The organism is Oceanobacter sp. 1_MG-2023, from assembly GCF_030689025.1.
GTDB lineage: Bacteria > Pseudomonadota > Gammaproteobacteria > Pseudomonadales > Oceanobacteraceae > Oceanobacter.
This window is the reverse complement of sequence record NZ_JAUYWA010000004.1, coordinates 115,344-173,014: the sequence shown is the minus strand read 5'-3', so window position 1 is coordinate 173,014 and position 57,671 is coordinate 115,344. Positions and strand designations below refer to the sequence as shown.

At 53.6% G+C, this 57,671-nt stretch carries 53 protein-coding genes (2 of these 53 cut by a window edge); 36 read left to right on the top strand and 17 right to left on the bottom strand.

Annotated elements, in window-relative coordinates; translation table 11 throughout:
- The 9 genes from nifB to Q8W22_RS04710 all read left to right on the top strand — a co-directional run.
- Positions 1-908 carry the 3' portion of a nitrogenase cofactor biosynthesis protein NifB gene (nifB, locus tag Q8W22_RS04750; RefSeq protein WP_305414464.1) on the top strand. Its footprint begins 622 nt before the window's first position, so only the last 908 of its 1,530 coding nucleotides appear in the window; its start codon lies off the left edge, out of view; it ends in the stop codon at positions 906-908.
- Between the two features lie 54 nt (positions 909-962).
- Positions 963-1,241, top strand: a complete 279-nt coding sequence (locus Q8W22_RS04745) for a 4Fe-4S dicluster domain-containing protein (RefSeq protein ID WP_303432289.1) — start codon at positions 963-965, stop codon at positions 1,239-1,241.
- A 32-nt stretch (positions 1,242-1,273) separates the two neighbouring features.
- Positions 1,274-1,750, top strand: coding sequence for an ArsC/Spx/MgsR family protein (locus Q8W22_RS04740; RefSeq protein WP_305451727.1), 477 nt, complete (start codon positions 1,274-1,276; stop codon positions 1,748-1,750).
- Positions 1,747-2,388: a nitrogen fixation protein NifQ gene (locus tag Q8W22_RS04735; RefSeq protein WP_303432287.1), complete on the top strand. Its 642-nt coding sequence runs from the start codon at positions 1,747-1,749 to the stop codon at positions 2,386-2,388. The genes Q8W22_RS04740 and Q8W22_RS04735 overlap by 4 nt, the downstream gene beginning before the upstream one ends.
- A 66-nt stretch (positions 2,389-2,454) precedes the next feature.
- Complete coding sequence (locus Q8W22_RS04730; protein ID WP_303432286.1) at positions 2,455-3,246, top strand: ankyrin repeat domain-containing protein; 792 nt, start codon at positions 2,455-2,457, stop codon at positions 3,244-3,246.
- A 10-nt stretch (positions 3,247-3,256) separates the two neighbouring features.
- A complete protein-coding gene (grxD, locus tag Q8W22_RS04725; protein ID WP_303432284.1) occupies positions 3,257-3,589 on the top strand; it encodes a Grx4 family monothiol glutaredoxin in 333 nt (110 codons plus the stop codon).
- Positions 3,590-3,601: 12 nt separating this feature from the next.
- Positions 3,602-3,871 (top strand): BolA family protein, encoded by a 270-nt coding sequence (locus Q8W22_RS04720; protein WP_303432282.1) that lies wholly within the window; start codon positions 3,602-3,604, stop codon positions 3,869-3,871.
- A gap of 101 nt (positions 3,872-3,972) precedes the next feature.
- Complete coding sequence (locus tag Q8W22_RS04715; RefSeq protein ID WP_303432281.1) at positions 3,973-4,686, top strand: dinitrogenase iron-molybdenum cofactor biosynthesis protein; 714 nt, start codon at positions 3,973-3,975, stop codon at positions 4,684-4,686.
- Between the two features lie 291 nt (positions 4,687-4,977).
- The gene (locus Q8W22_RS04710; RefSeq protein ID WP_303432280.1) at positions 4,978-5,541 is read left to right on the top strand and encodes a hypothetical protein; all 564 of its coding nucleotides are present in this window, start codon (positions 4,978-4,980) and stop codon (positions 5,539-5,541) included.
- A gap of 84 nt (positions 5,542-5,625) precedes the next feature.
- Here Q8W22_RS04710 and Q8W22_RS04705 read toward each other — a convergent pair whose 3' ends face one another.
- The 7 genes from Q8W22_RS04705 to Q8W22_RS04675 all read right to left on the bottom strand — a co-directional run bounded on the left by Q8W22_RS04705 (position 5,626) and on the right by Q8W22_RS04675 (position 17,817).
- Complete coding sequence (locus Q8W22_RS04705; protein WP_305451726.1) at positions 5,626-8,211, bottom strand: glycogen/starch/alpha-glucan phosphorylase; 2,586 nt, start codon at positions 8,209-8,211, stop codon at positions 5,626-5,628.
- A 20-nt stretch (positions 8,212-8,231) separates the two neighbouring features.
- A complete protein-coding gene (gene glgA, locus Q8W22_RS04700; RefSeq protein WP_303432277.1) occupies positions 8,232-9,698 on the bottom strand; it encodes a glycogen synthase GlgA in 1,467 nt (488 codons plus the stop codon).
- Entirely contained in the window at positions 9,695-11,893 is a 2,199-nt protein-coding gene (gene glgB / locus Q8W22_RS04695) for a 1,4-alpha-glucan branching protein GlgB (protein WP_305451725.1), read from the bottom strand. The genes glgA and glgB overlap by 4 nt, the downstream gene beginning before the upstream one ends.
- Positions 11,886-13,304, bottom strand: coding sequence for a 4-alpha-glucanotransferase (gene malQ, locus Q8W22_RS04690; RefSeq protein WP_303432274.1), 1,419 nt, complete (start codon positions 13,302-13,304; stop codon positions 11,886-11,888). Before malQ ends, glgB begins: the two co-directional genes overlap by 8 nt.
- Positions 13,305-13,316: 12 nt before the next feature.
- A complete protein-coding gene (locus Q8W22_RS04685; protein WP_305451724.1) occupies positions 13,317-15,044 on the bottom strand; it encodes a glycoside hydrolase family 57 protein in 1,728 nt (575 codons plus the stop codon).
- A gap of 86 nt (positions 15,045-15,130) precedes the next feature.
- The gene (gene glgC, locus Q8W22_RS04680) at positions 15,131-16,402 is read right to left on the bottom strand and encodes a glucose-1-phosphate adenylyltransferase (protein ID WP_303432271.1); all 1,272 of its coding nucleotides are present in this window, start codon (positions 16,400-16,402) and stop codon (positions 15,131-15,133) included.
- 563 nt (positions 16,403-16,965) lie between these two features.
- Positions 16,966-17,817, bottom strand: a complete 852-nt coding sequence (locus Q8W22_RS04675; protein ID WP_303432269.1) for an SIR2 family protein — start codon at positions 17,815-17,817, stop codon at positions 16,966-16,968.
- Positions 17,818-18,405: 588 nt separating this feature from the next.
- Here Q8W22_RS04675 and nifH point away from each other — a divergent pair.
- The 12 genes from nifH (at position 18,406) to Q8W22_RS04615 (ending at position 26,935) form a co-directional block, all read left to right on the top strand.
- The gene (gene nifH / locus Q8W22_RS04670; RefSeq protein ID WP_303432267.1) at positions 18,406-19,290 is read left to right on the top strand and encodes a nitrogenase iron protein; all 885 of its coding nucleotides are present in this window, start codon (positions 18,406-18,408) and stop codon (positions 19,288-19,290) included.
- A gap of 146 nt (positions 19,291-19,436) precedes the next feature.
- Positions 19,437-20,915, top strand: a complete 1,479-nt coding sequence (gene nifD, locus Q8W22_RS04665) for a nitrogenase molybdenum-iron protein alpha chain (protein ID WP_303432265.1) — start codon at positions 19,437-19,439, stop codon at positions 20,913-20,915.
- Positions 20,916-21,016: 101 nt separating this feature from the next.
- On the top strand, positions 21,017-22,588 hold the full coding sequence (nifK, locus tag Q8W22_RS04660) for a nitrogenase molybdenum-iron protein subunit beta (protein ID WP_303432264.1): 1,572 nt from the start codon (positions 21,017-21,019) through the stop codon (positions 22,586-22,588).
- Positions 22,589-22,876: 288 nt separating this feature from the next.
- A complete protein-coding gene (nifT, locus tag Q8W22_RS04655) occupies positions 22,877-23,098 on the top strand; it encodes a putative nitrogen fixation protein NifT (RefSeq protein WP_303432262.1) in 222 nt (73 codons plus the stop codon).
- Position 23,099: 1 nt separating this feature from the next.
- Positions 23,100-23,822 carry a dinitrogenase iron-molybdenum cofactor N-terminal domain-containing protein gene (locus tag Q8W22_RS04650; protein ID WP_303432260.1) on the top strand — a complete coding sequence of 241 codons (723 nt, stop codon included), beginning with the start codon at positions 23,100-23,102 and terminating at the stop codon, positions 23,820-23,822.
- Positions 23,819-24,085, top strand: coding sequence for a hypothetical protein (locus Q8W22_RS04645; RefSeq protein ID WP_303432259.1), 267 nt, complete (start codon positions 23,819-23,821; stop codon positions 24,083-24,085). Before Q8W22_RS04650 ends, Q8W22_RS04645 begins: the two co-directional genes overlap by 4 nt.
- Before the next feature lie 10 nt (positions 24,086-24,095).
- Entirely contained in the window at positions 24,096-24,836 is a 741-nt protein-coding gene (locus Q8W22_RS04640) for a 4Fe4S-binding leucine-rich repeat protein (RefSeq protein WP_303432258.1), read from the top strand.
- Complete coding sequence (locus Q8W22_RS04635) at positions 24,829-25,242, top strand: NifB/NifX family molybdenum-iron cluster-binding protein (protein ID WP_303432256.1); 414 nt, start codon at positions 24,829-24,831, stop codon at positions 25,240-25,242. The genes Q8W22_RS04640 and Q8W22_RS04635 overlap by 8 nt, the downstream gene beginning before the upstream one ends.
- Before the next feature lie 2 nt (positions 25,243-25,244).
- Positions 25,245-25,721 (top strand): hypothetical protein, encoded by a 477-nt coding sequence (locus Q8W22_RS04630; protein ID WP_305451723.1) that lies wholly within the window; start codon positions 25,245-25,247, stop codon positions 25,719-25,721.
- Between the two features lie 19 nt (positions 25,722-25,740).
- Positions 25,741-26,259 (top strand): hypothetical protein, encoded by a 519-nt coding sequence (locus Q8W22_RS04625; RefSeq protein WP_303432253.1) that lies wholly within the window; start codon positions 25,741-25,743, stop codon positions 26,257-26,259.
- Positions 26,259-26,651: a bacteriohemerythrin gene (locus tag Q8W22_RS04620; RefSeq protein ID WP_303432252.1), complete on the top strand. Its 393-nt coding sequence runs from the start codon at positions 26,259-26,261 to the stop codon at positions 26,649-26,651. The genes Q8W22_RS04625 and Q8W22_RS04620 overlap by 1 nt, the downstream gene beginning before the upstream one ends.
- Complete coding sequence (locus Q8W22_RS04615) at positions 26,648-26,935, top strand: hypothetical protein (protein WP_305451722.1); 288 nt, start codon at positions 26,648-26,650, stop codon at positions 26,933-26,935. The genes Q8W22_RS04620 and Q8W22_RS04615 overlap by 4 nt, the downstream gene beginning before the upstream one ends.
- Positions 26,936-26,995: 60 nt before the next feature.
- Here Q8W22_RS04615 and modC read toward each other — a convergent pair whose 3' ends face one another.
- The 3 genes from modC to Q8W22_RS04600 are packed head-to-tail and all read right to left on the bottom strand — an operon-like array spanning position 26,996 to position 29,426.
- Positions 26,996-28,192: a molybdenum ABC transporter ATP-binding protein gene (modC, locus tag Q8W22_RS04610; protein ID WP_305451721.1), complete on the bottom strand. Its 1,197-nt coding sequence runs from the start codon at positions 28,190-28,192 to the stop codon at positions 26,996-26,998.
- Positions 28,189-28,875, bottom strand: a complete 687-nt coding sequence (gene modB / locus Q8W22_RS04605; protein ID WP_305414471.1) for a molybdate ABC transporter permease subunit — start codon at positions 28,873-28,875, stop codon at positions 28,189-28,191. The genes modC and modB overlap by 4 nt, the downstream gene beginning before the upstream one ends.
- Before the next feature lie 59 nt (positions 28,876-28,934).
- Positions 28,935-29,426 carry an ankyrin repeat domain-containing protein gene (locus Q8W22_RS04600; protein WP_303432245.1) on the bottom strand — a complete coding sequence of 164 codons (492 nt, stop codon included), beginning with the start codon at positions 29,424-29,426 and terminating at the stop codon, positions 28,935-28,937.
- Positions 29,427-29,651: 225 nt separating this feature from the next.
- Between Q8W22_RS04600 and Q8W22_RS04595 the strand changes: the two genes are divergently transcribed.
- A complete protein-coding gene (locus tag Q8W22_RS04595; protein WP_303432244.1) occupies positions 29,652-29,909 on the top strand; it encodes a nitrogen fixation protein NifZ in 258 nt (85 codons plus the stop codon).
- Between the two features lie 35 nt (positions 29,910-29,944).
- Positions 29,945-31,642, top strand: a complete 1,698-nt coding sequence (locus Q8W22_RS04590) for a SagB/ThcOx family dehydrogenase (RefSeq protein WP_305451720.1) — start codon at positions 29,945-29,947, stop codon at positions 31,640-31,642.
- Positions 31,643-31,668: 26 nt separating this feature from the next.
- Here Q8W22_RS04590 and Q8W22_RS04585 read toward each other — a convergent pair whose 3' ends face one another.
- Together Q8W22_RS04585 and Q8W22_RS04580 are read right to left on the bottom strand one after the other, a co-directional pair.
- Positions 31,669-32,667: a hypothetical protein gene (locus Q8W22_RS04585; protein ID WP_303432241.1), complete on the bottom strand. Its 999-nt coding sequence runs from the start codon at positions 32,665-32,667 to the stop codon at positions 31,669-31,671.
- A gap of 365 nt (positions 32,668-33,032) precedes the next feature.
- The gene (locus Q8W22_RS04580) at positions 33,033-34,151 is read right to left on the bottom strand and encodes a DcaP family trimeric outer membrane transporter (protein WP_303432239.1); all 1,119 of its coding nucleotides are present in this window, start codon (positions 34,149-34,151) and stop codon (positions 33,033-33,035) included.
- 567 nt (positions 34,152-34,718) lie between these two features.
- Between Q8W22_RS04580 and acs the strand changes: the two genes are divergently transcribed.
- Positions 34,719-36,668 carry an acetate--CoA ligase gene (gene acs / locus Q8W22_RS04575; protein WP_303432238.1) on the top strand — a complete coding sequence of 650 codons (1,950 nt, stop codon included), beginning with the start codon at positions 34,719-34,721 and terminating at the stop codon, positions 36,666-36,668.
- 194 nt (positions 36,669-36,862) lie between these two features.
- Positions 36,863-37,546 (top strand): response regulator transcription factor, encoded by a 684-nt coding sequence (locus tag Q8W22_RS04570; protein ID WP_303432236.1) that lies wholly within the window; start codon positions 36,863-36,865, stop codon positions 37,544-37,546.
- Positions 37,547-37,609: 63 nt separating this feature from the next.
- Here the strand turns inward: Q8W22_RS04570 and Q8W22_RS04565 are convergent, their stop codons facing one another.
- Positions 37,610-41,053 (bottom strand): NahK/ErcS family hybrid sensor histidine kinase/response regulator, encoded by a 3,444-nt coding sequence (locus tag Q8W22_RS04565; RefSeq protein WP_305451719.1) that lies wholly within the window; start codon positions 41,051-41,053, stop codon positions 37,610-37,612.
- Positions 41,054-41,355: 302 nt separating this feature from the next.
- Here Q8W22_RS04565 and Q8W22_RS04560 point away from each other — a divergent pair, with 302 nt between their 5' ends.
- Together Q8W22_RS04560 and Q8W22_RS04555 are read left to right on the top strand one after the other, a co-directional pair.
- Positions 41,356-43,155 (top strand): putative nucleotidyltransferase substrate binding domain-containing protein, encoded by a 1,800-nt coding sequence (locus tag Q8W22_RS04560; RefSeq protein ID WP_305451718.1) that lies wholly within the window; start codon positions 41,356-41,358, stop codon positions 43,153-43,155.
- Positions 43,155-43,775 (top strand): 3'-5' exonuclease, encoded by a 621-nt coding sequence (locus Q8W22_RS04555; protein WP_303432230.1) that lies wholly within the window; start codon positions 43,155-43,157, stop codon positions 43,773-43,775. Before Q8W22_RS04560 ends, Q8W22_RS04555 begins: the two co-directional genes overlap by 1 nt.
- Here Q8W22_RS04555 and Q8W22_RS04550 read toward each other — a convergent pair.
- Positions 43,744-44,682, bottom strand: a complete 939-nt coding sequence (locus Q8W22_RS04550) for a D-2-hydroxyacid dehydrogenase (RefSeq protein WP_305451717.1) — start codon at positions 44,680-44,682, stop codon at positions 43,744-43,746. The two genes, Q8W22_RS04555 and Q8W22_RS04550, sit on opposite strands and share 32 nt — an antisense overlap.
- 91 nt (positions 44,683-44,773) lie before the next feature.
- Complete coding sequence (locus Q8W22_RS04545) at positions 44,774-45,505, bottom strand: RNA methyltransferase (protein ID WP_303432224.1); 732 nt, start codon at positions 45,503-45,505, stop codon at positions 44,774-44,776.
- A gap of 205 nt (positions 45,506-45,710) precedes the next feature.
- Between Q8W22_RS04545 and gtfA the strand changes: the two genes are divergently transcribed.
- Positions 45,711-47,153 (top strand): sucrose phosphorylase, encoded by a 1,443-nt coding sequence (gene gtfA / locus Q8W22_RS04540; protein WP_303432223.1) that lies wholly within the window; start codon positions 45,711-45,713, stop codon positions 47,151-47,153.
- Positions 47,154-47,260: 107 nt separating this feature from the next.
- On the opposite strand, the gene Q8W22_RS16665 is transcribed toward gtfA, so the two are convergent.
- Entirely contained in the window at positions 47,261-47,389 is a 129-nt protein-coding gene (locus tag Q8W22_RS16665) for a DUF559 domain-containing protein (RefSeq protein WP_370694163.1), read from the bottom strand.
- A gap of 404 nt (positions 47,390-47,793) precedes the next feature.
- Between Q8W22_RS16665 and Q8W22_RS04535 the strand changes: the two genes are divergently transcribed.
- From Q8W22_RS04535 to Q8W22_RS04515, 5 genes are all read left to right on the top strand, one after another.
- Positions 47,794-48,219: a secondary thiamine-phosphate synthase enzyme YjbQ gene (locus Q8W22_RS04535; RefSeq protein WP_305451716.1), complete on the top strand. Its 426-nt coding sequence runs from the start codon at positions 47,794-47,796 to the stop codon at positions 48,217-48,219.
- A 47-nt stretch (positions 48,220-48,266) separates the two neighbouring features.
- Entirely contained in the window at positions 48,267-49,199 is a 933-nt protein-coding gene (locus tag Q8W22_RS04530) for a bestrophin family protein (protein ID WP_305451715.1), read from the top strand.
- Between the two features lie 130 nt (positions 49,200-49,329).
- Entirely contained in the window at positions 49,330-50,622 is a 1,293-nt protein-coding gene (locus Q8W22_RS04525) for a nitrate regulatory protein (RefSeq protein ID WP_305414476.1), read from the top strand.
- A 620-nt stretch (positions 50,623-51,242) separates the two neighbouring features.
- On the top strand, positions 51,243-52,058 hold the full coding sequence (locus tag Q8W22_RS04520) for a formate/nitrite transporter family protein (RefSeq protein ID WP_303432217.1): 816 nt from the start codon (positions 51,243-51,245) through the stop codon (positions 52,056-52,058).
- 113 nt (positions 52,059-52,171) lie between these two features.
- The gene (locus tag Q8W22_RS04515) at positions 52,172-53,905 is read left to right on the top strand and encodes a bifunctional protein-serine/threonine kinase/phosphatase (RefSeq protein WP_305451714.1); all 1,734 of its coding nucleotides are present in this window, start codon (positions 52,172-52,174) and stop codon (positions 53,903-53,905) included.
- A gap of 12 nt (positions 53,906-53,917) precedes the next feature.
- Here Q8W22_RS04515 and Q8W22_RS04510 read toward each other — a convergent pair whose 3' ends face one another.
- Positions 53,918-54,535, bottom strand: coding sequence for a LysE/ArgO family amino acid transporter (locus Q8W22_RS04510; RefSeq protein WP_305451713.1), 618 nt, complete (start codon positions 54,533-54,535; stop codon positions 53,918-53,920).
- A gap of 157 nt (positions 54,536-54,692) precedes the next feature.
- On the opposite strand from Q8W22_RS04510, the gene Q8W22_RS04505 reads away from it, so the two are divergent.
- The 3 genes from Q8W22_RS04505 to eno all read left to right on the top strand — a co-directional run.
- Positions 54,693-55,616 (top strand): LysR family transcriptional regulator ArgP, encoded by a 924-nt coding sequence (locus Q8W22_RS04505; protein WP_305414480.1) that lies wholly within the window; start codon positions 54,693-54,695, stop codon positions 55,614-55,616.
- Positions 55,617-55,838: 222 nt separating this feature from the next.
- Positions 55,839-57,467, top strand: a complete 1,629-nt coding sequence (locus Q8W22_RS04500; RefSeq protein WP_303432211.1) for a CTP synthase — start codon at positions 55,839-55,841, stop codon at positions 57,465-57,467.
- 75 nt (positions 57,468-57,542) lie between these two features.
- Positions 57,543-57,671, top strand: partial view of a phosphopyruvate hydratase gene (gene eno / locus Q8W22_RS04495; RefSeq protein ID WP_303432209.1) — the 5' portion only. The gene runs 1,164 nt beyond the window's last position; only the first 129 of its 1,293 coding nucleotides appear in the window; the start codon lies at positions 57,543-57,545; its stop codon lies beyond the right edge, outside the window.

Below are 57,671 nucleotides of genomic sequence, written 5' to 3'. Positions count from 1 at the left end.
TTGCCCAACAGCAAAAAGGCCTCGAGATGCTGGTTGAACGCGGCATTCTGGTGAAAGTCAATTCGGTGATGATTCCTGGGGTGAATGATGAGCACCTGAAAGAAGTCTCGCGCACCGTCAAATCCAAAGGCGCTTTCCTGCACAACGTGATGCCGCTGATCTCTGAAGCAGAACACGGCACCTTCTTCGGCATTATGGGGCAGCGCGGGCCTGAGCCGGAAGAGCTGCAAGATCTGCAGGATGCCTGCTCCGGTGATATGAACATGATGCGTCACTGCCGTCAGTGCCGTGCCGATGCCGTTGGCCTGTTGGGTGAAGATCGGGGCGAAGAATTCACCCTCGATAAAATTGCTGCCATGGATATCGATTACAACGCCGCCATGAAGACCCGTGCTGTGGTACACGCCGGTATTCTCGAAGAACTGGACGAAAAAGAAGCCAAGCGCAGCCGTCTGGCCGCGGTTTCTGTACCGACTGTGGAAAATACCATCGCCAGCGATCTGCGCCCGGCACTGATGGCAGTTGCCACCAGTGGCGGCGGTCTGATCAACCAGCACTTTGGTCATGCGACCGAATTCCTGATCTACGAAGCCTCTCCAAAAGGCGTGCGTTTTATCAGCCATCGCAAGGTCGACCAGTTCTGTGTGGGTGACGACAGCTGTGGCGAAAAGGAAAGTGCCCTGGCCGGATCGATTCGTGCCCTGAGTGGTTGCGAAGCCGTGCTGTGCTCAAAGATTGGCTACGAGCCATGGTCGTTGTTGGAAGAGGCCGGCATTGTGCCTAACGGCGAACACGCGATGGAACCCATCGAAGAAGCCGTGATGGAGGTTTATCAGGAAATGGCTGCCAGCGGCGTGCTTGACGAAGCGGCCGCAGAGACATCTTCCGCACAACGGGCTTCTGTCTGAGTCATCACCAGGCCGGGCATAACCCGGCCATTCACTGCACCTTCGGAGGTTAGCATGGCGTTATCTATTGTTGATTCTTGCGTGAACTGCTGGGCCTGTTACGACGTATGCCCGAGCGAAGCTATTTATGACAGCAAACCGCATTTCAAAATCAATGCGCGCAAATGTACAGAGTGTGAAGGGGATTATGCCCAGCCTCAATGCGCCAGTATTTGTCCGATTGAAGAGGCAATTCTGGATGCGTCTGGTGTGGCAATCAATCCACCGGGTTCCCTGACCGGTATTCCACCAGAAAAAATGGCTGAAGCCTTACAAGAAATCCAGGCTCGCTAACGCTGGTTAGTCATCGTCGCAAGAACCGTTTTATGGTCGAAACAGGAGGTTTTATCGTGCTGCATTTTTATGAAAAACCCGGTTGTATCAACAACACCCGACAGAAAAAAATTCTACGTGAAGCGGGTGTTGATGTGATCGAACATAACCTGCTCGATACGCCATGGCAGGCACAGCAGTTACGACGGTTTTTTGGCTCCTTGCCGGTCAACAAATGGTTCAACCGTTCGGCTCCGGCAGTCAAGGCTGGCCATATTGATCCTGACAACTGCACTCCGGAACAAGCGATGGTTGCCATGATTGCTGAACCCTTGCTGATTCGCCGGCCGCTCATTCAGCTTGAGGGCTGGTATCACTGCGGCTTCGATTGGCCGCGTCTGCAGCAGCAACTGGGCCTGAGCACCCGTAGCCGGGAAGAACTGGATGTACCGGACGATATAGAAGGCTGTGCCAGCAAGCATATCCAGGGCAATGGTTGCCCAACACCGCTGGCAGGAGAAACGGTATGACTTTGGCTGTAACGGTAAAACCTACACTCTGGCGCCAGATTATGACCCAGCTATTACCCGCATCGACCAGCGAACGCGAATCCCTGCGTACCAACACCAGCCGTTGGTTGGGGCAGATACTGCGCAGCCAGCGGCAGGGACGGACGTGCCTGCCGTATTACCTGGGGCTGAAACCGGTTGATTATCGCTGGTTCTTGCACCGCTATCTGTATGGCCAGAATCGTTATCAGAGTTTGCCCTTTCCGCAGCAGCAAGACCGTGACAATCAACGTCATGGTGCCGACCTGCGTCAGCAACTGCTGGAAATGCGTGAAGATGAGTGGCTGGAAATCCGGCAGTTATTACTACAACACCGGGCTGGCAAGGATGATAGCGAGTTGTTGATGGCCGATATCGTTGCGGCCGGTTGCCTGGGCAAAGAGCATCTCTGGCGTGACCTCGGTTTGCTTAACCGCGGTGAACTCAGTGCCTTGCTGTCGCAGAATTTTCCTGCGCTGGTGGCCGCCAACGATCGCGACATGAAATGGAAACGCTTTTTTTACAAACAGCTGTGTGAAGCCGGTGGCGGTTATGTCTGTCGTGCTCCCAGCTGTGATGACTGTACGGCTTATGCTGAGTGCTTTGGCCCTGAAGACTGATTGCAAGTGCTGCAAGTACTGCAAATGACCCGTTAACAACCCACTTTTCTGGAAGAGGATCTCACCATGACCCAATGGCAAACCCTGTCTGTAACTGAAGCAGAAGCCATGCTGTATGACAGCCCTATGTTGCTGCTTGATATGCGTGATTTCCGTTCTTATCTGTCCGGGCATCATCCCGCGGCATTGCATCTGAACGACACCAATCTGCGCGCCTTGCTGCGACATACCGCGCGTTCGGTCCCGGTGTTGATCTACTGCTATCACGGCCATGCCAGTCAGGATATGGCCCAGTTGTTCAGTGATTTTGGCTTTACCAGCTGTTATAGCCTGGATGGCGGTTACGAAGCCTGGTACCCGAGTATCAGCCGTCCGCTGGATGCCTTGAGTCATCCGCTGCGTGGCTGGCTGGTTGAGCACGGCTTTGATCCTTACAACCTGGATCAGCGGGGTGACAATCAGGACACCGCCCTGATGCAGGCCTGCCGTGATGGCAATCTGGATATTGCCCGTGAGTTGGTGATGGCAGGGGCAGGGATTGATCTGGTCAACAAGGATGGCAATAACGCCCTCTGGATGGCCTGTCTCAGTGAAAACAGCCGTATCGTGCAATTACTGCTCGATAACGATATCGATATGGATCAGCAAAATGATCATGGTGCGACGGCACTGATCTATGCCGCATCCATTGGTCATGACGCGCTGGTGGCACAACTGCTGGAAGCCGGTGCCGACGCCTCCCCAACCACGAAAGATGATTTCTCGGTGCTTGACGTCGCTGCCAGAGCCAGCACCTTACGCTTGTTGCAACATCACATTCTGCCGGATACCCATCCGGTTCATCGCTTTGTCGCCTGAGGAAAACACCATGAGCACGACCGATATTATCCAGACCATCAATAAGCAAATCAGCAGCAATCCGGTTCTGATTTATATGAAAGGCACCCCGGAAGCACCGGAGTGCGGTTTTTCTGCCGCAGCAATCAAGTCACTGCAGGTAACCGGTGTTGATTTTTCCTACGTCAATATTCTGCAAGCTCCATCAATCCGGGAACGTTTGCCAATGGTTTCCAATTGGCCAACCTTTCCGCAGTTGTTCGTGAACGGAGAACTGGTCGGTGGCAGTGATATTGTCTGCAGCATGGCGGCGGATGGCTCGCTGAAAACACTGCTGCAAGAAGCCACTGCCAGCGCTGAATAACAGGACGACGTTATGGAAACCAGCGAAGTGCATCAGCGTATCCAGCAAGCACTGGACGACTCGGCAGCCAAGATCGAGATCCATGGTGCCGACTGCAATTTTACCGCCCGGGTTATCAGTAATGTCTTTGAGGGATTGCGACCGGTGCAGCGGCAGCAACGTATCCTGGCCGCTTTCAGTGAGCCATTGGCCAGTGGTGAATTACACGCCCTGACCGTGGAAGCCTTTACGGCAGCGGAATGGCAAGCCAAAGCCCAGGGTGGCCTGACTCAATTGATGTAATCGGAACCGGGTCTGACAACCGCAGACCTGGCAAGACACCTGCTCAGACTGCCCTGGTGGCCAGCGAGGAAAGGTGCCCAATAATGAGATGGAGATTAGCGATGAGTGAACTACCGCCTATCAGCCGTGAAGCGGCGCTTCGAATAGCCATGGCTGCCCGTATTTTGCCGGATACCAGTGTGGGTCAATTACTGGATATTCTGACTCGCCGGATCGAGGGTGAGTTATCGGAAGAATCCCTGGCGACCATTACGGTTACGGATTTGAAAACCGGCTTCGGCAGTGCCGACGGTGAAGAAGATGGTGAAGACATCAGCCTTGGCTTACCCGCCATCAAGGAAGCTGTGCGGATTCTCTGGGGTGAAAGCGAAGCAGAAGATCTGCCACAAGCAGTCGCCGATGCGGAGGCTCTGCCCAATTCCATTCGTGTGGCGGTGGCTTCCAACAGTGGGGAGTTACTGAATGGCCATTTTGGTTCTTGTTTGCGATTTCTGGTGTATGAACTGAGTGCCGAGAAGTACCAACTGGTTGATGTTCGCTCGGCACTGGAAGCTGATCTGTCAGATGATCGTAATGCGTTCCGTGCCCGCCTGATTAATGATTGTCAGGTCGCCTATGTACAATCCATTGGCGGTCCGGCGGCGGCCAAGGTGGTTCGTGCCGGTGTGTACCCGATCAAGCAAAAAGACGTCTGTGAAGCCAGCGAAGTCCTGTCGCGCTTACAAGGCGTGATGGAAAACTCACCACCACCCTGGTTGGCCAAGATTCTGGGTGTGGCTGCCGAAGACCGGGTGCGGTTTGCCAAAGAAGCCTGAGTTGTACACCTGCTCTGGACATCAGCGACTTCCGGTCGCTGGTGTTTTTTTGTTTGCGGATACTGTTGCTTGTGCCCGATGGGGCAAGCCCAGCACAGATCTCGTGTCTGCTTTGTCGGATAGCGTCGGTAATGTTGTGTTGTAAATCCGACATTATCGCTCTGGTGTGTTTTTAGTCCCTTGTAACATTTTGATATTAAAAGATTTTTTGTTAATGGCTGGAGAATTTTGACGGCAAGATTCTTGAAAGCAAAGAGCAGGCATTCATCACTATTAACAGGAAATTACCATATGCTGCTTACTACCTATAAAGAAACCGGGCGTCTGTTCTATTCCAACTTTCTGGAATCCACCCAAGAATCCGGTATGCAGGCCTATCGTGGCGATCTGGTGATTGTGGCCGGAGAAGTGGGCGACGATAAAGGCCATACCTTGCCACCTAAAGAACTGATGCGGGAAGCCGTTATTCTGGCGGATGACAAGATCCATATGTTGGTGGGAGCACTCGATAAAATGTCATCGATCACTGGCCTGGTCGATTATTACAAAGATGATTTTGCGGATGATATGAAAGCGGTCTTGTTTGTTGTGAACCTGACCAGTCCGGCCCAGGTCGATATCAATGGTATCAACTTCGTCCTGATTCCTATGGTGCAGGGGGTACCATGGAACGAATTGATGGAAGAACTGGCGCTGGAAAAAAGCGATTTCAAAGGCCAGAAACCTGCCGCCAAGCTGGAAACCATGTACTCCGAGCTGAAAGGCTACAAACCCAAACGCTACCCGCTGGTGTCGTTGGACGATGTAATGGCAATGACCAATACAGCAGTTCGTGAGATACACGGCGCGCTGTAATGTCTGTTTGATCGACCGGCGCATGATGGTTTCATGCGCCGGTCGAGCGTCTGGCTGCCTGATTGCCCAGGCAGCTTTCCTGCCTTAACGCCGCTTCTCTTCTTTTTTCTTTTTCTTCTTGCTGCTTGTTGATGTAGCCGTGGTTGCTGTTGGTTGTTCTCCAATCGGTGTCAGTTTCCAGATTTCCTCGTTGTACTGACTGATGGTGCGATCAGTGGAAAACATGCCACTGCGAGCCGCGTTGATAATGCTCATGTCGGTCCAGTGCTCGACGTTACGGAAGGCATTGGCGGCATGTTGCTGGGCATCGACAAAGCTGCGGAAGTCGGCCAGTGTCACCCAAGGGTCATTGGCGGATTTCATGCCATTGATCAGGTCGTCGAACAGCCCTGGCTCAAAGTGATTGAAGTGACCGGATTCCAGCAACTCGAAGACAGTTTGCAGATCAGGGTCCTGATCGATATAGGTCTGTGGATGATAGTGGTGGCGCAGTTCGGCAACCTCGCTGGTCTTCAAGCCAAAGAGGAAGAAGTTGTCTTCACCGGCGGCCTCCAGAATCTCAACATTGGCTCCATCCAGAGTACCAATGGTGACAGCACCGTTCATCATGAACTTCATATTGCCGGTGCCCGATGCTTCCTTGCCTGCGGTGGAAATCTGTTCCGACAGGTCGGTGCCCGGTGCGATGATTTCCATCACCGATACCCGGTAGTTGGGGATAAAGGCCAGTTTCAGCTTGTCGCCGATTTCCGGGTCGTTGTTGATAATTTCGGCAACGTTGTTGATCAGCTTGATAATGGTCTTGGCCATAAAGTAGCCCGGTGCCGCTTTACCTCCGATCAGTACACAACGATTGGTCCAGTTGTGGGTATCGCCGCGCTTGATACGGGCATACAGATGGATCACATGTAATACGTTGAGCAGTTGGCGCTTGTACTCGTGAATCCGCTTGACCTGCACATCGAACATGGCATCCGGGTTGAACACCACGCCGGTATCCTGTTGTACCAGCTGTGCCAGACGCTTTTTGTTATCACGTTTGACGTCCCGCCAGGACTGACGGAAAGCCCGATCGTCAATATATTGCTCAATGGCGGCCAGTTCGTCGAGATGGGTGATCCAGTTGTCGCCAATGGTTTCTCCCAGCAGTTGGCGCAAGCCGGGGTTGGAGCTGGCAATCCAGCGCCGTTGGGTCACGCCATTGGTTTTGTTGTTGAATTTCTCTGGCCAGAGCTGGTAGAAATCGTTGAACAGTCCATCTTTTAATAACTGGGAATGCAGGGCGGCTACGCCATTGACGGAAAAACTGCCAACAATGGCAAGGTAGGCCATCCGCACGTTGTCGTGTTCATCAATCAGGGACATCTGCCGTAAACGGTTGTTGTCACCAGGCCATTTCATCGCTACCTGCTTCAGGAAGCGGGTGTTGATTTCATAAATAATATCGAGCAGGCGCGGCAGCAGTTTCTGGAACAGTGATACCTGCCAGCGTTCCAGGGCTTCTGGCAGCAAGGTGTGGTTGGTATAGGCCATACAGCGGCTGGTGATGGCCCAGGCCTTGTCCCAGTCGAATTCCATATCATCGAGCAGAATACGCATCAGCTCTGCGACCGCCAGGCTGGGGTGGGTATCGTTCAGCTGGAAAACATTATGGTCGTCGAAATCGTCCATATTGTGGCCGTGTTGTTCGATCCACTGGCTGACCACATCCTGCAGTGATGCCGAGACAAGGAAGTACTGCTGCTTCAGGCGCAGCTCCTTGCCGTTTTCGCTGGTGTCATTGGGGTACAACACCATGGTGATGTTTTCTGCTTCGGCCTTGGAGGATACGGCTTCGAAATAAGACCCCCGGTTGAATTCAGAAAAATCAAAGATTTCGGTGGCCTGGGCAGACCACAGGCGCAAGGTGTTGACGATGCCATTCTTGTAGCCCGGAATTGGGACGTCATACGGCACGGCCAGTACTTCTTCGGTATCTTCCCAGCGCACTTCCAGGCGATTGGTCTGGTGGTCGCGGTAAGGGCGCGAGACGCCACCAAAGCGGACCACGCGGGTATATTCCCGCCGCGGGAACTCCCAGGGGTAGTTGTCGTAACCGAGCCAATGGTCAGGGGCTTCGATCTGATGGCCATTCTGGATCAGCTGTTTGAACATGCCGTATTCATAACGCAGGCCGTAGCCCATCACCGGCAGGCTCAAGGTAGCACAGGAGTCCATGAAGCAGGCGGCCAGACGGCCCAGGCCCCCGTTACCAAGACCGGCATCGGCTTCGGCATCTTCAACGTGTTCCAACAACAGGCCCAGTTTGTACAGGGCCTGATCAACCTTGTTCTCAATGCCGAGGTTGAGCATGTTGTTGCTTAACGAGCGGCCGATCAAAAACTCCATCGACAGGTAATAGGCTTTTTTGCTTTTTTCCTGATGGTAGCCAGCCCAGGTCTGCTTCCACAGTTTCATCAGGCGATCGCGCACGGCGTAGGCCAGCGCCTTGTAGTGGTAATCCGGCTCCGAGGCCAGGTTGCGCCCCAGTGTGTTGTAGAGGTAGTCAACAAAGTCTTCTTCGATGTCGGTCACGTTCATGCCGACCTTCTTGAGCAAGTCTTCTATTAACTGGCGCTGTTCTTGCGGAGACAGGGCATTCGGGGTTGTCGCGGGAATGTGTGCCGACATAATAAAGCTCTCCTGCTGAATTACTGAATCAGGTTCAGATAGTGTTGGGCGCTGTTCTGCCAGCCAAAATGCTGTTGCATGCCTTGTTTTTGCAGCTTTTGCCAAGTCCGTTTTTTGCCAAACAGGTGCAGGGCATGCTGTAGGGTTGATTTCAGGGCATGCAGGCTGGGGTCGTAAAAAACAAAACCGGTGGCAGTGCCGTCATCGAGGTGTTCCTTGGTGGCATTCACCACGGTATCGGCGAGGCCGCCGGTGCTGTGCACGATAGGTGGAGTACCGTACATCAGGCTGTAAATCTGGTTGAGGCCACACGGCTCAAAACGGGAGGGCATCAGGAACATATCGGACCCGGCTTCGACCAGGTGAGCCAGTGCTTCTGAATAACCCAGATAAACCAGCACCCGGCGCGGATAATTGATGGCCAGTCGCTGCAGGGCTTCGTGGTGCTGGCGATCACCGCTGCCCAGTACCAGAAAGATGGCATTGTGCTGCTCAAGCATTTGTGGAATCAGATCCAGTACCAGATCCACGCCTTTCTGCCAGACCAGACGGCCGACCATTCCAATCACCGGGACCTTGAGATCGATTTCGGATTCATGCCAGCCAAAATGGTTAAGCAAGGCCTTCTTGTTATCGGCCTTGGCCGCTACCCGGCCTTTTTTGGCGCTGTAGGTACGGCTGATCAGACGGTCGGTCTCAGGGTTCCAGACATCCTCGTCAATGCCGTTAATAATGCCAACCAAACGGCCTTCGCGCTGTTTGCGGGCCATCACACCTTCCAGCCCGTAAGCAAATTCCGGCAGAGTGATTTCCTGGGCGTAGGTGGGGCTGACGGTAGTGACCCAGTCAGCCATCTCGATACCGGCTTTGAGCATCGACATCTGGCCATGGAATTCGATACCACCTTCGGCGTTCCACCAGTGCCAGGGCAGGTTGAGATAATTAAACAGGCTGTTGGGGAAATTGCCCTGATAAGCCATGTTGTGGATGGTAAAAATAGTGGCCGGAGGCTGGCTTTCTTCGGCGAGGTAAGCCGGTACCAGGCCGGTTTGCCAGTCGTTGGCCTGAACCAGGTCGGCGCGCCAGCCGATGCCGTGTTTGTCCATGGCCAGCTCGGCAACAATGCGGGAGAACACCCCGAAACGTTCGCCATTGTCCCACCAGTCCCGGCCATCATCGGCCAGGTAAGGATTCCCTGGACGGTCGAACAGTTCAGGAATATCGACAATCCATAGCGGAACATCGATGCCTTTGCAGCAGGCCTCTTTGATGATCACGGAGTGACTGTAAAAACTGGTGTGAATCTGGAATGCGGCAATTTTGCGAACCTGGGTCAGCTTTTCCCATACCGCGAGGTAACCCGGCAGTACAACACGTACCTGGTTGTCGAGACGGGAGTAAGCATTCGGCAAACCTCCCGATACATCCGCCAGACCGCCGGTCTTGATCACCGGATGAATTTCAGAGGTGGCAAACAATATATTCATGAAGGATGAGGACCCTTGTAATCCTGGTATGTCAGTACCACTGCGCCAAGTGGTGGTAATGTCACCAGCGCGGAACAGGGTTGACCCATAAGCGGTTGCTCTTGTGTATAAACGATGCCCTGATTACCGGCATTACTGCCGCCGTACAGTCCGGCATCGGTATTCAGGGTTTCTTGCCAGCTGCCGGCGTGCGGCATGCCAACCGGATAATGCTGGCGTGGTAGCGGTAAAAAGTTGAACAGACAGACCATGCATTCGTGGTCGCCTTTGCGGATAAAACTCAGCAGTGAGTGCTGGGAATCATTGCAGTCGATCCATTCGAATCCCTGTTGTTCAAACTCGTACTGATGCAACGCCGGTGCCTGGCGGTACAGGTGGTTGAGGTCACACACCAGCTGCTGGATCCCTTGATGATCCGGGTAGTTGAGCAGATGCCAATCGAGGGAAACGGCTTCGTTCCATTCAGTCCACTGGCCCAGTTCGCCCCCCATAAACAGCAGTTTTTTGCCGGGGTTCAGCCATTGCCAGGCCAGTAATAGCCGCAGGTTGGCCATTTTCTGCCAGTTATCCCCAGGCATTTTACCTGCCAGTGAATTTTTCAGATGCACTACTTCATCGTGGGACAACGGCAAGACGAAGTTTTCTGTGTAGGCGTACATCTGGCTAAACGTCAGCTGGTTATGGTGATGGCTGCGGTAAATAGGATCTTGTTTGAAATAGCTCAGCGTGTCGTTCATCCAGCCCATATTCCACTTCATGGAGAAGCCCAGCCCACCCATCCAGGTCGGGCGCGAAACCATCGGCCAGGAGGTGGACTCTTCTGCCATCATCAGGGCACCGGGGCATTGGGCGTGTACTTCGTGGTTGAGGGTCTTGATGAATTCAATCGCTTCCAGATTTTCGTTGCCGCCATAGCGATTGGGTAACCATTGGCCTTCTTCCCGGGCGTAGTCAAGGCACAGCATGGAGGCCACGGCATCAACCCGCAGGCCATCGAGGTGGAACTCCTGCAACCAGTAAAGGGCATTGGCAATGAGGAAATTACGTACCTCGTTACGGCCGTAGTTAAAAATATAGGTGCCCCATTCCAGATGCTCACCCTGACGCGGATCAGCGTGTTCGTACAGCGCGGTGCCATCGAAGCGGGCGAGAGCAAAGTCATCCCGTGGGAAGTGGGCTGGTACCCAGTCGAGGAAGACACCTATCTGGTGTTGGTGCAGCAGGTCGATCAGAAAGCGCAGGTCATCGGGATGACCAAAGCGACTGGTCGGAGCGTAATACCCTGAGGTCTGATAGCCCCAGGACTGGTCGAGAGGGTGTTCGGCAATGGGCAGTAGCTCAACATGGGTAAAGCCCGTGTGTTGCAAATAGCCCACCAGCCGCTGGGCCAGTTCACGGTAATTGAGAAAGTGGCCCTGATTATCCCGCGCCCAGGAACCAAGGTGCAGCTCATAAATACTGATGGGCTGGTGTTGCCAGTCGGCCGCAGCCCGCTGCGTCAGCCATTGGTTGTCTTGCCAGGCATATTGACTGCGACAAACGACGGAAGCGGTTTCCGGGCGCAGTTCCATCTGCCGGGCGTAAGGATCGGTCTTGATGCGCAGGGTATTGGTATGGCCACTGAGAATTTCAAATTTATAGAGATCACCGGGGTGCAGGCCGGGGATAAACAGTTCCCAGATGCCGGAACCATCACAAGGGCGCATCGGGTGGCGCAGGCCATGCCAGTTATTAAAGCTGCCAATCACCGAGACCCGTTTGGCTGCGGGTGCCCAAACAGCAAAATACACGCCGTCGATGCCATCAATACAGCGTGGGTGAGCACCTAACAGATTATAGATTTGCCAGTGGCGACCTTCGGCAAACAGATGCAGATCAAGGTCTCCCGCTTGGCGGGAAAAAGACCAGGGAGAAGTGATTTCATGGCGAATGGCGTCGTCTTCTTGCCAGGCAACGCGGTAATGTTCTGGTAGCTGCTGGTATTGGGCCTTATTGAGACGGGCAACAAAACAACCGCTATCCGACAGCGGTTGCAGTGGTTGCTGTTCCAGCCAGGCCTGACGGGCACCGGGCAACCAGACCCGGACAAGCCAGCCCTGGTCATCCTGATGCAAACCCAGAAAACGGAAAGGGTCCGGATGTTCGCCGTTTTCCAGCCATTGCAGGTGTTGTGACACGGCGGTTGTTTCAGTCATGAGGTTTCTGTTTCTCTTGCTCGGCAGGGTAGCGTTCACAGCGATCGACCAGGGTGGCAATCCGTTGTGCCAGCGCCTCAGTCAGTTGTTGTGGTTGATAACGCCAGTGCCAATTATCGACGATGGTGCCGGGAGTGTTCATTCTGGACTGGTTATCCAGTCCGAGAAAGTCCTGTAGCGGCATAATGGCCATATAGGCAGGTGATTGAAGCGCGGCATCGATCAGCGGCCAGGGCATCTCACCGACATGGAGGTCGAGCTGTGACAGAATCCAGTGTTTCTGGCCGTCATCTTGTAGGGCTTGCCACCAGCCAAGGGTGGTTTCGTTATCGTGGGTACCCGTATAAACCACCGAATTTTCGACCTGTTCGGTCAGTGCGTGAGGGTTGTCGGGCAAGCCATTAAAACCGAATTGCAGTACCGACATGCCGGGCAAACCAAAGGCCTCTTTCAGCGCCACCACTTCCGGGGTAATGATTCCGAGATCTTCGGCGATCACTGGCAGTGGGTCATGGGTGGCTTGTAATGCCGAGAGCAGAGCGTGTCCGGGGGCTTTAACCCAGTTGCCTGTCATGGCGGTTGGCTCGCTGACGGCAATTTCCCAGCTGGCTTCCAGACCGCGGAAATGATCAATACGCACCAGGTCAAACAGCTCCAGACTCCAGGCCATACGTTGTCGCCACCAATAAAAGCCGTTGGCTTCCATATGAGGCCAGTGGTAATGAGGGTTGCCCCAACGCTGGCCCGTGGCAGAAAAATAATCCGGTGGCACACCAGTGACAACGGTAGGGTTAAGGTTGTCGTCGAGCTTGAATTCGTCCGGATTGCTCCAGACATCGACGCTGTCGTAGGCAACAAAAATCGGCATATCCCCAAACAGTTGGATGCCGCGGGTATTGGCTGCGTGTTTCAGCTGCTGCCAACACTGGATCAAGGCGAACTGTTGGCTGACAATGGCGTGCAGTTCGTCAGCATAGTGTTGATCCAGATCGGCCAGAGCCTGTGGGTCGCGGAATTTGTAGACATCGGGCCACTGGTTCCAGGCGCTGCCGTCATGCAGCTGTTTCAGTAATGTGAAACGGGCGTAAGGTTGCAGCCAGTGTGGTGGATTGGCGATAAATGCCGCCAGCGCCTGAGGGTCGATCTGGTTTTGCCAATGATCCGGCAACAGGGCAGGATTGAGGGCGAAGGCCGAGACACCCTGATAGGGTGACAGGCCGTCCAGAGGTTCCATCAAGGGCAACATTTGCCACACCGTCAAATGAGCGGCCTGCATCCAGTCGAGAAACAACCAGGCCGATTCATCCAGTTTGCCGGATGGCAACGAGGTTGGGTGCAGCAGCACTCCGGCACAGCGTGAGCGTGGATCCGGTTGTATCTTGGGCGCAGTGCTTGCGGTTGTATTAGCCATCATCATCCCTGTTCAGTTGCGAATCATGGTGCCTGAATGGTTGGAGTGACTGCCACCACCAGCCTGTAAGCGATCAAGGTTGTCGGGTATTGGCTGCTTCAGCAGCTGATACAGTTTTTCCAGGTGGCGCTGATAAAGCAGGGTAAAGTCACGAACCGAGTCGGCCGGGTTGTAGTCACCAAACCACCAGAACCAGTCGGAGCCTTCACAGACCGCCAGCTGGTGGGTGGCAATGGTTTGTTCATCGTCACTGAGTTGCTGGCTGGCAACGACCTGATCAAACACCTGCTTGGCTTCTACCAGCAAGTCCCAGCCGATGTTTTTGTCCTTGTCGCCAATCCAGGTTGAGAAACTGCCATACACCCAGCTGCCAGCCTTGAGCACTGGTAAATCACGCACGCAGGCATTCTGGTCGAGGGCATCGGAGAAGGTTGTCATGGCGATACGCGGATGCTCGGTCAGGGTCTGGTAGAGGGTTTCGAGGAAGGTGTAGCCGTTGTCCGGGTAATATTCCCAGGGGTTCTCGCCATCCAGAATCACCGCAACCACATGCTGGTCGACCTGGTCACCAAGGTGGTTGGCGATGTTGTCGAGATTGTGGGCAAAGTTGTTGGCGGCGTCTTGCGGGTCCCAGCTTTTGTATTCAAAACCAATCAGGTCCGACATACCGTCATCGCGGAAAAACAATGCACATTGTTGATCGTTGTGGCGCATCGGTTGATAGAGTGCCCGTTTGGAGGAGATATCGTGGATATCCAGCTGGGAGGCTTCACAGGAATGCCGCCAGACGCCTTCACCGGAAGCGGTCCAGCGAATATCAAATTCATCGAGCAAGCCGACCGCGGCACTGGATACCGCCCCTTCGGACAACCAGACCCCGGAAGGTGCGCGCCCAAAGAAATGCCGGAATTGCTCAATACCGTGTTGCATATGCCAGCGGGCACGCTCGTAACCGCCGGGATAACCCGGATGCTCTGGCAAGGCGGCGTCCGGCATGGCATCACGGGTGGTATTAAAATCAATCAGCAGCGGCACAATCGGATGGCCGTATGGCGTCATGGATATTTCAATCTGGCCGCTATCCTGTAACTGGCGGTAACGGGGCACAATGTCTTCAAGGATGTCCGCCATGATGGACACCAGAGTGCGCTGGTCGTCGTGATTAAAGTGCTCTTCTGCCAGGCCCTTGTTGATCAGTTGTCCAACCCGTTCATCTCGCAGGCGCAGGGAATGTCCCATCCAGGCAAGGTGATACCAGACCAGCAGGTCGGTAAAAAAATCACGATTGAAATACGACAGGCTGTGCGCATCGTCGATTGTGGTGATCTGATCACCCTGGGCCATATCCAGCAGTTTGCGGAACGGTGGAAAGCGATCAATCATGGTTGGGGCAAAGGCCTTGCTGCACGATTGCAGAATATCCAGCCGAGCCGCGAGGTCATCGGTGACAGGGCTGGCGCCAGCGACCAGGTTCAGCAACAGGTCGCCGGTGGGTTGGGCATCGGCCAGCCATTGGCGCATCTGGATGGCATAGTCATCCAGCTGTTCCAGTAACACCGGGGCGAAGTTGACGACTACGCGGGCCGCCGGATTGTTTTCCAGATGGGCAGCCATATCGGAATAATCCTTGATGGCATGCAGGTAAACCCACGGCAGGCGATACTGGCCATCAAGCCCGTCACGATAGTGAGGCTGATGCATGTGCCAGCAAATAACCAGTTTGATCTTGTTTGGCTGCATATGAACGGTCCGTTATGGAAACAGGTTCCAGGGTGTTGTCGGTATGGGGCTGTCGTGAGGCTTTGGCCGTCAGTTTATCTACCGGATCAGCGGGTCATATGGATGCTTTGCCCCAACATATCGGGCGTGACCAGCACGATGCCGGATTCATCGACGTAAAAGCGCTGACGGTCGGCTTCGGGATCTTCACCAATAATGGTGCCTTCCGGTATTTCGCAATCCTTGTCAATCACCGCATTCTGGATGCGACAATAACGATGTACATTGACGTTTGGCAGCATGACGGTGTCTTTGACATGACAGTAGCTGTGAATCCGGCAGTCACTGGAAATGATCGAGCGCTTGATTCTGCCACCGGAAATAATGCAACCACCAGCGACCAGCGAGTCGATGGCCTCACCCCGGCGACCTTCGTCATCGAAGGTGAATTTGGCGGGAGGTAATTGTGGCTGATACGTCCAGACTGGCCAGTCGCGGTTATAGAGGTTCAGCTCCGGGGTGATGCTGCAGAGATCGATATTGGCCTTCCAGAACGCCTGCAAAGTGCCAACATCCCGCCAGTAAGCCGGTTTACCGCTGGCTTCATCCGTAAATGGGAAGGCCTGGACATTATGCCGTGATATTACGCCGGGAATAATGTCCTTGCCGAAATCGCGGGAGGAATCCGGGTTGTCGTTATCGTCAATCAGGGTGCGGTAAAGAAAATCACTGGAGAAGACATAAATGCCCATGGAGGCCAGCGCTGATTCTGGTTTGCCGGGAATACATTCCGGGTTGGCGGGCTTTTCGCTGAAACGGGTGACTTTCATGTTTTCGTCGATCGACATCACCCCGAAGTCGGAGGCTTCTTCAAGGGGAACTTCGACACAACCGACCGTGACATCGGCACCGGATTGCTGGTGGGCGGCCAACATGCGGGTGTAGTCCATGGAATAAATATGGTCACCACCAAGTATCAGCACATAGTTGGGGGTGTGATGGCGCAAGATGTCGAGATTCTGATAAATGGCATCGGCGGTACCTTTGTACCAGCCTTTATCGATACGTTGCTGGGCGGGCATCAGTTCAACAAACTCACCCACTTCATAACGCATGAAAGACCAGGCCCGCTGGACGTGACGAATCAGCGAGTGGGATTTGTACTGGGTAACCACACTGATTTTGCGAATACCTGAGTTAACACAGTTCGACAATACAAAATCGATAATGCGGTATTTGCCACCAAAAGGAACCGCCGGTTTGGCCCGCCAGCGAGTGAGCTGTTTTAATCGGCTGCCTTCACCACCGGCCAGAACCAGGGCCAGGGTTTTACGAGAGAGGTCGGTTGTTAATGGTGCATCATCGTAGCTCTTGAGCATATGGTTATCCTTTTGCCGAGGTGCTGGCACCGGCCGGTAAGGCGTCCGGGCCTTGATTCCTTGTCCCTGAGCCCTGATGGAAGACAGGTGCTCCAAGGGATGTCGGGTTACTTACAATGATCGCGCAAAGAGGCTGGTTTGATGAGCTGGACATCCGCTGCCAGCGTTTGCCTTGTTATTAGCATCCGCTTTCCTGATGACCGCTTCAAGTGTTTGCTTATGTAGTTATACCTGTCAACGGCAAGGCTCCAAGCTGTTTTTGAACAGGATTACCCACTATGTCAAGGTATAGTCTTTTTGTATGACAAAACAAGGCAAGTTGGATAAGGCAAGAGGGGCGTGCTGAAAGGTCTTATGGTGTGTTATCCAGGGCAGAAGCACGGAAGACTGTATGGGGGAGAAGGCCCGGGGCCGGGTCAGTAATACGACAACAGAGAGGATGGTGAGAACAGAAATGAGGAGTCAATATCAGCCCTCTCACCCACCACGATTAGGCTGAGAGGGCTGAAGCCCATTGGTACGGGTCCAATAAGGGCAACAGGTATCAAGCTATCAACAAGGTATCAAGCCGTCAGTGCTTGTGCTTCAGCCATCAGTTCACTGAAATCGGCTTCAACAATCACCAGGTTCTTTTTGTCGCAGAAGCGACGTTCTTTATCATTAGGTTCGGGCATCAAGACCCAGCCCGCCGGTTCGCCAGCGCTGTACATAATGTCGCTCAACACCATGCGTTCGGTGTCCCGTTGCATCCGCATACCAGCAAACAGGTATTGTTTGCCCTGACGGTATTGTTTGAGGAAACCAGGAATGGCGAAACCTCCCATCAGTTCAGTGATGTAGTCAACATAGTCGGCGTCAGAAGCGATATAACAAGGCTCGGGGACCGGAGTACCCATGGGCTTGAACAGGATCGGCAATTGGCTGTCGACGCTGTCTTGGTCTATTTCGCTGTAGTCACTGCCATCGGACTGGAAAATCCGGAAACGATAGTCGGTGCCAGCGATACGAGAGATACCTACGATCAGGGTATGGGGGCGGCCCTGATAGGCATTCTGCAGCTGGGTGTCGCGATTGATATCAACAATGTAAGGCAGTTCCATATCCGCCAGCCACTGGTGGAAGGGGGACTGGGTCCATTGGCGTTCGCCATACTGGGTGGTCAGAAAGCGCTCGATAAATTTGCGGCCCTTTTTGTTTTCCAGGTTCATCGCCGCACGGGGGAATTCATACATCAGTCGCGGGGCCATGGGTTTACCGCCATTCATTGCCAGTATCAGACTGTCACTGTCGGCAGGAATCGCTTCGCCAGTGGTGGTTTCTACGACACCGTTTAATGTTTCCGCACCCAGGTACGGAATGATCTGCCCTGTACGCAGACCGTTGGTCAGTGTTTGCAGAAGCTCCGAGCTTGCCATGTGGGATTCCTCTCTGTCGTCATATTGGATAAATCGCTTGAGCGTTACCGTGACTGCTTCAATATTCAGGCCAGATTGATGGCGGGCCAGTCTGTTCCGCCAGATCGGCTGTCTGCGCCCTGTGGCCGCTGAATTTCTCTCCTCCCGGCCTTGTTTTTTTGTGTAGCAAAGCAACCGTACGGCTGTTTTTTGGCGTAAAGACGACATTCAGATATAGCTACTTATATAGACTTTTTATCCCCGGATATGGCGATCGATATATGACAATAATCTGACATCAATAGAATCGTCAAAACCCGACAAATTGTTTGTTGGGTGTAGTACATCGTCACTGTTGTTGTCGTGATACATACTGATAATAAATCCTTAACAAAAATAAAAATAACTTAAAAAACAATGACTTATATATTTTATTCGGAATGGCATGAGGTCTGCAGTATTGGACTGGTGAACAGGCAGCACAGGCTTTCGGTAAATGCCGGAAGCGACTGATTTGTTATCAGTAGTGCCAACGAAGCACGGTTGCCTGCCTCCCCGAACCCTTAAGGGTAAAGGTCCTCGCTCGGAAATTTACAGGAGATACAGACTATGGCTATGCGTCAATGCGCCATTTATGGCAAAGGCGGTATCGGTAAGTCCACTACCACTCAGAATCTGGTGGCTGCTCTGGCAGAAGCTGGCAAAAAAGTAATGATTGTTGGCTGCGATCCAAAAGCAGACTCCACTCGTTTGATCCTTCACTCCAAAGCTCAGAACACCATTATGGAAATGGCTGCTGAAGCAGGCACCGTGGAAGATCTGGAACTGGAAGACGTACTGAAAGCCGGCTACGGCGATATCCGTTGCGTTGAATCCGGTGGTCCAGAGCCAGGTGTTGGTTGTGCCGGTCGCGGTGTTATCACGGCCATTAACTTCCTGGAAGAAGAAGGCGCTTACGAAGACGATCTGGATTTCGTTTTCTATGACGTACTGGGTGACGTGGTGTGTGGTGGTTTCGCCATGCCAATTCGTGAAAACAAAGCGCAAGAAATCTACATCGTATGCTCTGGCGAGATGATGGCTATGTATGCAGCCAACAACATCTCCAAAGGCATCGTGAAATATGCCAACTCCGGCGGTGTTCGTCTGGCTGGCCTGATCTGTAACTCTCGTAACACTGACCGTGAAGATGAGCTGATCGAAGCACTGGCTGCCAAAATCGGCACTCAGATGATCCACTTCATCCCACGTGACAACGTAGTACAGCGTGCAGAGATCCGTCGTATGACTGTGATTGAGTACGATCCAACCGCTAAACAAGCGGATGAATATCGTGCCCTGGCCAACAAAATCATCGACAACAAAAAACTGGTTATTCCACAGCCTGTGACTATGGATGAGCTGGAAGAGTTGTTGATGGAATTCGGCATCATGGAAGAAGAAGACGCTTCTGTCGTCGGTAAAACTGCTGCTGAGCTCGCTGCCGAAGCTTAAGCGGTCGGGCTGAGCTGACTCTCCTGAGTTGGCTGCCCATGCTCGGGATAGGACAGATTGGTCCTATCGGAACCCGTGTTGCGCAGGTACCCCCTCACTTGCGCAACCCGGTCTGTTACCCGTTATTAACTTGAAGGAGGCTCACCATGGCCATGTCCCGCGATGAAGTAGAATCGTTGATTCAGGAAGTGCTTGAGGTCTATCCAGAAAAAGCCAAAAAAGACCGCGCCAAGCACTTGACTCCAAACGACCCTGAACTCGAACAATCCAAGAAATGTATTACGTCCAACAAAAAATCCTTGCCCGGTGTAATGACCATTCGTGGTTGTGCCTATGCTGGTTCCAAGGGTGTGGTATGGGGTCCTATCAAGGACATGATCCATATCTCTCACGGCCCGGTTGGTTGTGGTCAATACAGCCGTGCAGGACGTCGTAACTACTACATCGGTACCACAGGGGTGAACACCTTTGTGACCATGAACTTTACCTCGGATTTTCAGGAAAAAGACATCGTCTTCGGTGGTGACAAAAAACTGTCCAAGCTGATCGATGAAATCGAAACCCTGTTCCCGCTGAACAAAGGGATTTCCATTCAATCCGAGTGCCCGATCGGTCTGATCGGTGACGATATTGAAGCGGTCTCCAAAAAGAAAACCGCCGAGCACGGCAAGACAGTTGTACCGGTTCGTTGTGAAGGATTCCGTGGCGTTTCCCAGTCCCTGGGTCACCACATTGCCAACGATGCCGTCCGTGACTGGGCACTGGGTGCCCGTGACGAAGACAACAGTTTTGAAACCACACCATACGACGTTGCCATTATCGGCGATTACAACATCGGTGGTGATGCCTGGTCTTCCCGTATCCTGTTGGAAGAAATGGGCTTGCGAGTTGTGGCGCAATGGTCTGGTGATGGCACCATCTCTGAGATCGAATTGACGCCAAAAGTGAAACTGAACCTGGTTCACTGCTATCGCTCAATGAACTACATCTCCCGTCACATGGAAGAGAAGTACAAGATTCCGTGGATGGAATACAACTTCTTCGGCCCTACCAAAACCTGTGAGTCACTGCGCAAGATTGCTGCCCAGTTTGACGAAAGCATCCAGGCCAAGTGTGAAGAAGTGATTGCCAAGTACCAACCAGAATGGGAAGCCGTGATCGCCAAGTACCGTCCACGCCTGGAAGGCAAGCGCGTCATGCTGTACATCGGTGGCTTGCGTCCTCGTCACGTGATTGGTGCCTATGAAGATCTGGGTATGGAAGTGGTTGGTACCGGTTATGAATTCGGTCACAACGATGATTACGACCGTACTCTGAAAGAAATGGGTGACTCCACCCTGCTGTACGATGATGTGACTGGTTACGAATTTGAAGAGTTCGTGAAAAAGGTCCAACCAGACCTGATCGGTTCCGGCATCAAGGAAAAATACATCTTCCAGAAAATGGGCGTGCCTTTCCGTCAAATGCACTCCTGGGATTATTCCGGCCCGTATCACGGCTTTGATGGTTTCGCCATCTTCGCCCGCGACATGGATATGACCCTGAATAACCCTTGCTGGAAAATGCTGGCTGCGCCATGGAAGAAAACCGAAGCGGAAGACTCCGCTGTGGCAGCAAGCGCCTGATTTCCCGATGCACGAACGGGTGAGGGCGTGGTTGCCCTCATCTGAATCATCCCATTTACCCGCCAGACCACAGATTAGTGGCGCGGGAGAGGAGGACTCTTATGAGCCAGTCAGTAGACAACATTAAACCAAGCTATCCGCTGTTCCGTGATGATGATTACAAAGAGTCACTGAGCAACAAGAAAGCCAGTTTCGAAGAAGCCCACAGTCAGGAAAAAATTGACGAAACCTTCATGTGGACCACCTCTGAAGAGTACAAGGAGCTGAACTTCCAGCGTGAAGCCCTGACCGTCAACCCGGCCAAGGCTTGTCAGCCACTGGGAGCTGTTCTGTGTGCCCTGGGTTTTGAAAAAACCATGCCTTACGTACACGGTTCCCAGGGTTGTGTGGCGTACTTCCGTACCTACTTCAACCGTCACTTCAAAGAGCCAGTGGCTTGTGTTTCTGACTCAATGACAGAAGACGCCGCAGTATTTGGTGGCCAGCAAAACATGAAAGACGGTCTGGAAAACTGTAAGGCAACTTACAAGCCAGACATGATTGCCGTGTCAACCACCTGCATGGCAGAAGTTATTGGTGATGACCTTAACGCCTTTATCAATAACTCCAAAAAAGAAGGACACGTGCCGCAGGAGTACCCAACACCATTCGCACATACGCCATCGTTTGTGGGTTCGCATGTGACTGGTTGGGACAATATGTTTGAAGGTATCGCCCGCTACTTCACCCTGAACTACATGGAAGACAAGGTAGTGGGTAGCAACGGCAAGTTGAACCTGGTACCAGGCTTTGAAACCTATCTGGGTAACTACCGCGTTATCAAACGCATGATGAAAGAGATGGATGTCGATTTCACCCTGCTGTCTGATCCGGATGAAGTACTGGATACCCCGGCTGATGGCCAGTTCCGCATGTACGCTGGTGGCACCACTCAGGATGAAGTGAAAGATGCGCCTAACGCGCTGAACACCATCATGTTGCAGCCTAACCAGCTGACCAAAACCACCAAGTACGTCAAGAACACCTGGAAGCATGCCGTACCTGCGTTGAAGATCCCGATGGGTCTGGGCTGGACCGACGAATTCCTGATGAAAGTCAGCGAAATCACCGGCAAGCCGATTGCCGCCTCTCTGGAAAAAGAACGGGGTCGTCTGGTCGATATGATGACGGATTCACACACCTGGTTGCACGGCAAGAAATTTGCCTTGTGGGGTGATCCGGATTATGTCGAAGGCATGACTCACTTCCTGTTGGAACTGGGCTGTGAACCAACTCATATTCTCGCCAACAACGGTAACAAGCGTTGGAAAAAAATGATGGACGCCATGCTGGCCAATTACCCACAAGGTGCTGACTGTGAAGTTCATGTCGGTAAGGATTTGTGGCATATGCGCTCACTGGTATTCACCAACAAGCCAGATTTCATGATTGGTAACAGCTACGGCAAGTTCATCCAGCGTGACACGCTTTACAAAGGCAAAGAGTTCGAAGTACCGCTGATCCGTATCGGCTTCCCGATCTTCGACCGTCACCACCTGCATCGCCAAACTACCCTCGGCTATGAAGGTGCCATGCAGATTCTGACCACACTGGTTAACTCTGTGCTGGAACGTCTGGATGACGACACTCGTGGCATGCAAACAACTGATTATAACTACGACCTGGTCAGATAATCGCCAGTCGGTTGCAGTAACACCTGTTAGTGGGGTGTTACCGCTGGACCTGCGCGGGGTTGCCCTGTCGCTGGTCGCTGATGGTCAGTTGTTGAAACCGCGAGTTGCCTTTGGCACTCGTGGTTTTCTGGTTTCCGCCAGCTGGATCTCCAGTTGTAACGGATGCCTCAATGTACCTTCTGGTCACACTGAATCGCGCATGGCGTGCTCTGTAAGGAGATTTATCAGCGCATGCAGATCGATAAACAGTGGCTGAACTCATGAATGACAATACCTAGGATGACTCCCATGCCCAATATCATGCTGCGCGAAAACGACAAGGGTGAACTGACCCTGTATGTCCCGAAGAAAGACCAGGAAGATATTATTACCACTATCGAATTTGATTCCGCCGATGCCTGGGGAGGGGAACTGACCCTGGGCGATGGCTCCAGCTACATCATAGCTACCTTGCCAGGTAAACCGGACTTGCCTCTGACCGTCCGGGCAAAACGCGGCGCGGAGGCTTGAGGTGGCCGCGGCGTCAGGGTTAACCGACCACGTCGCGCTGCGGATTGGGATGGCATCGCGGTTGTTGCCCGATATCGCTCTGGCTGAATGGATGGATATCCTGATCCGGGCGGTAGGGTTGCCGCTGACGCCACAACGGCTTGGACGCTTGCGTCTGAATCGCCTGCGCCAGGCTGGTCGAGGCGCATTAAAACCGGTCGACGATGACACTCTGCGCCAAGTGATTGCGCTGTTACGTGGTCAAGGTGTGGATATGCGCCAGTCGGTGCCCTCACCACAGCCTTATCAGGAAGGTGATATGCCAGGATCTGTGCGTATTGCCTGTGCCTCCAATCGTGGTGATCGTGTCGATGGCCCGTTTGGCACCTGTGAACGTTTTCTGGTTTATCAGGTATCGGCACTGGAAGTTCGTCTGATTGATGTTCGTGAAGTACCAGCCCCGAGAGTGCTGGTTGAGCAATACAAGGGTGACAAGCACAGCGCCAGAGCCAATCTGATCCGGGATTGCCATGTGTTATGTGCACTGACCATTGGCGGCCTTGCCAGCGCCAAGGTTGTGAATGCTGGTTTGCACCCGGTCAAATCCGGTACACCTCGGGCTGCCACAGCCATGATGGCTGAGTTTCAACGGGTGCTGGATCAAACGCCACCACCCTGGTTGTTAAAAATTATGGAAGCGTCCGCACGGGCGACCTGGGCCAGACAGCAGGAGAGTTCATCATGAGTAACCGCCATCAACTGCAAGCGATTTTTGACTATGTCGAACAGCAGGGTTTGAGTGAAAAAACGCTGCTCGAGCTGCGTGAACAGTACAAGGGCATGCACTTTACCTGGTGCTTCGATGACGATATCAACTACCCGTTTCCCTACCTGGAAAGGCCGGGATTCAACGTGTTTCTGGTCGATTCCCGTGATCATTGCTCGACCCTGACGCGGGATGTTGAAGTCGCTTCCGGGATCGTATTTGCCGAAATTATTGACGACTAGCGGAGCCAGCATGAATTCCGATACCGAGAATCTCACTCCCATTGGTGACTGTCGCCGTTGTCGCTATCGCGCCAATCTGCTACTGGCAGGGCGCTGCATCCCGGGAGATGCCTGTATTGCGGTAGATAGCGGTCGGCAAATGGATCGTTTCTTACGTTTTAACCCAGAGCTGGCACGGCATTACCTCGCCGATGCCTTTTGGGAGCGGCGCGCCATCGCGGTTCGATATGCGCCGCTGGACGACCTGAACCAACTGGTGACGGATTCTGATGAAGCGGTGCGCCGAGCCGTTGCCTATCGTCTGCCGCGAGAGCAACTGCACGCCCTGATGAACGACGAAGACCGGGAAGTGCGTATTACCGTGGCCGATCGCTTGCCGCTGGAACAGCTGGAAAAAATGGCGGTTGATCGTGATTACCTGGTGCGAGCCTATGTCGTTCAACGCCTGCCGGAAGGACGACTGTTCCGCTTTATGCGAGATGAAGACCGCCAGGTGCGCAAGATGGTGGCGAAACGCCTGCCGGAAGAAAGTCTGGTCATGATGGCTTACGACCCGGAACCGGAAGTACGCCGTATTGTTGCGTCCCGGCTACAGGGGCCGGACGTCGTGGTGCTGCTTGATGACCCGGACTGGACCGTGCGACTGGAAGCGGTGGCCAATGCTCCGCTGGATGCCCTGACCCCGGTTCTGGATGACGACGACAGTGAAGTCCGGGAAGCGGCTGCGGCGCGGTTAAACGTTCGTGTCTGAGTCGATATCTGTGCCTGGGACTGGGCCGGTAGCATCATCCAGCTGGCGCGTAGCGGTTGCCAGCAAGGATGATATCTCGATCAATCAGCACTTTGGTCACGCCCGTCACTTTATTATCTATCAATTGAGCCAGGCAGGGATTGAGCGGCAGGAGCAGCGAGACGTTGGACTGTATTGCCACGGCCATAGCGCGGATCATGCCGCCATGGCCGATATCCTGACCACGATCAAGGACTGCGACGCCGTGCTGGTGGCTCGTGTGGGTGACGGCCCAGCCGACAAGCTTCGTGCTGTTGGGGTCGAGCCGGTCTCTGACTATGCGTATCTGGGGATCGAAGAATCATTGCACGAATATCGCGATCGCTGTCTGGCACAGCAGCCAACCACCGTCAAAAGGGAGCCATAGCCATGTTGACTGACCCAACCTTGTCTGCCGAGCTGACCGTCGAGGCACAGGTCCGCGTCTGGGTGATCAATCACCCCTTGACCCCAGAGCAAGTGGATTGCGCCACCACCGTGATGCTTAAGGTACTGGATGGTAAATGCAAAATGCCCCGACATGAAAAAGTGCGAATGAGCTGGCTTTACGATGCCGTCAAACACCAGCCCGGCGAGTTGCTGGGGGGTGATACGCACGCGCTGATCGTACGCGCTCGCCAGTGTCTGTATCGGGCCAGAGTGCAATCCCAGGCAGCCGAATTGCCGGATGAATCGTTGGCAGAGCTGGACCCGTCACTGACTCTGGCCGTTTACGAGCGGCGCTTGTTGGCAGAAACCCGGCTGACACGACCAGTGATGAAAGCCTTCAAACGCTGGATTCGGCAGCAGGGACTGCTGCCCGAAACCCTTGCCCGCCAATCCAGTACTTCGGTAAATGCCGCCTGACTCGGGAGTCCGACTGACCATGCTGGTACGAGAACTGTTTAACGATGCCCCCTTGAGTCCTGATGGTCTGATCTCGCTGGAGGTGCAGCGGCTTTTGCGTGAACCGATTGATATTGCCCGTGACTGGCACCGGGCCGAACGACTGTTGCAACAGGTTGCCGAGCATCTGCCGGATCAGCTGGAAGTACAAATCGCACTCTACAAAATGTATGCCTATGCCAACTGTCTGGATGCTGCCCGGCAACTGATTGGACAGGTTTTACAGCGGGCCGCGCAACAAGCGGGTTTTCAGCCCGACTGGCGTTTATTAAGTCCGGACTCGCCACCGTTTGACCAGCTGCCAGGTACGGGCATTCATGGTCCGGTGCGCTTGTACCTGTACAGCCTGAAAGCCCTGGGTTTTGTGTCGTTGCGGGCGGGGCATATCGAACTGGCTGAACAGGTGCTGACAAAATTATTGCTACTGGACCCACGAGATGAAGTGGGTGGTAGCGTGGTGTATCAAATGGCTCTCAGCCTTGCGGATGATGATAGTTAATGACCACTGACCCAACCACTCCCCAGTTAATGCTTGGTCACGCTGATATTGATGCCGACCATCAGCAATTTACCGAGCGACTGGCACAACTGAAAGCCGCTTCCGGCGCTGCATTTATTCAGCAGTTTGGCCAGCTGACCGATCACTTGGCCGAGCATTTTGAGCGTGAAAACAGCCTGATGATGCAATCCGGTTATCCTGCCAGCGCCGAACATCGGGGCGAGCATAACCGGGTGCTGGGCGAGATGACCAACTTCCGTGCCCGTGTTGAAGCAGGGCGGGTGCGCTTTGGTCGCGCCTATGCGCTGGAGCAATTGCCCGGCTGGTTTGATTTGCACGTCAGCACCATGGATGCGGCACTGGTGGAGTACCTGAAAAGGAGTCCGCTATGACAAAGGATATACCGGTAAATGCTGAGGCCCTGGATAGCAGCAGCCATTATCTGCTGCAGCTGGAAGGCAAGTTACGTGCAGCGGTTGAGCTGCGACCAACCCGACTAACCGACAATTGGTTGCTTCTTGTGCACTTGTTTTACGATGGCGATACGGCCGGCACCACCAGTTTTAACCTGCATGGTTACAGCCGTGAGGAAGCAGAAGCGCTGGCGGCCAATCTGCAAGATAATGCTTACCTGATGAAAGAAATCGACGAATATCTATGGGGTGAAAGTGACTGAATCGCGTTGCAGGGACTGACGCCAGGCAGCTATCGCCAGCGTCAATCCAGCTGCCGCAATTTACACCAGCGCTGCAGATTTTACCTGTGCCCACAGCGTTTTGCCGGGCGTCAGCGCCAGGTGCATCACCGAACGTCGTGTCATGCGTGACAGCAGCAGAGTTTCTCCCACCTTGACCCGTACCAGCGCCAGAGAATGGTGTTCATCGTCACTGATGGCTTCGACAATGCAGGGCAGGGCGTTGACGATACTGGTGTCATCATGGCGGCTCAGGGACAGGCTGACGTCACTGGCCAGAATCCGTACCCGCACTGGCTGGTCAAGATCGTCGGCATGGGAGCCGGTGTTGTCGCTGGCACTGGCTGTCGATCCATCCGGGGGGAGATTGCCAACCTCCGGATCACTGATCCAGATAGAGCCGTCATCATCCTGGCTGTGTTCCGGGTGGGCAAAACCGATACGCACCAATTGCCAGTGGCGGTCACGCTCGCGGATATGACCCTGCAGTACCACGCTGGCTTCTTCCCCCTGCTGGAGCGGCGAATTGATTTGGGTGAGGGTGTCATTCAAGGTGCCGCTGGCAATCACCCGTCCATCCTTGAGTGCCACCAGATAATCGGCCAGCCGGGCGACTTCTGCCGGGGAATGAGTGACGTACACAATCGGTACATCCAGATGGGTTTTCAGGCGTTCAAGCCAGGGCAAGATCTCTTGTTTGCGGCGTTCATCCAGAGATGCCAGAGGTTCATCCATCAGTAACAAACGTGGTTTGCTGAGTAAGGCGCGGGCAATGGCCACCCGCTGGCGTTCGCCGCCCGAAAGCTGGTGAGGGTAACGCTTCAGGGTGTGGTGGATACCGAGCAAATCAATCGCCTGTTCAAAATCCTCCTTGTCGACCTTGCCGCGAGCACGCTTGATCGCAAACTGCAGATTACCGGCCGCGGTGAGGTGGTCAAACAAGCTGGATTCCTGGAAGACATAGGCCAGTGCCCGTTGAAAGGTCGGTACAAAATGCTGTTCGTCTTGCCAGCATTGGTCTTTAAACAGCAAAGTGCCATTGGCTCGTTCAAGCCCGGCGATATAGCGTAACAGCGTGGTTTTGCCTGAGCCGGAATGGCCAAACAGCACACTGACTCCCCGGCCCGGAAGGGTCAGGTCAACATCCAGAGTAAAATCCGGGCGCTGCAAATGACAGCGTACTCGCAGGTCATCCTGGACCTGGGTTGCTGCAGACTCTTGTTTGGTAACAGTATTCATAGCAGTGGTTTGGCTCCCTGATCGCGACGAAATCCGTATAACAGCAGTAGCACTACAAAGGAAAACACCACCATACCGCCAGCCAGGGTGTGGGCGCGGCCATACTCCAGCGCTTCGACATGATTATAAATCTGCACAGAAATAACCTGGGTGACACCGGGAATATTACCGCCGATCATCAGTACCACACCAAATTCGCCAATCGTATGCGCAAAACCCAATACGGCAGCGGTGTAAAAACCGGGACGCGCAAGAGGCAAGATCACATGGAAGAAGGTATCCCATGGCCCGGCCCCCAGAGTGGCGGCGGCTTCCCGCGGGCGCTCGCCCAGGGCTTCCAGCGCGTTTTGTATTGGTTGTACAACAAAAGGCAGGGAATAAAACACCGATGCCACCACCAGACCGGCAAAGGTAAACGGCAAGGTTCCCAGTCCCAGGCTTTGGGTCAGTTGACCAATCAGGCCGTGCGGCCCCATGGTCAATAGCAGATAAAACCCCAGCACGCTGGGCGGCAAGACCAGTGGCAACGCCACCAGCGCACTGACGGGGCCGCGTAATGGGTGGCGGGTATGGGCCAGCCACCAGGCAATAGGAGTGGCGATCAGTAAAAGAATCGCGGTCACCAGGACGGCAAGTTTGATCGTCAACCAAACGGCGGTGAGGTCTTCACTGGAAATATCCATTTAAAAATTACTCTCCATCGATACCAGTCAGGTTTTGTGGTTGACCGGCCGGTCAGGTTTCAGGCTTCTGCTGCGCGTGTCCGGGAAGGCTTGAGCAACCGCAGGCAGTCAATATTACTGGCCAGATCGAGGGCGGTAAAACCGTCGAGTGTTGCAGCCTGGGTATCGGCCCCTTTTTCGAGCAGCCAGGCCACCCAGGAAGCTTTGCCGCTGGACGCAGCATACATCAGGACGCTGGCACCGTTGTCATTGAGGTTATCGATATCGATGCCCAGAGTGACCAATAAATCAGCGATGGCATAGTCATTGGCGACCACGGCAGCCCACAACGCGTTGGTGCCATCCATATTGCGGTGATTCAGCGCCATGGCAGGTTCGCCGACGATAGCAAGGTCGGCGACCACATCCAGACGCCCCTGGCGGCTGGCCAGAATCAGCGGCGTATCATTGTAGCGAGCTGGTCTGTCAGGACGCTGAGGATCAAAGCCGTGCTCGATCATCCAGCTGATCGTGGCAGGCTGGAGGGTAACAGGTTCCAGTGAAACAGGCATAAAGCAACTCCTCTGTGGCAAGGGCATGGCAAAGCTTTTGCTCTGCATAGGGTATTCCAGAGAAAGCAGTGACGACCCGTTGTCATGTTCACGTTGTGACAACCCGCTGTTTTCAAGGGAAAACCTTATCCGGCACCGGTTATGGCCGACGTTTGTAACCGACCGATACTGTGGTGATTGTCGTTAATACGACACGACAAAACCAACAACGACAGGAGTTGCGACATGACACAATGGCAAAAAGGCGATGCTGTTTTCGCCACCGTTACCATCATCAATGATGGCTCTGTGCCGAGTGCACCGGAAAGCCATGTCTTTGCCGAACCCGGCACCATGGGCATGCTGATCAACACCGGGCATCTGGAAGAAAACCCGGAGCAGGAGATGCTGCTGGTGTGTTTTCCTGATGAAGCAGGCAATCCATTTCATCTGGTGACCTGTTTTCCAGACGAAATCAGCGCGGAACCGCCAGTTACCCATTAACCCTATCGCCCATTAACCCTATTGAGTGAGGCCGTATGCCAATCCGGGAATACCACCAACGTACCCGACACTTGCCGGATGCTTACGCTGCCGGGCCGGAAAGCCTCGATTGGGATGCCCAGCCGAACCCGTTCCGCCGTTATGACGGTGCTCGTCTGGTTCCCTTGCCTTTGGGGGCTACCGACCTGATGGCCCGGCCGGATGCACGCCGTTGGGAGCAGCTGTGGCAGCCGTCGGTCGGGCAATCGTCCGAAGCGGTTGTGATTCCGGATCTGGCACAGCTGGGGTTATTGCTGGAGCTGTCATTGGCCTTGTCGGCCTGGAAACAATTTGGCAATGCCAAGTGGTCACTACGGGTGAATCCATCCAGTGGGAACCTGCACCCGACCGAGTGTTATCTGTTGGTGCGCTCGATGGCGGGGTTGGAAGACGGGGTGTATCACTATCGGCCGGATCAACACGCACTGGAGTTGCGTTGTCCGTTGGGCCTGGAGGAGGAAAGTCCGGAACCCTTGCTGTACCTTGGCTTGAGTTCCGTACATTGGCGGGAAGCTTGGAAGTATGGCGAGCGGGCTTATCGTTATTGTCAGCTTGATGTGGGGCATGCATTGGCTGCGGTCAGTTTTGCGGCATCCACACTGGGCTGGCATCAGCACCAGATCCGGCCGGTGGCGCTGGCGGACTCAACACTGGCCAGCTTGCTGGGGCTGGATCGCCCACAGGATCTGCAGCAAGCCGATGGTTCAATGGCAGAAGCCGAGCATCCGGATTGTTTATTGAATCTACTGGCCAACAGGCATCCTGATAGCGCGTCAGCAGAAGAAGCAGAACAAATCATCGCCTGGCTGGGGCAGCAGAAAGAGTGGATGGGCAGGGCCAATGTGCTCGACCCCCGGCATATGTATCAGTGGCCGGTTATTGACGAAGTGGCCGCAGCTGCTCGTATTCCAGCCACCAGTCCAGCCTCGGCAACCACACGTTTGGCCGCGGCGGACTGGCCAGCACCTGCCATCGCCAGCGGTTCTGAAGCCCGGCAACCGGCGGCCCGGCTGATTCGACAGCGTCGTTCGGCGCAGGCATTTGATGCTGCCGGAGGCATGGCGTTGGCGGATTTCTATACCTTGTTGGATCATTGCCTGCCACGATCGGATTACAGCCCGTGGCATACCTTGCCACTCAGCCATGGTATCCAGCTGATGCTGTTTGTGCACAAGGTTGAAGGCTTGCCCTCTGGCTTGTACTGCCTGCAACGTGATACCGGTCGGTCATTGACTGATATGCAGGCGTCGTTACGGGCAGAATTCCAGTGGCAGCCGGTGGAGTCAGCTCCGGAACATCTGCCGTTTTATCGGCTGCTGGCGGCTGGTACCCGACGTACCGCCATGCGCCTCAGCTGTCAGCAGGCCATTGCCGGGGAGAGTGCCTTCAGTCTGGCGATGCTGGCCGATTGTGACGGCATGGAGGCGGAGCCATGGCGCTATCGCCATCTATACTGGCAGGCCGGTGCCATAGGACAGGTGTTATATCTGGAAGCCGAAGCGGCGGGACTGCGAGGTACCGGTATCGGTTGCTATTACGACGATATGGTGCACAACCTGTTGGGGCTGCAAAACGACCAGCAACAGGTGTTATATCATTTCACCGTAGGGGTACCGGTGATCGATCATCGTATTACCAGCTGGTCTGCTTATGGAAAAGCGTCTGTGGAACCGTCACCGCCGACCGGGGTTTAGCCCTGTCGGAGCGGTGGGTTATCCGGTTATTTGAAGTTCCAGCCCAGCGATAGATAGGACGCCGCCGCATACAGGGTATTTTCTGGCAGCGTGACTGAATCCAGGGCGTTGGACCATTCCTGCAGTTTGTCGCGATGACTGTACAGCCCGGTAAAGAGCAGCATGGTGCTCAGTTTGCGGCTGAACTGGTAGCCGATGCCCAGCTTGCCAGTGACATCCAGGCCACCACCAAAGGTGCGGTCTAGAGAGCCGCTATGGCTGCTGTTAAGGATTTTTTCGTAGACCGGTGTGCCCACTTCCAGTGAGAACTGATAACGCATACCACTGGACTGGTTCATGAAGTAGCTGTCGTAAGCAATGCCCACCATGACACCAAAATTACTGGCATCCTCAAATACAACCGTCTGGTTGGCTTCCGGCTCGTTCTTGATGGCCGCAAAATACTCGTCTTCGCTGGTGATCGAATCGACCTGATCGATGTACTGTTGTACCACTTCCATCATGGCCGGATTATCGCGAATCGAGTTTTCGATCGTACTGTTGTAGGCATCGTTGGCCGAACCTGTACTCCAGTCAAAGCGCGAAAACGCTGTCTTCTGGTAGTGCATGCCGGCGGATGTATACCAGCCATTCTGGAAATGATACGACATCATCATGTCCAGGGTCTGAAAGCTCAGCGAGGTGGTATTGTGCTGGACGTAACCATTTTGCCCTTGCATTTCCCAGTCTTCGTCGTTTTCAAAGCTCAGCAGGGTTGAGGCGGAGATAATCGAAAACCCCAGTTTTTCATTAACGGCAGTGTAACCACCGGAACGCTGGACAAAATTGACGGCTTCGAAAGACGACTTCATATCAACGCCGTAATAGTCGTTCAACTCTTCGCTATAGTTGATGTATTGCATACCAGCAGCACCAAACACACTGAAAGAGCGGTTTTCATATTCTGCTATTGCTGGCGTGGATACGGCTGTTATCGCAGCAAGAATCAGAGTTCGGCACAACGGGTTGGATAATTGTCGATTCATGTAAGGCTTCCTGCGGACTGAATGTGACAGAACTATACAAAAACGAAAGAATCAAAAGAAGCTTTTGTTTAAAAAACAAGCACTCAAGCACTTGTTCAAGTACTGGAATAGCAAGGGAATACTGAAGCGAAAGGCTCAAGCGAAAGGCGGTGAGATCGGTAAAACAACCGCTAATAACCATCATGACGTAACGGTTTGCGCAGTGATTGTCCCAGATATGATGAATAGCTATTCATTAGCAATTTGGGCTGATCAGGCCAAGAATAAAAAGTGCTGCCAGTATCGGATTATACGTGCGGATATCATAATGGCAGCGACAAAAAACCCGACATAACGTCGGGTTGTTTGTCGATCGAAAGGATAAATCAGAAGGCGTATTTGGCAGTAAACTGCGCACGCGTCATATCACCATCAACACCGCTTTCTTTTTCCAGTGTGGCTTTACTCAGCTCAACACCGTAAGTCATTTTCTCAGCTGGGCTCCACATCACGTTGGCACGCATGCTTTTGGAAGACTTGTTCACACTGTCTCCCGCATCGGCATGATTGTCAGCAGAGACCATGCTGTAACCAACGGTGCTGCGAAAGCTGTCATTCCAGTGGTGGCGATAACCAACAAATGCGGCTGTTACGTCATTACCAACCAGATCACCTTTATTGGTCAGAGTTGCATCGCTGGACATGGCCAGGCCAACGTAGCGGGCAACGTGACCCTTGGTGATGCTGAACTTCAGATCATCCTTGCCAACCATCAGTTTACCGGAAACGTTCATACCGAAGCGCATGATGGATTCATCAATGTTATTGGCTTCGTCCTTGTATGACAGGTTACGGGCGATACCCGCCACCGACAGATCGGCATTACCCGCTTTGAAGTTATAGCGAGCCACCAGGTCTGGCAGAGCGGAATCATCTGTATTACCAACACCGTTTACAGTGGTTGCCGGATTTTCCAGTGCCAGTTGCAGGCCGCCATTGGTATAGCGGATCTGGGCCTGACGGGCAAAAACAGTACCATCACTGACGCCGAGGAAGTCGACGGTTTCCAGCAATGCTCCGGTGTTCATGAAGGTTGTCCAAGTCTGACCAAAGGTGTAGTTGCCGTGCTTGAAGAAAGCATGACGCAGACGTGGTGAGTTGGAGTTGGATACCACCTCGTTGCCTGTTCCGGTCAGAAAGTCCATTTCAACAAAGGTAGTGACTTTTTCGCCAGAGTTGAGGGTAGTAACGGTTTTGAAGTTAATGCGAGATGTTTGCGCACCCATATCAAAGGCGCTGCTGTCGTTGCCAGCAGTACCGGTTGGGATTGATGAAGGAACATAAAAATCGCGACCACTGCTGGTCGAAGTGATTTCACCTTCAGAGTAGTTGGACATCATGGCATCTACTTTGATGTAGCCGCCGTAGCTGAATTCTGTGTTTGCAGCTTGTACCGCCATCGGCAGGGTTGCCGTAGCCAACAAGATCAGTGAGATTTTGCGCATGTGCTCGCTCTCCTTTTGTAATTATCATTGTTCTGCGCAGCCACTATGGTTAGTCCCCTATGAGGATAAAATTAGCCAAAAGTCGTACCGCTAAAGCGACACTGGTATAACTACCTATAGCCGACTAAATCGGCTAAATGGCTGATGTAACTTATGTTTTTAGTGGTGTTATGCTCAGGATCATATTTTCTAAACCGTTATTGATACGCGGTTTCGTGATGTTCAGACTGGTACAAATCCACACACTGCAAGGGTTTGAGTGTGTATGGTGTGTTGTTGGGAACGGGGCAAGAGCGAGTGGTTGTGGTATGCAATTCCGCTACCGGACAGAAGACAATGTATGGTCGGAAAGTGTACCCAGCTCACTTATTACGGGGAAATACGTGGTTTGAGGATGGCCCATAATGTTCAATCCTGATTGAGAAATAATCCGGATTAGCTCGAATAGACCATTGTCTAATTTTTTGCCTACCCACCTATGACCAATATGGGTCAGCAGTTTGTATCGCCGCCTCGGCTACACGGAATTCGCGATCATATAAAATAAATAAAATAGGGGAGTACGCCATGAGCGACCAGAAAGTTTATCCGGTCAAGCCGGAGTTTGCTGATTCAGCCTGGATCGATAACGACAAATACCTGCAAATGTATCAGCAATCCGTCATCAACCCGGAAGGGTTCTGGCGTGAGCAAGCAATGGAACGTATCGACTGGATGCGCCCATTTACCAAGGTTCGCAATGTATCTTTCGACGATCACAACGTCGACATCCGCTGGTTTGAAGACGGTGCCACCAACATGGCCTACAACTGTCTTGACCGCCATCTGGAAACCCGTGGCGATCAGACCGCCATTATCTGGGAAGGCGACAACCCGGATGAAAGCAAAACCATTACCTATAAAGAGTTACACGAAGAAGTGTCTCGCTTTGCCAATGCCTTGCGTGGCCAGGGCATTCATCGTGGTGATGTGGTCTGCATTTATATGCCGATGATTCCTGAAGCTGCGGTTGCCATGCTGGCGTGTACCCGGATCGGTGCCATTCACTCCGTGGTCTTTGGTGGTTTCTCTCCGGAAGCTCTGGCAGGCCGGATCGAGGATTCCAACACCAAGCTGGTTATTACCTCTGACGAAGGCGTACGGGCGGGTCGTACCGTTGCCCTGAAAGCCAACGTGGATGAAGCATTGACCAACCCAGCGATCAAATCGCTGGAAAAAGTGATTGTCGTCAAGCGTACCGGTGCTGATGTTGAATGGCATCCACATCGCGATGTCTGGTATCACGACCTGGTGGCACTGGCGTCTCCCAACTGCCCGGCAGAAGCAATGGATTCTGAAGATCCACTGTTTATCCTGTATACCTCCGGTTCTACTGGCAAGCCCAAAGGGGTGGTGCACTCAACCGGTGGTTATATGGTGTGGGCATCGATTACCCACCAATATGTATTTGATTATCATGATGGTGACGTTTACTGGTGTACCGCCGATGTTGGCTGGATTACTGGTCACACCTACCTGATTTACGGCCCGTTGCTGAATGGTGGCATCACCCTGATTTCAGAAGGGGTGCCGAATTACCCGGCGATCAATCGCTGGAGCCAGATTGTCGACAAGCATCAGGTCAATATCCTTTACACCGCACCAACGGCCATTCGCTCGCTGATGGCTGAAGGCACGGCTGCTGTTGAAGGCACCTCACGTAGCTCGTTGCGTTTGCTGGGGTCTGTGGGTGAACCAATCAACCCGGAAGCCTGGGACTGGTACAACAAAACTGTCGGTGAAGACAAATGCCCGATCGTTGATACCTGGTGGCAAACCGAAACGGGCGGCATCATGATCACCCCGCTGCCAGGTGCCACAGCATTAAAACCGGGTTCGGCTACTCGTCCGTTCTTTGGTGTCCAGCCAGCGCTGGTGGATAACTCAGGCATGATTCTGGATGGTGCTACAGAAGGTAATCTGGTGATGGTGGACAGCTGGCCGGGTCAATCACGTTCCGTCTTTGGTGATCACGATCGTTTTGTGCAAACCTACTTCTCCACCTTCCGTGGCATGTACTTCACCGGTGACGGTGCCCGTCGTGACGAAGATGGTTACTACTGGATTACCGGTCGGGTTGATGACGTTATCAACGTGTCTGGCCACCGCATGGGTACAGCAGAAGTGGAAAGCTCACTGGTTGCTCACCCGAAAGTGGCGGAAGCCGCAGTGGTTGGCTACCCACACGACATCAAGGGTCAGGGTATCTATGTTTATGTCACCCTGAATGCAGGGGAAGAAGGCAGCGAAGAGCTGGTACAGGAGCTGCGTAAATGGGTTCGTACCGAGATTGGGCCGGTAGCAACACCGGATCTGATCCAGATTACCCCAGGACTGCCAAAAACCCGTTCCGGCAAAATCATGCGTCGTATCTTGCGCAAGATTGCAGCCAATGAGCACGATGCTCTGGGAGATGTATCTACTCTGGCGGATCCGACCGTGGTCGATAGTCTGATTGAAGAGCGTAAAAATCGCTGATTAGATTAACAGGCGTTGATTTGAATATATTGATTCGAAGACGCTGATCGATCAGACTCAAACACGCCGATTACAGTTAATTCTGTAATCGGCGTTGTTTTTTGTTGGCTTTCCAGCCCGTTTAAGATGATCCGGCCTGACCGTCCCGCCGGAGGCATCACCGAACAGCAAGCGCTGTTCGCTCAGGAGGATCCATGCAGCTTGCCCAAAAAATCATTATTGCCGATGACCATCCTTTATTCCGCACCGCGATGCACCAGGCTGTCAAACAGCTGGTACCCGATGCCACCATCCCCCAGGCCGACTCATTACCGGAGCTGCAGCGTGTTGTTGAGCAGAACTCGGATGCTGATCTGATTTTGCTCGATCTGCAAATGCCCGGTGCCCATGGCTATTCCGGATTAGTGTTTTTGCGTTCCCATTACCCTGAAATTCCCGTCATTGTGGTGTCGGCTTGTGAAGATCCCGCCATTATGTGTCAGGCGCTGGATCATCAGGCATCCGGATACATTGCCAAATCCTCACCGCTGGAAGATATTGCCGTGGCGATTCGTAAAGTGCTGGAAGGGGAATTGTATTTGCCCGATATTGCCCGCCGTCACCAACACCACCCGAACCAGAATGCACTGGATATTGCCGAGCGTCTGGCCAGCCTGACACCGCAGCAATTTCGGGTACTGACCATGATGGCCGAAGGGATGCTGAACAAGCAGATTGCCTACGACCTTGAAGTCAGCGAAGCCACCATCAAGGCCCACGTTACGGCTATTTTCCGCAAGCTGGGTGTCCGCACCCGAACCCAGGCCGTTATTGCCGTGCAAAGCCTGGATATAGAGAAACCGGATACCCAAATGGCGAATGCGCAAGCAGAAAGCTGAGCCGGATAGCGTGTGCGGGCAGGCCCGGATGCCATCAGGGCAGCCCCGTACCAACCCGCCCGGTTAAACCAGTCGTCGGATCAGGGCTCTCAGTGCCGCTGGACGTATCGGTTTACGCAAGAAGTAATAACCCAGCGCCTTGGCTTCTTCTGCAACGGATTGGCGAGGGTCAGCGGAAATCAGAATCCCTGGAATGGATGGGTCGCCAAACCGTTCACGCAGATCAGACATTGCCTGCAGGCCGGTTTCATCGTTATCCAGCTGGTAATCAGCCAGCATAATGGCTGGCTTGAACGGGATTTGCTGAGCCGTTGCCAGATCCTTGCACGCGTATACCTGACAGTGCCAGCTACCCAGCAACGCCTGCATACCAGCCAGTACTTCATCATCATTATCGATACAAAAGGTCGGGATACCCTCAAAGCTGGCGGTAGCGATGACTGCCTGGTCATGATTGTCCTGACGACTGACATCTGCCTGGGCAACCGGTAGTACCAGATCGAAGCAGGTACCCTTGCCCGGTGTGGAGCGCACGCTGACCTGATGGTCCATACGTTTGGTCATGCGATCAACAATGGCCAGTCCAAGGCCGAGTCCCTTGACGTCTTGCTTGCCTTCGTTCAGCCGTTTGAACTCACCAAAAATTTCTTGCATCTTGTTGGCCGGTATCCCCTGACCGGTATCCCATACCTGTACCACAATATGGCCCTGGCGACGGCGATAGCCCAGCAGCACACTGCCATGATGGGTGTAACGGACCGCGTTACTGAGCAGGTTTTGCAGAATACGGCGCAACCAATGGGCATCACTGGTGACCCAGATATCATCACAGGCCCGTACCCGCAACTTCAGTCCCTTATCGGCCGCCAGAGCGGTAAACTCATCCCGCAGCGGTTTCAGCACAGTACTGAGTTGTACCGGATGTAATACCGGCTCCATGGCACCGGCATCCAGCTTGGCAATTTCCACCAGCACCGACAGCACATCTTCGGACGATTGCAGTGCCCCTTCGAGGTGATTCAGCAGCTTTTGTTGTTCGTCGTTGAGGTTCTTCTGACTCAGTGTCGAGGCAAACAGCTTGGCGGCATTCAGCGGCTGCATCAGGTCGTGGCTGGTAGCGGCCAGGAAGCGGGTTTTGGAATTGTTGGCTTCAATCAGCTGGGAGGTCAAATCATCCAGCTTCTGCGAGCTTTTTTCGACCCGGCGTTCCAGAGAGACATTAGCCTCCTTTAACGCCTGTTCGGCCCGGCGATGCACCGTAATATCGGTAAAGCTGGTGACAAAACCGCCGTCGGGCATGGGATGGCCCTGCATATAAATCACGACGCCATTAGGTAACAGCCGTTCGAACTGATGCGCCGATCCGGTACTGAGGAAACTCATGCGCCGGTTCACCTGATCGGCAATATCCCCGGTGCCGCAGAAGCCACGACCGGCGTTAAAGGCAATCACTTCCTGAATCGGTTTGCCGGTATAAATAAAGCTGGAGGGGTAATTGAATATTTCCAGATAACGCCGGTTCCAGGCGACCAGTTTTAAATCCTTGTCAACAACACTGACCCCCTGCTGCAGGTTTTCCAGAGCGGCTTGCAGTTGTTCCCGGCTCATTGAAAACGCCTGACTGGCTTCACTGGCGAGGAAGGCCAGATCACGAATCTGGATGCGTTCGCCGCCCAGCAAGGTAGAGAAAATGACTCGGGCAGAGGAAGACCCAACCACCGATGCCAGTAATTTCTCTGCCTCCTGAATCAGGGCGCTGGAGGCGATGGCATTGTCGTATTGAATGCCGTGGCGGGACTGATAATCGCTGAAAAAATCATCGGTTTTGCGAAAACCCAGAATACGTTCCAGCACCACCTGGACATCATCCACCTTGCAATCAAACGCAGGCACCAGACGATCGTTCTGGCTCATGACATGGGCACTGGTGAAGTCACCGGCCAGCATACGTTCACGCACAGAGGCGTTCGTGACAACGGAAAACAACACATAGAAAAACAGATTGGCCAGCAAACTGAGCATAACGCCAATACTGAAGTTATCGAGGTTCAGGCCACTGACCATATGCACCAGTTGACTGCCCTGCACCCCTGGCAGGTTCTGGGTGATAAATGGCCACATCAAGCCATAGAACCAGACGCTGGTACCGGCAATCAGACCGGCGATTGCCCCCTGGCGATTGCCTCCTTGCCACATCAGGCCACCAATCAGGGGAGGTGCAAACTGCGCGGCTGCAGCAAACGACAGCATACCAATCGCCGCCAGGGAATCGAACTCACCTACCAGGCGATAGAACAGATAGGAAGCCAGAATCATCACCAGAATGACCAGACGCCGTACGGTTAGCACCAGGGTTCGTACTTTACTGGAATGCTGCAAATCCTCGTTGTCTTGCTGGCGGAAAAAGGCCGGTAGCACCAGTTCATTGGAGACCATGGTACTGACGGCAATGGTCGCCACAATGATCATGCCGGTCGCGGCACTGCCACCACCAATAAAAGCCATCACTGCCAGGGTTTCCTGCCCCAGAGCCACAGGCAAGCTGAGTACGTAGGTGTCTGGTGCAAAGCCGATATCCTGCAAAAACAGATGGCCTGTCAGCGCAATCGGTACCACAAACAGCATCATTAAAAACAGATAGAGCGGAAACAGAAAGCGGGCAGTACGCAGATGACGGGACGATTCGTTTTCAATCACGGAGACCTGGAATTGCCGTGGCAGGCTCAGTACGGCAAAGCCAGCCAGTAGAGTCTGCAACAAAAAGGACAGACTGATGACGTCGTTGTTCAGTAGCGGGTGGTCGGGCAATACCTGCGTGGTCAGCTCCAGCAGCTCGGACGGGTAGTCGTACAGGAATGTCATCACCCAGATGCCAACCGCAACAAAAGCGATCAGCTTGATCATCGACTCAAAGGCAATGGCGAGAATCATGCCCGGGTGCTGCTCGCTGGCATCGATATCCCGGGTACCAAAGATAATCACAAACGATGCCATCGCCAGGCTGATATAAAATGCCGTGTCTTCCCAGAAGTGATTTACCCCCACCATACTGCGGCCCAGAGGCAAGGTCAGTAGTTCAAACGTGGTCGAAATGGCTTTCAGCTGCAAGGCGATATAAGGCACAACACAGAGAATGGCAACCAGTGTCACCAGTACCGCCAGAGTATGATCACGGCCATAGCGGGTGGCGATAAAATCGGCAATGGAAGTGATACGTTTTTCTTTGGCGATACGGGTAATCTTGCCCAGCAAGCGCCAATAAAACATCAGGAACAGCATCGGGCCGATGTAAATCGACAGGAAACTCCAGCCACTGGAAGCAGCCTGGCCGACGGCACCATAAAACGTCCAGGAGGTGCAATATACTGCGAGTGACAGACTGTAAATCACCCCGGTGTTATGAATGGGCCGTCCTTCATGGGCGCGCCGGTCGCCGTACCAGGCAATCCAGAACAAGGTTGCAATATACAGAACAGAAATGGACACCAGTTGCCATACCTGGATCATAGGTACCCTTATTGTTAGAGGTTATTGGTGTAAGAGGCTGCGCCACAAGGCGAACGGGGAAGCATACCATGTGTGCTGTACACACTGGTCCGCCCGGCTGTCTTGGTATTATTAAAATACCACAGTGCAGGACTTGCTGAATCCGCCAGCCCTGCAAGATGTCTGCTTTGGTCACATGGCTTGACCCGTGACAATCCGCCAAGATAAGACCAATGGGAACATCCACATCATCTCGTAGCCCCCACCGGGCAAATCGATGCGCCCGAATAATAATAACGTTAAACAACCGCCGGAGGCCCGGTATGACCATTCAGATCAACCTCAACCAACCGCCTTTTTCCTTTCTGAAGGATGAGCAACTCGACTGGTTGACCAGTCGCCTCGACCTGGTCTTTTTTAATGCCGGAGCACTGATTCTGCAACAGGGTGTCCCGGCTCCCGGCATTTATATTATTTACAAAGGATTGGTCGAAGAGCGTGATGGCGAGACCGGGCAGGTGTTTTCCCAATATGGCAAGGAAGACTTGTTCGACGTCCGGGCGGTACTGGAGAACGGCTGCAAGCATACCTTTGCCGCGGTGGAAGAAACCCTGTGTTATCTGCTGCGGGCCGACGACTTTATCCAGCTGCTTGATCAGTCCGGTGATTTTTCGATTTATTTTAATACCGACCTGGGTACCCAGCAGTCGATGGTGGAGCGCCAGGATTCCAGCGTGTCGGAATTTATCCTGTCGCGGGTTGATGAGGATGTGATTCGCCCTCCTGTGTACGTGTCGGCCCAGACCAGTCTGGCCCGTGTCGCGGCGCTGATGTACGAGAAAAAACACGATGCCTTGCTGGTACGTGACGGCGAGGAAATCGGCATTCTGACCGGCACCGACCTGGTCAAGGCCACCTTGCTGGGGGACAAGACCAAACAAACCCGTGCCGCCGATGTGGCCCAGTTCAACCTGATTGGCGTTGAGTACGGCGAATTCTTGTTCAGTGCCTTGCTGAAAATGACCCAGCACAAGATCGAACGTGTGGTTGTTCGCAAGGAAGGCCAGATTGTTGGCCTGCTGGAACTGATGGATATGCTCAGTACCTTTTCGACCCATTCGCATATTATTGCCATGCGGATTGACCAGGCCAAATCGTTAAAAGAACTGGTGGTAGCGGCCAAACGACTGGAAATCCTGATCGAAACCCTGAATGGCCAGGGGGTTAAAATCACCGCCCTGATGGAACTGGTGACAACGCTGAACCGGCGTTTGATCTTCAAGGCGTTTGAGCTGATTTTCCCGCCTCGCTTGCGGCAGTCCGTCTGTATTCTGGTACTGGGCAGTGAAGGCCGGGGGGAACAAATCCTCAAGACCGACCAGGACAACGCCATCATTCTGAACAACGAACACGACCGCGAAGCCGTCTTGCCACTGCTGCAACAGCTACACCAGGCCCTGCTGGATTTTGGTTATCCGCCGTGTCCGGGAGGCGTCATGTTTATTAACGACAGCTGGATTCATACCGTCGAAGGCTGGCAGGAGCGGGTCGCTCGCTGGCTGGATTCCGGCAATCCGGATGCGATGATGAACATGGCCATTTTTATGGATGGCGAACCCGTATGTGGTAATCCGGAACTGTTTTGGCCGATCAAGGCCAGCTGGCAGCTGGAAACCCTGCGCTCCAGTATTGTATCCGCTCGTTTTGCCAAACCCGCGCTGCAGTTCGAAACCCCTCTGACCTTTCTGGGCAATATCCGGGAAGATCACGGCAATATCGATATCAAGAAAGGCGCTATTTTCCCGCTGGTGCATGGCGTTCGGGCCATGGCATTCGAACATGCGATCGATGAATGCAACACCCTCGAACGGCTGACGATACTGATGGAAAAAGGCGTGCTAGATAGCGAGACCGCTCAAGGTTTACGGGATGCGCTGGTGTTCTTTTTAAGAATACGACTGCGCCAGCAACTGGAACATGATGCCCCCAACCGTGGCCTGAGTCAGCAACTGGACATCAACCAGCTGCGCAGTGTCGACCGCAATCTGCTGCGTCACGCCTTGCACCGGGTGAAAAAATTCAAGCAGCAGCTATCACTGCATTTTCATCTGGAGAACTTCTGATGTTACGTCGCTGGATTGAAGAACGCTTGCCCCGGCGAATGCTGCCAGAAGGCCGCTGGGCTCACCTGGCCGAGCCGTACGAGGGTGACGAAGTGGTGGTGCTGGATTGCGAAACCAGTGTGTTTGATAAAAAAAAGGGCGAGTTGCTGAGTGTGGCAGCAGTGCGGGTACGGGGTAATCAGATCCGTCTGGCCGAATCGCTGGACCTGACCATCCGCTCCGACGCCGTAACCGACCCGAACGCGGTGCGGATTCATTATTTACGTCGCGAAGACCGGCTCGAAGGTGTAGCCCTGGCAGAAGCCATCGAAAAGCTGCTGGATTTTATTGGCAACCGGCCAATTTGCGGGTTTTATATTGAATACGACCGCGCCATTCTGAACCGTTATATTCGCGAGTTGTATAACTTCAGGTTGCCCAACCGCTTTATCGAAGTGTCGGAAATCTACGTCAAAAGCAAACGCCGGCACCATATTCACGAAGTGCATCTGGATCTGACTTTTGAAGGGCTGGCGCGCGACCTGCAAGTGCCTATCGTCGAGCGCCATACCGCCATGGGAGATGTTATCTCCACGGCGCTGATGTACATCAAGCTGACGGGGTTTGGTCAGTCGCGTTGAGCTGGCGAATATTGGTGGCGGTCAGATTGATAATATTCTGCCGCGCTTCCGGGCTGATCCAGGCGTTATGAGGCGTCACCATCAGATTCAGGCCAGTATTGAGCGCCTCCAGGAGTGGGTGGCCATCGACGGGTGGCTCGGTTGGCAGCACATCCACTGCCAGTCCACCCAGCTGTCCTTGCTGCAAGGCATTCAAGGCGGCGACTTCATCAATAATGCCACCTCTGGCGCAGTTCACGACCAGGCAGTCGGGCTTGATGCGGGTGAGGTTATCGGCATTGAGCAGATGGCGGGTATGTTCGGTGAGTGGGCAGTGAAAACTTAATACATCGGCCGTGGGTAACAGGCTGTCCAGTGACGGACGGGTATCATTGGCCTTGCCCGGCCGGGCAGCAAACTCAACCTGCATACCGAAGGCTTCTGCCAGCCGTGCCACGGCACTGCCCAGCGTACCTTCGCCGACCAGTACCAGCCGTTTATTGGTTAACTCCCGGGTCGGGTGGTTCATCAAACAAAAGAAAGGACTTTGTTGCCAGGCACCCTGAGCGACATCTTGCTGATAACGTGGCAGTTGGCCAGCCAGTGACAGCATCAGCATCATGGTGTGCTGGGCTACCGAGGCGGTGCCGTAATTCTGGACATTCAATACTGGTACACCCAGCTGTTGGGCGGTCTCGAGGTCGACATTGTTAAGCCCGGTTGCGACCACCAGAATGCCCCGTTTCCCGGCCATCACATCGGCGCTGATGTTGACCTTGTTGGTGATCAGCAAATCGGCACCCGCGGCTCGTGGCCCCAGCTCCTCTGGTGAAGTGGTGGGATACAAGACCAGCTCACTGACACAGTCATGAATGGGCGTCATATCGACATCATTAAATGTATCGGCATCCAGAAATACAGCTTTCATAAGGGTTACTCATCAGGATGAAAAAAGGCTAACCATCGTTAGATGTTGGGTTGACGCCAGATGTTGGCTTGACCACTTAACATATCAGGCATCAACCCCGGTGTAATTCATACAGGCTCATATTGACGGCGCTGGCCAGGTTCAGAGACTCAATCTGGCCGCTGCCGGGAATGGTAAACGCCGTCACGGCCAGAGGTGCCAGCAAGGCATGGGGCACCCCCCGGGCTTCGTTGCCAAACAGATAAGCATCAAACTGGCTGAACTGCCCGGAAGAGAGCGGTGCGCCGGTCATATCCAATGTGGCAATACGAGGGTAACGCGCCGCCAGCTGCTCGAGTGTGACTTCCAGTTCAACGGGCACATGAAATGTTGCCCCCATGCTGCTGCGTACCACCTTGGGGTTAAAAGGATCGACACTGTCGGGGCTGAGTAACAGGCGCCAGCCGCCAAACCAGGCCAGTGTCCGCAAAATGGTACCCAAGTTGCCAGGGTCCTGGATCTGATATAAATATAACACCCGTTCGGTGCTGGTCGTCGCCTGACTGGCCTGTTGCACCTGGGTCCGGGTTTCCTCCATGGGCACGACAGCGACCAGTCCCTGCGGTGAGCGGGTGTCCGACAGCTGCGCCATTTGACGCTCACCAATCAGGGTTTTGCGGAATCGGGTTGGCCAGTGTTGGTGGGCTTCGGTGACAAACAGCTCGGCCTGCTGAATGCTGGATTTTTCCAGCTCCAGTAACAGGTGTTCGCCTTCCACCAGATAGCAGCCGGTCTCGGTGCGGTATTTTTTCTGGTGCAGTTTTTTGGCGAGATCGACTTTCATGCAAGTGTTTCCAACAGTGGGCACAGCGCGCCATTGTACGGGTTGGACTGGCGTCAGGGAATTTTCTCGGCCTGTTGCTGCCAACCGGAATGAATTTTCCTGTCTTGTGAATTGGCCAGATTGGGGAGTTGAGACGGGCTTCGGCTTGCATGTGCTTAACTCAACCGTCAGCCTTTGATCGGACAGCAACCGACCAGAGGTCCTTATGGCTCTTCGTAATGCCGTCCAGATGATCTGTTACCCCGACCGCCTGGGTAACAGCCTGAAAGATTTGCATACCGTTCTCAACACCCACTTTGCGGGTGCCGTGGGTGGCGTTCATATCCTGCCGTTTTACCCGTCCAATGCCGATGCCGGTTTTTCTCCCCTGACCCACAAAGAAGTGGATCCAGTGTATGGCGACTGGGGTGATATCGAAGCCATTGCAGCCGAATACGATATTTGCGCCGATGTAACGGTGAATCATATTTCTGATGAATCCGTAGAATTTATCGACTACCTGGCCAAAGGCAAGGCATCGCAATACGCCTCGCTGTTTGTTGATGTCGATGAAATGGGCGAAATCAGCCACGACGACCTGATGAAAATCCACATCCGCAAAGAGAAAGAGCCGTTCCGGGAAGTAGTATTTGCCGACGGCAGTGTTGGACGGGTGTGGTGTACCTTTACCGAACACCAGATCGACCTGAATTACGAGTCTGAGCAAACTTACGACTATATCGCCAATACGTTCCGTTTCCTGGCCGACAAGGGCGTCAAACTGTTCCGCCTGGATGCCTTTGGTTACACTACCAAACGGATTGGCACGAGCTGTTTTCTGGTTGAGCCATACGTGTATCAAACCCTCGACTGGTGCAACGAAGTGGCACAAAGCCTGGGGGCAGAAATCCTGCCTGAAGTGCACGATCATTCCAGTTATCAATACGCGATTGGCCGTCGCAATATGCATCCGTATGGTTTTGCCTTGCCGCCACTGCTGCTCTACTCCCTGCTGGATGGCAACAGCGAATACCTCAAGCACTGGTTGCGGATGTGCCCGCGCAATATGATCACCGTTCTGGATACCCACGATGGTATTTGTATTCCAGACGTTGAAGGGGTCTTGCCGGACGATAAAATCCGTATCCTGATTGATAATATCAACGACCGCTCGGCAGACCCGATCCTGCGCCGCTCAGCTGCCAATATTCATAGTGTTGGTGCGATTTATCAGCTTACCTGCACCTTTTACGATGCCCTGATGCAGAACGACGATGCCTATATCGCTGCCCGCACCGTGCAGTTCTTCACGCCTGGTACGCCACAGGTGTATTACGTGGGCTTGCTGGCCGGTGAAAATGACCACGAGCTGATGGAGCAAACCGGCGAACTGCGCGATATCAACCGTCATTATTACAGCCTGGATGAAGTGGCCGAAGCGGTGCAGAAACCGGTGGTGAAGCGCTTGCTGACACTGATGCGTTTCCGTAGCAGTCACCCGGCGTTTGATGGCCACTTTGAACTGAACTTCTCCAACAGCGCCAGCGTCGATATGGCCTGGCGTCATGGCGAGCATTATTGCCGGGCGTTTGTGGATTTGCAGTTTAATACCGCGCGTTTGAGTTACACCGATGAAGCCAGTGGTGAAATGCAGGAATTTCAGGCCTGATCCAGAACTGACCTTTTCCCGGCCCCCTTATCAAGGGGAGGGCTGGGGAGGGCTGGGGTGGGGTTGCAGGGCCTGTTCTGAAACATGCGAATCACCATCCAGCTCAATCACCAGTTTCCACTCAGAGCGATAAAATCGACAATGTAATGGCCAATGCCATGCAGCTGCCGAAACCTGGTTCCACCTTGTTTGCCTCTGACCGCTTGCCAGTAGCGTTGCTCCGGTGTGGTAAGCAGTAGCCTGCTTGCGCAAGGCTGAGCGGTGGCTTTTATATTCCGGTTTGTTTAAACACACGTTCCCTGTCAGTCATAATCCATCTGCTTTTGGTCGCTCACTACGTCTGCCTCAATGCTTATTGATAGCCGGCGTAGCGGGTGGGCATTTTATCGCCGACTCAATACGGTATTCCGTTCGATTATTTTCCGGCTTCTCAACTTTCCAGTTTCTCATTTTCTGGCAGCGGCAAAAGTGCTGCAAAAAATAGTATCGAATCAACAAAAGTTGTTCACCAAATTTCATACCGCTATTCTTGGCCGCCCGGCGTAACGGGGGGCTTGTGCAGCGTTGTAGCCTGGGTGTTGTTATTCCGGCCGTGGCGACCTGTATACGTGGTTTTGGGGCTGGTCATCGGAGAGGGTGTATGTGGTTACAAAAAGAAATACGGTTATCTCCCCGGTCGCGGGGGTTTCATCTGATTACGGAAGAAATACGCCAACAATTGCCGGAGCTGGCGAGTATCGATATCGGGTTATTGCAGCTGTTTATCCAACATACATCAGCGTCATTAACCATTAACGAAAATGCAGATCCTACTGTGCGTCAGGATATGGAAGCCTGGTTTCATCGCAATGTGCGTGAAGACGAACCCTATTACCGTCATACGCTGGAAGGCAGTGATGATTTGCCCGCCCATATCAAGGCCAGTTTATTGGGCCATAGCGTGACGATTCCCATTACGGGGGGCGAGCTGAACATGGGGATCTGGCAAGGTATTTACCTCGGCGAGCACAGACACCAGGGTGGCAGTCGCCGTGTGTTGGCGACGTTGCAGGGGCAGGGTCGATAACTGGAATCCGCGTTAACTGATTGTTTTTGATGGTTCGGAGAAAATGAATGATTGTTCGTGAACGTCCCCATGCACTGGCCTTGTTGTTTGTTTGGCGTGGTTCAATTTTGCCGAATATTGCCTGGCATTTACTGGGGTTGTTGGTCTTCGCGGCAGCTGTGGTGGTGGTTCATACCGATCACTGGGCCAATCTGGCTCGTTATTCGGTGGCTCCGTTTACCTTGCTGGGGATAGCGTTGTCGCTGTTTCTGGGGTTTCGTAATAACGCCTGTTATGACCGCTGGTGGGAAGGTCGCCGGCAATGGGGACGAATGGTTTCTGAAGTGCGCTCGTTGGCGCGTTCAACGCATATTCTCTTGCCATCCGAGCGGCGGGCGGAGCTATTGGCCTGGTGTTCCGTGTTTTATCATGCCTTGCGCTTGCAGCTGCGTCAGCAGCCGTTGTCAGTGGCTGTTTTGCAACAGGAACTTCCCGACTGGGTGCTGGCCCGTTTGTCGACAGAGCGGCTGGCGCAGGTTGTGGAGAAGGGTAACGTGGCCGATGGTGTGGGGCTGGCAATGGCAGAAACCTTGCGTCAGGCATATGCGGCCAATGAGCTGGATACCCAGGGTATACGGATTCTGAATGAGCATTTATCCAGTCTGGCGGCGATTCAGGCGGCGAGTGAACGGCTGGCATCCACTCCGTTGCCCTTTGCCTATTCCTTGCTGACGCATCGGACGGCGTATCTGTATTGTTACTTGTTACCTTTCGGGCTGGTGGGCAGTCTGGGCTGGATGATGCCGGTCTTTATTGTGATTGTGGCGTATACCTTTTTTGGTCTGGATGCCTTGGCGCAACAGCTGGAAGAACCGTTTGGTCATGACGCCAATCACCTGCCGCTGGCGTCTTTGTGTCGGGTAAATGATCGCTCGCTGGCACAGGCGCAAGGCCTGCCATTGCTGGATATGTTGGCACCCAACGGCGATGTACTGGATTGACGGGGGACTGTTAAGCCACTTTGTCAGCCAGCCCGATCCGTTCCCGGTGGTGGCAGGACAAACCACTGTGGAAGCATGGCGGCCCTTGTTATTCTTCCGGGTCAAGCTCAAAACCATACAGTGATTCCAGATGACATTAACGAGTGAAGACTTTCTGCTGGCGGCTAAACGTGCTGAGATCAGTGCTCTGAAACAATTATTGGTGAGCAGTGGGTTGGTCACCTGGGTCACGGATCTGATTCATGAGCTGCAACGTGAACGTGGCTTGTCGAATATTTATCTGGTATCCCATGGCCAACGTTTTGCCCGCCAACGGCTCGATGAACTGGAAGCCACCAAACAAGCAGAATGTGTTTTTCGGGAAGCCTTGTCGTTGCTGGAGCTGGATAGTGATTCTCCCTCGTCTGCCCGCCTGTTCCGGTCCTTGTCCTTTGTATTGCATTGTCTGGATGAATTACCCGCATTACGGCTTCAGATTAATGCGCAAAAACTCACCGCGGATGAGAATACCCGGCTCTTTAACCGTACGATTTCCGGTTTGCTGAGTGTGGTGTTCGAAGCCGCCGGCAGTGTCAGCGACCCGGATATCACCCATGCACTGGTGGCCATGTTCAATTTTGTGCAAGGCAAGGAATATTCCGGTCAGGAACGAGCCTTGGGCGTTATCGGTTTTGCCATGGGAGAATTCACCAAAAAACAACAGATACATATCAAGACGCTTCAGGATGCCCAGCAACGTTGTTTTGATATCTTTTCCAGCCAGGCCAAGGCCATGCCGGTTGATCAATGGCGGCAGGCAGAAAGCAGTGAGGCTGCCATCGAATTCAACAAGTTGCGTAATATGATTGCCCGCTTCAGTCATAACGACACCCTGCCAACCGCAATCAGCGAAGTATGGTACGAGCTGTCGACACATCGGATTGATGATATGCGGGCGATTGAAAAGGAGCTGGAAGCGGATCTGTTTCACCTTTGCCAGCAAAAAATTGCCAAGGCAGAAGAAGATCTTCGGCTGCATGACAATCATGTTCGGGAACTGACAGATATCGATGAGCCGCCCACATCGGTGTTGTCTTCCTTTCCTGATTCCATTAACGACCCTGTCAAGCTGACCATGACGCCCGGATTTAATACTAACGTGGCCAGTTCAATATCCGAGTTGGTACAGCGTCAGGCTGAACACCTGGAAGCCATGAGAGATGAATTAAGACAGGCACGTCAGGCACTGGATGAGCGCAAACTGATCGAAAAGGCCAAAGGCTTGCTGATGCAAAATCAGAATATCAACGAAGAAGAAGCGTATCGCCAGATTCGCCAGTCCGCCATGGACAACAAAAAGCGCATTATCGATATCGTCCGTAATATCATCAGCGTCTCCGACATGCTGCAACTGAACGACGGCGACAGTACTTCTCTGGAATAAACTCTTTATACCAAGACCAAGCTCAATACCGGGCCATCGATCAATACCCGGTCATGTAGCAGTACCAGCAGTACCGGGATATGCGCTGTTCCTTTCCTGGCCAGACTGATAACCGATTGATGGCACGGCTACCCAGGAGTCAGACCACTGGACGCCATAACTGCCGGGCCAAACTCCATGTGGTCACGGCTGCAGCAGTTGCATATTCTGCTGGTGCACACAGATGGAGCACCTGGGGGAAATCAAGCCCTGAAATAATCCAAAAATAGCACTGCCAGTGGTATGTGAACGTATTATTTGTCTGATTTTTTTAAGTAAATCCAACAAAATCAATGGTTTATGATAAATGGCACGCCAGATGCTTGGAGATCCCAAGACTGTGGATCAATGATGATGCACAGCACTGAAAACAACGACGTTGAGTACTTCCCTGACTTTTTGCCAGCGGATGGTGCCACGTCGTGCTCCATAGCATGTCAAAACACCTTATTCGGGTAGGTTCAAGCGTCAGCAGTTACTCAACTTCGTGATCTGAGTCTTCATGGTCGCCCTTTGGCACATGAACCAAATCATTAGGTATCGACAGTAACGCAATACCTACCGAACCCAAGGAATTTGATATGTCCTATCTCGCGCCTTCCGAATTTGTGACCAAGATGGTCGATGCCGGTGAAGAGAAAATCTTCATGTCCACCAAGGACACTCTGATACGCGCCTTTATGGCCGGTGCAACCCTTGCCCTGGCGGCTATTTTTGCCATTACTGTAGCGATGAAAAGTGGTTCTCCATTCCTGGGTGCCAGCATGTTTCCTGTTGGTTTTGTCATGCTCTATCTGATGAAATTTGACTTGCTGACCGGGGTCTTCACGCTGGTTCCGCTGGCGTTGATCGACAAGCGCCCCGGCTGCAATATCAAACAATTGCTGCGTAACTGGGGTTTGGTCTTTCTGGGCAACCTGGGTGGTGCGCTGGCTGTCGCCTTTATGATTTCCTTTGTTCTGACGTATGGCTACAACACCGACGGTGGTGCTCTGGCGGCCAAGGTATCGTCCATTGGTGAGTCCCGTACACTGGGTTACGCCGCTCATGGTGTTGACGGCTGGTTTACCATTTTTATCCGCGCCATGCTGTGTAACTGGATGGTTTCCATGGGGGTTGTGGGGGCGATGATTTCGACGTCTGTCACCGGCAAAATAGCCGCCATGTGGATGCCGATCATGGTGTTTTTCTTCCTCGGTTTTGAGCACTCGATCGTCAATATGTTTTTGTTCCCGTTTTCCATGATCATGGGTGGTGATTTCACCATCGGGCAATATCTGATCTGGAATGAACTGCCGACAGTGATGGGTAATCTGATTGGGGGCTTCCTGTTTGTTGGTTTGCCGCTGTATTACACCCACGTACGCACAAGTTCAAAACGCCCTCTGGTTTCCTGATTCACGACGGATTGTCTATTCTGATTAAAAGGGAGGTAATGGCTCTCTTTTAATCAGGTGGCAATACTCATGGGGACATATATGCCCCCATTAATATAAAAAGGACTCCATGCATGGCGCATGACCTATGCATTGCTGCTGGCCAGTATTCCGATAAAGGCCTTAAAAACAGCAACCAGGACAGCCTGGGACTGGTGACACCGGCACCTTCTCTGTTGGCATTCAAGGGTGTCAGCGCCGCTATTGCTGATGGCATCAGCAGCAGTAACGTCAGCCATATTGCCAGTCAAACAGCCATTGATACGTTTCTGGAAGACTATTACCGAACCTCGGAAGCCTGGACGGCACAACATTCGGGTGAACAGGTAATACGGGCAATCAATGGCAGCCTGTATTTAAAAAACCAGCGCAGTGATTTCCGGTTTGATATCAACCGGGGCTATGTTTGTACGCTAAGCGCACTGGTTTTGCGTGGGTGTGATGGCTATGTGTTCCATGTTGGTGACAGTCGTATCTATCGCTTGAGAGAGCAGACGCTGGAGCAGCTGACCAGCGATCACCGCCTTTGGGAGTCGTCTGAGAAAAGCTATCTGGCGCGGGCCATTGGCATGAGCGAACAGGTCGAGATTGATTACCGCCACACCAGCCTGCAAGCAAACGATGTCTTTATTCTTGCCACCGACGGGGTGTATGAATATGTCACCCCGGAATACCTGCGCGCAACCATCCACCAATATCCGGACGATTTGAATCACGCCGCCACCCTGATTGCCCGACAAGCACTGGATAACGGCAGCGATGACAACCTGAGTATCCAGCTAATCCGGGTGACGGCGCTCCCTGATCGCAAGCAGGCATCGCTGCTGCACGATATGTCTCGCCTGGCTCTGCCACCAGGGCTGGAACCCGGCATGACCTTCGACGGTTACAGGATTATTCGTAACCTGCATACCAGTAGCCGCAGTCACGTCTTTCTGGCCCGTCACCTGCAAAGCAACGACCGGGTGGTCTTGAAACTGCCATCCGGCGAGCTGCAACAGGATGCCGGTTATCTGGAGCGGCTGATGATGGAAGAGTGGATTGCCAGACGCATCCAGAATGCCCATGTTATCCAGCCATATGTGCCAGAGCAGCCGCGCCAATACCTGTATATCGCCAGCCGATACTTTGAAGGCCAGACCCTGACGCAGTGGCTGCAAGACAACCCCAGGCCAACCTTGGAACAAGTCCGCCATATTATTGATCAGATTGCCCGTGGCTTACGGGCGTTTCACCGGCTGGATATGCTGCACCAGGACATCAAGCCCGACAATGTGATGATCGATGCCGAAGGGCGGCTGATGATTATCGACTTCGGCTCCACCATTGTCCGGGGGCTGGCAGAAATCGGATTGGATAACAGCAATGAATTTCCCGGCACCGCACTGTATATGGCCCCGGAATACTTTTTGGGGCAACGGGGGCAGCTGCAATCAGACCAGTTTTCTCTCGGCGTGCTTGCCTATCATATGCTCACTGGCCAATTTCCCTACGGGGTCGAAGTGGCGCGTTGCCAGTCGGTTGCGGCTCAAAAACGGCTACGCTATCGCAGCATACTGGTCGATGAACATACGGAAGTCCCGGCCTGGGTAGACGACGCCATCCAGAAAGCGACATGCATCGATCCATACAAACGCTATGAGGATATCTTTGAATTTGTGCACGACTTGCGTACCCCCAACCAGAATTTTTTAAACAAGACACGGCCGCCGCTGATGGCGCGTAATCCGGTGCTTTTTTGGCAAAGTGCCGCCGCGCTGGAATTGCTGTTACTGATTTTGCTTGCTCATCAATTACTGGTTGGCTAACGGCTGTTCGGGTCAGGGCAGCAGAGTCAGGGCGACCAGTAGCAAAATCACCCCGGTAATCACATCCAGCACCTGCCAGTGATAAGGAGAGCTCAAGTGAGGCCGCAGCTTTTTGGCACCGGCAACCAGCAAGATAAACCAGCTGGCCGAGCCGCAAGCAGCCCCCACCACAAACAGCCCCGGATGACTCTGCTGTGCCCCGACACTGCCAATCAGCACCACGGTATCGAGGTAAACATGGGGATTGATCAACGACAGCGCCATCACCTGGCCGGCACTGCGCCACGGGCTGACCGGCTCTGATGCCGCCGCCGCGACCAGGCCATTGCCGCCTTGCAGCGCCCGGCCAAAGGCCTGCAACGCCAACCACAGCAGCAGGGCAATTCCCAGCCAGGTGAGCACCGGCACCAGAGAGGGGAGCAGTGACTGGATATAATCCAGCCCAAACACCCCCACAGACACCAGCAAGGCATCCAGCAGGGTACACACACCGGCAATCGTCCAGGGGTTTTCGCCACGCAGGCTTTTTTGTAACACCCAGGCATTCTGTGCGCCGATGGCCACAATCAACCCAGTGGTAATGGCAAAACCGGTGATGGCCGGTTGCAGGCTCAATAACAGATCAGACACAGGCAGGGTGCTCCAGTACTCAAAAAACGCCACACAGAGAAATTCGCTTCGCCATCGCTGTACCGCTGACGGCATTGGGCGAGCAGATGCGTGGCAGAGTAAGGAGAGAACTGATATAAGTCCAAGTCATAAATCTAATGAGATATTAGAGAAGCTTATGATTGACTATCGTGCGCTGGAAGCGCTGGTCGCAGTGATCGAAACCCGAGGCTTTGAACGCGCAGCACAACGGTTGAACATCAGCCAATCGGCGGTCAGCCAACGTATTCGCCAGCTGGAATTCAAACTCGGCCAGCCAGTCTTGCTGCGCACCACACCCCCCAAACCTACCGAACTGGGACAGCGCCTCGCCAACCATCGGCAACAGGTGCAGCAGCTGGAACAAGGCCTGTTATTGGACGAAGGCGACCAAGGCCAGTCGGTGCGGATTCGGCTGGCGGTTAATGCCGACTCGCTGGATACCTGGCTGGTTCCGGCGCTGGCTGCCGCACCAGACAGTCACAGCATGGATTTTGAATTGTTGGTCGACGATCAGGACGTTGGCTTGCGACGGATGAAAAATGGCGAAGTCATGGCCTGTATCTGCGCCGCTGATACCCCGGTGAATGGCGGGTTATTACAGCCACTTGGCATCCTCCGTTACCGCGCCTTTGCCAGCCCCGACTTTGTAGCGCGGCATGGGGCCGGGCAGCCGCTGTTAATGCCGCAGCCGCCACTGGCACAATTGCCTTGTCTGATCTTCAACCAGGACGACCGTCTGCAACACCGGTTTTTGCAGGCGCTGTGCCCGCAACAACCGGAGCCGCAGCGTTACCATATTTCACCGACCTCCGAAGGCTTTGTGCGTATGGCGCTGGAAGGCCTTGGCTACGGCATGATGCCGCAACTGCAAGTTACCCAATATCTTGAAGACGGCACGCTGGTGGACATGGTGCCCGGCTACTATCTGGATGTGGTGCTGTACTGGCACTACTGGCAAACCGAAAGCCCGGTGATGCGTGGATTAAGAGAAGCCGTGGTCGCTGCGGCGCGGGATTGCCTGATCCCCCTCAGCCCTCCCCTTGGCAAGGGGAGGGAGTAATAAATTTCTTCCTCCTGAAAAGGGGGAGGCCGGGAGGGGCGGTTAAACGGGGTAAAAACGGCCAACTCCAGGGTTGTTCAGGAAATTACCGTGACTTAACTGCCAGGAACGAGCCTAAACAAATTTACCCGAATTGCCGAATCTGTTAACCTGCCCTCCCATCTCAAGTGAAGGTTCTGCACCTTCCGTTTTGATTTATCACCTCTATTTCGCGGACCTTCTATGACACGATTTATCTTTGTCACAGGTGGTGTTGTTTCTTCGTTGGGGAAAGGCATCGCTTCTGCATCTTTGGCTGCCATTCTGGAAGCCCGTGGCCTTAAGGTCACTATGCTCAAGCTGGACCCTTATATCAACGTCGATCCTGGCACTATGAGCCCTTTCCAACACGGAGAGGTGTTTGTAACCGAGGACGGTGCTGAGACCGACCTCGACCTTGGCCATTACGAACGTTTTATTCGCACGACGATGTCGCGCCGGAACAATTTTACCACTGGCCGTATTTATACCGATGTATTGGCGAAGGAACGCCGTGGCGATTACCTGGGCGGAACCGTGCAGGTGATCCCGCACATTACCGATGAAATCAAGCGCCGGGTTCTGGAAGGCGCTGAAGGTGCGGATATTGCGCTGGTTGAAATCGGTGGCACGGTGGGCGATATCGAATCGCAGCCGTTCCTGGAAGCGGTACGGCAGATGAAGGTTGAAATGGGCTCGCGCCGGGCGCTGTCCATTCATCTGACGCTGGTGCCTTATATCGCCACTGCCGGTGAAACCAAGACCAAGCCGACCCAACACTCGGTAAAGGAAATGCGCACCATTGGCTTGCAGCCGGATGTGCTGATTTGCCGTTCCGATCACAAGATCGAAGCCTCTGCTCTGCGCAAGATTGCGCTGTTTACCAACGTTGAAGAGCGGGCGGTGATTCCTTTGGAAGACGCCGACACCATCTACAAGATTCCACGACACCTGCACGAAGCCGGGCTGGATGATCTGATCGTTGAGAAATTCGACCTGTCATGTAAAGACGCTGATTTGTCCGAGTGGGATGCGGTGGCCGATGCCAAGCTGAACCCGGAAAAAGAAGTCACCATTGCCATGGTCGGTAAGTACATGGATCTGCTGGATGCCTACAAATCGCTGATTGAGGCGATTGATCATGCCGGTATCCATCATCGCGCCAAAGTCCATATCCGTTATATCGATGCCGAAGATGTGGAACGTAAAGGGGTGGAAATCCTGTCGGATGTCGATGCTATTCTGGTGCCTGGCGGTTTTGGTAATCGCGGTGTCGAAGGCAAGATCCGTACGGTTCAGTATGCTCGTGAGAACAAGGTACCGTATCTGGGTATCTGTCTGGGCATGCAGGTGGCGGTAATTGAATTTGCTCGTCATGTTGTGGGTTGGGAAGACGCCCACTCATCAGAATTCAGCACCGAGACGACGCATCCGGTGGTGGGTTTGATCACTGAATGGACGACCGCTGAAGGTACAACCGAAGTGCGTAGCGAAGCCTCCGATCTGGGTGGCACGATGCGACTGGGCGGGCAGGAATGTGTTCTGCTGCCTGAGTCCACTACTTCGGCGGCCTACGGTCAGGATGTAGTGCTGGAACGTCACCGTCACCGTTATGAGGTGAACTCATCCCTGGTGCCGGAACTGGAAGCCGCGGGTTTGCGGATTTCCGGCCGCTCGGTTGATGGTGAGCTGGTAGAAGTAATCGAAGTGGCTGATCATCCCTGGTTTGTGGGTTGTCAGTTCCACCCGGAATTTACGTCCACTCCCCGTGATGGCCATGGCCTGTTTTCGGCCTTTATCAATGCAGCATTGATCCACAAAGAAAAAATATAACGACCGGCAATCCTGACCGGCACATATGAGCCGGGTCAGGGCATCCAATTTGCCATTTACTCATGGAGAAACCTTATGGCTAAGATCGTAGACATCAAGGCACGCGAAGTGCTGGATTCCCGCGGTAACCCGACTATTGAAGCGGATGTTACCCTCGAAGGCGGTTTTTTTGGTACCGCTTGTGCTCCTTCTGGCGCATCAACA

Excerpts from the sequence above, each read along its gene's own strand:
- Q8W22_RS04745 (WP_303432289.1), top strand. The coding sequence starts at position 963 with ATGGCGTTATCTATTGTTGATTCTTGCGTGAACTGCTGGGCCTGTTAC.
- Q8W22_RS04740 (WP_305451727.1), top strand. The coding sequence starts at position 1,274 with ATGGTCGAAACAGGAGGTTTTATCGTGCTGCATTTTTATGAAAAACCC.
- Q8W22_RS04735 (WP_303432287.1), top strand. The coding sequence starts at position 1,747 with ATGACTTTGGCTGTAACGGTAAAACCTACACTCTGGCGCCAGATTATG.
- Q8W22_RS04730 (WP_303432286.1), top strand. The coding sequence starts at position 2,455 with ATGACCCAATGGCAAACCCTGTCTGTAACTGAAGCAGAAGCCATGCTG.
- grxD (WP_303432284.1), top strand. The coding sequence starts at position 3,257 with ATGAGCACGACCGATATTATCCAGACCATCAATAAGCAAATCAGCAGC.
- Q8W22_RS04720 (WP_303432282.1), top strand. The coding sequence starts at position 3,602 with ATGGAAACCAGCGAAGTGCATCAGCGTATCCAGCAAGCACTGGACGAC.
- Q8W22_RS04715 (WP_303432281.1), top strand. The coding sequence starts at position 3,973 with ATGAGTGAACTACCGCCTATCAGCCGTGAAGCGGCGCTTCGAATAGCC.
- Q8W22_RS04710 (WP_303432280.1), top strand. The coding sequence starts at position 4,978 with ATGCTGCTTACTACCTATAAAGAAACCGGGCGTCTGTTCTATTCCAAC.
- Q8W22_RS04705 (WP_305451726.1), bottom strand. The coding sequence starts at position 8,211 with ATGTCGGCACACATTCCCGCGACAACCCCGAATGCCCTGTCTCCGCAA.
- glgA (WP_303432277.1), bottom strand. The coding sequence starts at position 9,698 with ATGAATATATTGTTTGCCACCTCTGAAATTCATCCGGTGATCAAGACC.
- glgB (WP_305451725.1), bottom strand. The coding sequence starts at position 11,893 with ATGACTGAAACAACCGCCGTGTCACAACACCTGCAATGGCTGGAAAAC.
- malQ (WP_303432274.1), bottom strand. The coding sequence starts at position 13,304 with ATGGCTAATACAACCGCAAGCACTGCGCCCAAGATACAACCGGATCCA.
- Q8W22_RS04685 (WP_305451724.1), bottom strand. The coding sequence starts at position 15,044 with ATGCAGCCAAACAAGATCAAACTGGTTATTTGCTGGCACATGCATCAG.
- glgC (WP_303432271.1), bottom strand. The coding sequence starts at position 16,402 with ATGCTCAAGAGCTACGATGATGCACCATTAACAACCGACCTCTCTCGT.
- Q8W22_RS04675 (WP_303432269.1), bottom strand. The coding sequence starts at position 17,817 with ATGGCAAGCTCGGAGCTTCTGCAAACACTGACCAACGGTCTGCGTACA.
- nifH (WP_303432267.1), top strand. The coding sequence starts at position 18,406 with ATGGCTATGCGTCAATGCGCCATTTATGGCAAAGGCGGTATCGGTAAG.
- nifD (WP_303432265.1), top strand. The coding sequence starts at position 19,437 with ATGGCCATGTCCCGCGATGAAGTAGAATCGTTGATTCAGGAAGTGCTT.
- nifK (WP_303432264.1), top strand. The coding sequence starts at position 21,017 with ATGAGCCAGTCAGTAGACAACATTAAACCAAGCTATCCGCTGTTCCGT.
- nifT (WP_303432262.1), top strand. The coding sequence starts at position 22,877 with ATGCCCAATATCATGCTGCGCGAAAACGACAAGGGTGAACTGACCCTG.
- Q8W22_RS04645 (WP_303432259.1), top strand. The coding sequence starts at position 23,819 with ATGAGTAACCGCCATCAACTGCAAGCGATTTTTGACTATGTCGAACAG.
- Q8W22_RS04640 (WP_303432258.1), top strand. The coding sequence starts at position 24,096 with ATGAATTCCGATACCGAGAATCTCACTCCCATTGGTGACTGTCGCCGT.
- Q8W22_RS04630 (WP_305451723.1), top strand. The coding sequence starts at position 25,245 with ATGTTGACTGACCCAACCTTGTCTGCCGAGCTGACCGTCGAGGCACAG.
- Q8W22_RS04625 (WP_303432253.1), top strand. The coding sequence starts at position 25,741 with ATGCTGGTACGAGAACTGTTTAACGATGCCCCCTTGAGTCCTGATGGT.
- Q8W22_RS04620 (WP_303432252.1), top strand. The coding sequence starts at position 26,259 with ATGACCACTGACCCAACCACTCCCCAGTTAATGCTTGGTCACGCTGAT.
- Q8W22_RS04615 (WP_305451722.1), top strand. The coding sequence starts at position 26,648 with ATGACAAAGGATATACCGGTAAATGCTGAGGCCCTGGATAGCAGCAGC.
- modC (WP_305451721.1), bottom strand. The coding sequence starts at position 28,192 with ATGAATACTGTTACCAAACAAGAGTCTGCAGCAACCCAGGTCCAGGAT.
- modB (WP_305414471.1), bottom strand. The coding sequence starts at position 28,875 with ATGGATATTTCCAGTGAAGACCTCACCGCCGTTTGGTTGACGATCAAA.
- Q8W22_RS04600 (WP_303432245.1), bottom strand. The coding sequence starts at position 29,426 with ATGCCTGTTTCACTGGAACCTGTTACCCTCCAGCCTGCCACGATCAGC.
- Q8W22_RS04595 (WP_303432244.1), top strand. The coding sequence starts at position 29,652 with ATGACACAATGGCAAAAAGGCGATGCTGTTTTCGCCACCGTTACCATC.
- Q8W22_RS04590 (WP_305451720.1), top strand. The coding sequence starts at position 29,945 with ATGCCAATCCGGGAATACCACCAACGTACCCGACACTTGCCGGATGCT.
- Q8W22_RS04585 (WP_303432241.1), bottom strand. The coding sequence starts at position 32,667 with ATGAATCGACAATTATCCAACCCGTTGTGCCGAACTCTGATTCTTGCT.
- Q8W22_RS04580 (WP_303432239.1), bottom strand. The coding sequence starts at position 34,151 with ATGCGCAAAATCTCACTGATCTTGTTGGCTACGGCAACCCTGCCGATG.
- acs (WP_303432238.1), top strand. The coding sequence starts at position 34,719 with ATGAGCGACCAGAAAGTTTATCCGGTCAAGCCGGAGTTTGCTGATTCA.
- Q8W22_RS04570 (WP_303432236.1), top strand. The coding sequence starts at position 36,863 with ATGCAGCTTGCCCAAAAAATCATTATTGCCGATGACCATCCTTTATTC.
- Q8W22_RS04565 (WP_305451719.1), bottom strand. The coding sequence starts at position 41,053 with ATGATCCAGGTATGGCAACTGGTGTCCATTTCTGTTCTGTATATTGCA.
- Q8W22_RS04560 (WP_305451718.1), top strand. The coding sequence starts at position 41,356 with ATGACCATTCAGATCAACCTCAACCAACCGCCTTTTTCCTTTCTGAAG.
- Q8W22_RS04555 (WP_303432230.1), top strand. The coding sequence starts at position 43,155 with ATGTTACGTCGCTGGATTGAAGAACGCTTGCCCCGGCGAATGCTGCCA.
- Q8W22_RS04550 (WP_305451717.1), bottom strand. The coding sequence starts at position 44,682 with ATGAAAGCTGTATTTCTGGATGCCGATACATTTAATGATGTCGATATG.
- Q8W22_RS04545 (WP_303432224.1), bottom strand. The coding sequence starts at position 45,505 with ATGAAAGTCGATCTCGCCAAAAAACTGCACCAGAAAAAATACCGCACC.
- gtfA (WP_303432223.1), top strand. The coding sequence starts at position 45,711 with ATGGCTCTTCGTAATGCCGTCCAGATGATCTGTTACCCCGACCGCCTG.
- Q8W22_RS04535 (WP_305451716.1), top strand. The coding sequence starts at position 47,794 with ATGTGGTTACAAAAAGAAATACGGTTATCTCCCCGGTCGCGGGGGTTT.
- Q8W22_RS04530 (WP_305451715.1), top strand. The coding sequence starts at position 48,267 with ATGATTGTTCGTGAACGTCCCCATGCACTGGCCTTGTTGTTTGTTTGG.
- Q8W22_RS04525 (WP_305414476.1), top strand. The coding sequence starts at position 49,330 with ATGACATTAACGAGTGAAGACTTTCTGCTGGCGGCTAAACGTGCTGAG.
- Q8W22_RS04520 (WP_303432217.1), top strand. The coding sequence starts at position 51,243 with ATGTCCTATCTCGCGCCTTCCGAATTTGTGACCAAGATGGTCGATGCC.
- Q8W22_RS04515 (WP_305451714.1), top strand. The coding sequence starts at position 52,172 with ATGGCGCATGACCTATGCATTGCTGCTGGCCAGTATTCCGATAAAGGC.
- Q8W22_RS04505 (WP_305414480.1), top strand. The coding sequence starts at position 54,693 with ATGATTGACTATCGTGCGCTGGAAGCGCTGGTCGCAGTGATCGAAACC.
- Q8W22_RS04500 (WP_303432211.1), top strand. The coding sequence starts at position 55,839 with ATGACACGATTTATCTTTGTCACAGGTGGTGTTGTTTCTTCGTTGGGG.